We start from the raw sequence: 54,687 nt of genomic DNA, 5'->3' as shown, positions 1-54,687 counted from the left end.
CTGGCGACAGCCGCTCTATGCCTCGCCATCACCTGGTGGCGACGAATCGCGTGGTTGGATGCTTCGGTACTGGCGCTGCTCGCCGTGCTGCTCGTCTACAAGGTCGGCCATCCGCAGTTCTTCCTGCCATGGCTCTTTCTCGTGGTGGCCCTGCCGCTTGTCGGTACGATCTCGGCCGACAGGCTTGCGCGACTCTGCTGGCCCTTCGTGCTGTTCCTGGGCCTGTTCCAATGGGGCTACGCCTTCGGCACCGATCAGTACCATGCAATCGGCGGCGAGGTCCGGCTCTATGCGGGCTTCGTCGCCTTTCCGCTCGGCGTCGCAACGATCGCCAGCTACTTCCTCTTCGCCCGGGCGCCTGGCGATGCGGCAGAGGTGTCCCGGGCGCCGATCCAGTGGAGAGGCTGATTATCTCAGCCCGTCTTCGCCCTTTACATCTTCCTTCTTCAATCCGCCGACGCGTGCATGCGGACGTCCGGAATCGGTGAGGGCTACGGCAACGGCGATCTCGTTTTCGCGCGGTGCGTCGGAGACGCGTACTTCCATGCCGTCGAAATGCGAGCGCACATAGGCTGCATCCTTGTGGCCAAGCGGGATGTCGAAGGTTGCGCCGGGACCTGCTCGCTTCTTCGAAGAGGGGATGAGCGAGGCGCCCTTGCCCAGCAGGCGGCGCAGCGGCGCGCCGAGCTTGGGGTGCAGGATGGCGGCGGCATGTTCGAGTTCGCCCTCGGCGCCAACCGCGGCGGCCTTGCCGAAACTCTCCACCTCGGGTCCGGGGATGCCGAGCGCGGCAATGGCTCGGGCGCCCAGCAGTTCGCCAAGCTCCTCGCCGATCGCGTAGATCGGCTCCAGATCCTCGACATAGCGACCGGCGAAGGGGTTCTCGATGACGGCGATTGCCGCGGCGCGGCGCGTCGGCGGCGTGACCGCCTTGCCGCCCTCGATGAGGGTCTCCTCGAGAACCGTGATGATCTTGCGGATTTTCGCGCTCACCGGAGACCGTCTCCCGCCTTGATATCGGCGACCGCGAGGCCGCCGACGCGCGCATGGACGCGGGGACCGGTCGTCATCACCAGGACCAGCACGATCTCGCCCCGGCGCGGCGCATCGCCGATGCCGATCTCGAAGGCGTCGAAATGCGAGCGGACATAGGACGCATTGATATGGCTGATCGGGATGTCGATCTTGGCGCCGAGGCCGCCGACTTTCTTCGAAGACGGGACGATCGCCTTGGCGCCGCCCAGCAATTCGCGCATCGCATAGCCGCCGGGAACATGCCAGAGCGCCCCGTGCTCCAGTTCGCCAGCCTCGCCCACGATGGCGCCCTTGCCATATCCCTCGACGATAGCGGGATCGCCGCCCAGCGCATCGACCAGCCGCTTGGCCATCTCAAGGCCGAGAGGCTTCAGATCCTCCATGAGGCCGACAATGTCCTCATGATAGGCGCCGGCAAAGGGATTGGCGATCACCGCCGCCACCGCGGCCCGCTTCGGCGGGTTGGCGGAGGGCGGCCCGCCTTCATGCAGGATTTCCTCGACGATGGTGACGAACTTCCTGACCTCGATCTCGGCCATGACACTTCCTGATGGGCTGAAGACAGCGCTGAAAAATACGCAAACTTGTTAGACCATCAACAATCTGGCGAGTAGGCCGTACTGTCAAGACGCGTCCTTCGCGGCAGGGCTCATTCGTCTTGGTTGGGCGCTAGGGATCGTTTATGGTTCTCGAATAGCACGCTGAAACAGGCTACGGCGCTCCTTGTCTTCCCTCGCCTCTCTTTTTGCCATTCTCGGAGCCCTGCTCGTCGGGGCGATCAGTCCGGGGCCGAGCTTTGTGTTCGTCGTTCGCACATCGGTTGCCCGCTCTCGGCTTGATGGGCTCGCGGCGGCCGTCGGCATGGGTGTTGGCGCCATGGCCTTCGGGGCGCTTGCGCTGTTCGGCCTGCGCACCTTGATGAACGAGGCGGCGGGGCTCTATTGGGCCCTGAAGATCGCGGGCGGACTTTATCTCGTCTATCTCGGCGTCCGCATCTGGCTCGGCGCAACCGCGCCGATGGCGGCGGTCGATAGCGGCGTGGCGGTTCGGTCGGCGCCGCTGCGCTCCTTCTCGCTCGGTCTCCTGACGCAGTTCAGCAATCCAAAGATCGTCGCGGTCTTCGGCGCCGTCTTCGCGGCGCTGCTTCCGGCGGACTATCCGCTCTGGCTCGGGATCGTGCTGCCGGCGCTCATCTTCGTGCAGGAGACGGCCTGGTACGCGCTTGTCGCCCTCGCGTTTTCCTCGGCCCGGCCCCGCGCGCTGTATCTGCGCGCCCGCACGATCATCGACCGGACGGCCGGCGTTGTGATCGGTCTCCTGGGTATCAGGCTTCTCCTCGACGCGCGTTGAGCCGTTGCGGCTTCCCGACTGACAGCGAATTGACAGCTCTCCTGTGCAGATTGCGCTCGTCGCCAACCGGCGGCAGTGATGACAATCGGAGCTATGGATGCGCGCTGCTCTTCTTCTCGCCCTCGCGGGTACTTCGCTGGTCTTCGCGGCCGGAACTGCCATGGCGGACCCGGCCTGCACAAAAGAGCCCCAGTCTGCCTGGATGAGCCAGGAAGCAATGAAGGCGAAGATCGCCGAGCTTGGCTATCAGAAGATCAAGACCTTCAAGGTCACGGGATCTTGCTACGAGATTTACGGCTACGACAAGAACAACAAGAAAGCCGAAGTCTATTTCAATCCGGTCGACGGTTCGATCGTCAAGGAATGAGATCGGCAATGAGGATAAACGAGCCCCACTCGTCCTCTGCCGATATCGTGCCCGTCCCGAAAGGGGCGGGCACGATTCCCGTCTGGGACCCGGTCGTGCGCCTGTTCCACTGGACTATCGTCACGGCCTGCATTCTGAACCTGTTCATCCTGGAAGCAGGCGAGACGGCACACCGCTTCGTCGGCTATGTCGTCGCGATTGCACTGACCTTGCGCTTCCTGTGGGGCTTCGCCGGCCCCCGGCACGCCCGCTTCGCCGATTTCTTTCCAACCCCGCGGCGTCTGATCCCCTATCTCCGGGATTTGAGGCGAGGACGCGAGCCACGCCATGTCGGTCACAATCCGGCGGGCGCTGTTATGATGCTGCTTCTCATGAGCCTGCTGGCGAGCTTATGCCTGACCGGCTGGATGATGGGCCTCGACGCCTTCTGGGGCGAGGAATGGCTCGAGGAACTGCATGGCGCGCTCGCCAACGGTATCCTGGTTCTTGCCCTTGTGCATGCCGGTGCGGCGATCGTCGAGAGCTGGCGCCATCGCGAAAATCTGGTGCTTTCCATGGTAACGGGCCGCAAGCGCGCCGAATGAGTCATCTCCCCGTCGCGCCGGTTCAAGCTGGGGCGATGGGGTCGAGCGCGGGTAGCTGATCCATGTCATCGATCTCGCACCTGATCCGGCTAAGGTTGACGATGACCTGATCGTCACGTTCAAGGAGTCTCCCGTGCCACGCGCTCTCTCTCATCGCGAGAACCACCTTGTGCAGCGTATCGGCTGGCTGCGGGCGGCCGTGCTCGGGGCCAATGATGGCATCGTGTCGACATCGAGCCTCATTGTCGGCGTCGCTGCTGCCGCGACCAGTTCCGGCGAAATCGCGCTCACCGGCATTGCCGGGCTTGTGGCAGGAGCCATGTCGATGGCCGCCGGCGAATATGTGTCCGTGAGCAGTCAGTCCGACACGGAGAACGCCGATCTAGCCCGCGAGAAGAAGGAACTCGCCACGGATATCGAGGCTGAACGGCAGGAACTAGCTGGAATCTACGAAGCGAGAGGTCTCGATCCCGCGCTGGCGCGGGAGGTTGCGATCCAGCTGATGGCGAAGGATGCGCTCGGCGCTCATGCCCGCGACGAACTGGGCATTTCGGAAATCACGACGGCCCGCCCCATCCAGGCAGCGCTGACGTCGGCCGCGACCTTTTCGATCGGTGCGGCCATGCCCCTTGCCATGGCGCTTCTGGCGCCCCAGGCCTATGTCGTACCGGCGGTATCGATCGCCTCGCTCGCCTTCCTGGCATTGCTGGGTGCCATCGGCGCGAAGGCCGGGGGAGCGAATGTCGTGAAGGCCACCGTGCGGGTGACCTTCTGGGGCGCGCTGGCCATGGCGATTACCGCCGGCATCGGCGCCGTGTTCGGGACGGTCGTCTAAGTCGCCGTCCCGATCGCATCACGCCTTGGCAGCGGTGATGATGATCTCGACCTTGTATTTCGGCGCGGCAAGCTTGGCCTCGCCCGTGGCGCGAGCCGGCGGGTTGGTCTTGTCGACCCACTGGTCCCAGACCGAATTCATCTCGGCGAAATCATTGACGTCGGCCAGCCAGATCGTAGCCGAGAGCAGGCGCGACTTGTCCGAGCCGGTGAGGGCGAGAAGGCGGTCGACTTCGGCCAGAGCGGAAGCGGTCTGCTCGGCGACGGTCTCGCCCGTCGGGCCGACCTGGCCGGCGAGATAGATCGTGTCGCCATGAACCACGGCCTGGCTCATGCGCGGGCCGCTTTCGTATCGCGTGATCGTCGTCATGCTGGAATACCTTGAATTTCGTGGACGGCAACGGAGCCGGACGGTCGTCCTATCGACGACCGCCGCGCCCCGGTCAAGGGTGGGACGGCTCAGGCGGTGCCGAGGAAGTCCGCGTCGAAGGGAAACTCGATCCGTCCGCCGCCTTCGCCCTCGATCGTCAACAGGCCGCCATTGGCGGAAACGCGGGCGACCTTGCCCCAACCTTCGGGAAGTGGCACCGCACCGATGACGTTGCCGACGGATACCTCGCCGTCAGGGTCGAGCACCAGCGCGGTCGGAACGCCGGCCTCCGTCAGCGGGTTTGGATGGGTCGAGGCCCTGTGGCCATAGCCGGCATAGGTGCGGCCCTCCTCGATCCCGAGCACGCCGACATGGCGCCCGTTCCATGGCACGTAGTCGCGGCCGCCATTCGAGAGCCACAGCATGGTCAGCGGCAGTTCGGCGACGTTCCGGAGGCTGACGAAGAGGTCGCCCTGGTCAGTGCGAGCGGCCGCTGCCCAGCCGAGCCCTTCCGCGGCCGCCTCGACCAGCGCGACGAAATCCTCGTGCCGCTGGGCGAAGGGATAGGCCGTCAGGTTTGCCGTGCCGCCATCCTTCAAGGGCGCGGCGGAAAGGTCATCGAAGCGCGAAGGATAGGCCAGGGCGTAGCGGCCCATCGCCGGATCGGGTTCCAGCGGCGTCTCGGGCGTGAAGGCGAAGCGCTTTTCCGAGAAGGACAGCGTGCCGCCGGTAGGGAGGCGGACCATGGCGTGGTTGGCGACCGGCACGGCGCCCGACCCGCCGATGAAGACATGGCGTTCATACAGGAAGGGGTGGCCGTCGCGGAGCGTGAATTCTTTGATCAGCCGGGCGCCGAGAACATCACGCTCCAGCTCGTAGCGGGCGATCGTGCCGCCTTCCGGGTGCGCCTCGACCGTGAGAACGCGCCAGCGCGAATTGGCGGGCCAGCCATGGGGCGGTGCTTCGACGACATCCGAAGTCGAGAACGGCGCGCAGAAGAAATCGCCGGAGAGGAAGCGCAGATTGGGCAGCAGCGTCTCGTCTTCGATGATGGCGGCATCGTCGACCCAAGGCGCCGAATTCAGCGGCTCCAGGCTCTTGCCGTCCCGCTCGACGACGAGGCGGCGGATATGGCCGACACGCAGGTCGAGCGTGGCGCGGATGCCCTTCGCCTCGATCGTATGGAAAATCTCTGTAGCCATGTCATCTCCCCCAATTTTGTTGTTTCAGAGCCGCGCGAAGACGATCCGCATCGGCGTGCCATGATGGATTTCGTCCGTCTGGAACAGCGCGCCCGTCAGCGCCTGCTGGCGGAAGATCACGATGTTGTCGCCATGCTGGTTGGCAACCAGCAGGAATTTGCCCGACGGATCGAAGGTCAGATTGCGCGGCCAATGCCCGCCGGTCGGCGTCCAGTCGGGGAGCCCCAGCGTGCCGTCCGCCTGGACCGCGAAGCGCACGATGCTGTCATGGCCGCGATTGGTGCCGTAGAGGAAGCGGCCATCAGGCGAGAGCACCAGTTCGGCGCAATAATTGGTGCCGGAAAATTCCTCCGGCAGGGTTGAGAGGATCTGCAGGAGCGAAAGCCCACCCGTCTCGGCATCATAGGCGAACGTCGCCATGGTGCTGCCGAGTTCGTTGATGAGATAGACGATATCGCCCTTGCCGTTGAAGAGCAGGTGGCGTGGGCCGCTGCCGGCGGGAAGCTCGGCAAAGGGCGAGGCGGCGAGCTTCAGCTGGCCTTCCACCGGCGGCAGGCAGTAGACCATGACCCGGTCGAGGCCGAGATCGGCGACGAGCAGATGGCGGTTGTCCGGGCTTGGCACGGCGAGATGCGCATGCGAGCGCACCGAGACCGGCAGGATCGCCTCCGCGCCTTCATGCGCGACGCCGGCGATGGGCGGCGAGATGCCGCCATCCTCGCGGACCCGATAGGCGGCCACCGCCTTGCCCGGCCGCGAGCCTTCCGGGGCGATGGTGAAATTGGAAACGAACAGGAATGCACCGGTGTGGTCGAGCGATACATGGCAGGCGACGCTGCCAAGCGTCGGACGCAGATTGATGTAGTCGAGAGCGCCGGTCTCGGGATCGATGTCGAAGGCGGTGACGACGCCCTCATTGCGGCCGGCCCATTCGGTCGAGGCATAGAGATGCCGGCCCGAGGCGTCGACGGCGAGGAAGCTGGGATTGTCGATGCCCGCATAGGTGCTGGCGAGCGTCATGCGCCCGCTGTCCTCGTCGAAGCGGAAGGTGGCGATGCCGTCGCCATGCGCCGGCGGAAAATCCGGCATGGCGCGATTCAGCGTTCCGACGAAGGCATAGGTCTTGGCAGGCATTGAGTCCTCAAGCAGGCTTCGGAAGGGTGTCGGGTGATCGGACGTCGGTCCATCCATTGGTAGAGCCTTGGCGCGCGAATGGGAACCGGGCAGGCGTCTATCGTCGGGGGGCAGTAGGGGTCTGGGGGGAGCAATTGCCCCTTCTGGGCCGGCAAGATAGACATCCATAATGGTTGAGCTTGACGACGAGCATGGACCCCGTGGCGCGGCGCTGACGGTTGGGGAGGTCGCGCGGCGCAGCGGCGTCGCCGTGTCCACCGTGCATTTCTACGAGACCAAGGGGCTCATCGAGAGCTGGCGCACGGGCGGCAATCAGCGCCGCTATCACCGCTCGGTCCTCCGCCGCATCGCCATCATCCGCATCGCCCAGAGCGCCGGCATCTCGCTTGCGACTGTGCGCGAGGCGCTGGACGGTCTGCCGCATGATCGCGTACCCGGCTCGGCCGACTGGAATCGCTTCGCGAGGTCCTGGCGCGACCTGCTCGACGGGCGCATCGTGGCCCTGCTGCAGCTCAGGGACCAGATCACGAGCTGCATCGGCTGCGGCTGCCTGTCGCTGGAGGATTGCCCGCTGCGCAATGCCGAGGATCAACTTGGCAAGAGCGGTCCGGGGCCGCGCCGTCTGGTTCCGGGGCCGCGCTGAGGGTGAATTCCGTTCGAGCCCCCCGAATGCACTTGACCTGAACCATGCTTGAGGTTGTACGGAGCTGTCGGTCTGGCCATAGCTGCGGCCCAAGCGAGGACTGACATGCAGAGCGATTCCCCCAGCACGACCCATGCCCCGGCGAAGGGCGACACGGATCATCCCGGCCATGAAGACGGTCGCTGGGGGCAGCTCTTCTCCGGCCGCAACGGCGTCTATTCGGCGGCGCTCGCCGGCGGCGTCGTGCTGCATGCCTGCAACATGTATGTCGCGACCACGGTCATGCCCTCGGTGGTCGCCGATATTGGTGGGCTCGACTTCTATGCCTGGGCAACGACGCTTTTCGTCGTGACGTCGATCCTGGCGGCGACGTTGACGGCGAAGCTCCTGAAGGCGCTCGGTCCGCGCGGCGCCTATTGTGTCTCGCTGCTGATCTTCGCTGCCGGTACCATCGTCGCGTCGCTCGCCAATGACATGGCCGTGATGCTCCTCGGCCGCAGCATCCAGGGCTTTGGCGGCGGCTTTCTCTATGCGCTCGCCTATGCCGTGACGCGGCTCGTGTTTCCACCGGCGCTCTGGGCGCGGGCGGTCGGCCTGATCGGGGCGATGTTCGGCATAGCCACGCTGATCGGTCCGGCCATCGGCGGCATCTTCGCCGAGTTCGGCGCCTGGCGGGCGGCGTTCTGGTCGCTGCTTCCCGTTATCGCCATCTTCGCAGCGATCGCCTTCGTCAGCCTGCCGCGCAGCAGCCCCGGCAAGGAGGAGGGCGCGCCGATCGCCTATGCGCAGATCCTGCTGCTGACGGCGGCCGTCCTGATCATTTCGGCCGGCTCGCTCTCGCCCGCGCTTCTCTGGAACCTCGCCGGCCTCGGCGCGGCGGTGGCGTTGATCGCGCTGATCGTGGTGATCGAGCGAAGGGGCGGAGCCCGGCTGCTGCCGCGCGGCTCGTTCAGCCGCGGCGCGCCGCTCGGCCTCGTCTATCTGATGATCGCGCTGCTGATGACCGGCGTGCAGCCCGAGATCTTCGTGCCCTATCTCGTCCAGACGCTGCATGGCCAGTCGCCGCTCTGGGCGGGCTATGTCTCGGCTCTCGTCGCGGTGGGCTGGTCGACCGCATCGCTTCTGAGCCCGCGCTTCAGCGGACGCGGCGGCGATCGGCTGCTGATCGTCGGGCCGCCGATCGTGCTGGCCGGCCTGGTTCTGCTCGCTTTCGTGATGCCGATCCATGGCGACGGCACATGGATGCTACTCGCGCCGATCTGTCTCGGGCTGATCCTGGTGGGCTTCGGCATCGGCCTGACCTGGCCGGGCCTCGTCACCATGGTCTATCGCCATGCGCCGGCGGACGAGCAGGATCTCGCCTCCGGCGGCATGACGACGGTCCAGCTGTTCGCGGCAGCGCTCGGCGCGGCGCTTGCCGGCATGATCGCCAATGTCGCCGGCGTCGCCGATCCCGGCGGGGTCGCGGGCGCATCGAAGGCGGCGTTCTGGATCTTTGCCCTGTTCGCGCTCGCGCCGCTGGCGAGCCTCGCGCTGGCCCGCCCGCTGCTGCGCCTCGCCGGCTCCCGGTCCTAGGTCCCTGCCAGCGCCGCGCGGATCGCCGCGCGCGCGCGGCGGTCTTCGTTCTGGAGCGATAGGAAGATCTCGTATTTCGCGTCGTGCAGCCGGCGCGACAGGCTGCCGGCCGGGCGATATTCGAGGCCGAGCCGCGACATAGCCTCGATCGCGTCGACGGTGGTGGCGAAGCGCCCGGCCGCCATCGCGCCGAGGATGGCGGCTCCAAGCAGCACTGGCTCCGGCGTCTCCGGCACGGCGATCGTAAGGCCCGTCGCATCGGCGAGCGTCTGGCGGACCAAGGGGCTTTGTCCGGCGCCGCCGGAAAGCACGATGGTCTCAATGTCTATTCCCTGGATCGACAGGGCCTCGACGATCTGGCGCGCGCCATAGGAGAGGCCGCAAAGACCGGCGAGATAGAGCCGCGCCAGGCTGTCGATATCCTCCGACAGGTCGAGGCCGGCGATCGTCGCGCGCGCATCCGGCTCGGCCTTGGGCGACCGGTTGCCGAGGAACTCGGGCACGACCTGGATATGCGCGGCGAGCCGCACGGTTTCTTCCATCCGGTCGGCCAGTCTGGCGATCCGCTCCTCGAGATAGGCGAAGAGCGACAGCCCTTCCTCCGCGGCCTCTTTTCGTGCCGCCGGGGTCGCTGGATGCAACGTGACGAGATGATCGATCGCCGCCCCCGCCGCCGATTGGCCGCCCTCGTTCAGCCAAAGGCCGGGCAGCATCGCGGAGAAATAGGGACCCCAGACCCCGGGGACGAATTCGGGCTCCGCCGTCGTCGCCATGGCGCAGGCCGAGGTACCAAAGATATAGGCCATCTGGCGCGAGGCGTCGGTGGCGGCGCCGCCGACATCGCGCCCGCCAACCGAGCCGAGCCCGCCGGCATGGGCATCGATCAGCGCCGCGGCAACGGCGATGCCCGGTCGCAGGCCGAGTTCGGCCGCAGCTTCCACGGTCAGTCCGGCGCCAAGCGGCGTGCCAGGCTCCACCACCTCGGTGCCGATCCGGACGAATCCCTCGTCGGCGAGAACGCCAAGGCCGATCTCGCGGAAGAATCCTTCGTCGAAGCGCCGTTCATGCGCGAGATAGGTCCATTTGCAGGTGAGCGTGCAGGTCGAACGCGTAAGGCTGCCGGTCGTGCGGAAGGTCAGCCAGTCGGCGAGGTCGAAGAAATGCGCCGCGGCGCGAAAGCTCTCGGGCATCGCCTCGGCGAGCCAGAGCAGCTTCGGTGTTTCCATTTCCGGCGATATGACGCCGCCGACATAGGAAAGCACGCGGTGGCCGGTCGCATTGATCCGCCGCGTCTGATCGATCGCGCGGTGGTCCATCCAGACGATGATGTTGCGGTCGGGGTCGCCGGAGGGCCCGACGGCAACAGGCGAGCCATCGGCACCGATGGCGACCAGCGAACAGGTCGCGTCGATGCCGATGCCGTCGACCGCATCGGGCGCGATCGCGGATGTCGCTACGGCCTCACGCACCGATTCGCACACCGCCTGCCAGATGTCGCGCGAGGATTGCTCCACGATCTCGCCGGGCGCATGCCAGATCTCGATCGCCCGCTTGGCCGAGGCGATCAGGCGGCCCTCGTCATCGAACACGCCGGCTCGCGCGCTTCCCGTGCCGACATCGATGCCGATGAAAAAGGCCATGACGGCGTACCTCCCTTTGTTGCTTTGTGCCCAACGGAGCGTTCCCAGCCTCGGCTGTCAAGCCGCGAATATTTGCTCTTGTCTTGAATGAATGATCTTATGGTATTTGGACGCTGCTTGAAGGGCAGCCACTATTCCGGCCGCGACGGGCGCGCCATTCTGGGCGCCGCCGGGACGCATCGAATCATCGACAGCCTGGCCGAGTTCGATGCGGAGCCGGTGGGAGCCTTGACGGAATGAGTGCCAGCGACGCGGAACGATCGCGCCTCGACGATGCGGCGAGAGCCGGCTGGCTCTATTTCATCGCTGGCAACACGCAGGATGAGATCGCGCGCAAGCTGAACGTCTCGCGGCCGACCGCTCAGCGCCTTGTCTCGTTAGCGATCTCGGAACGGCTCATCACCTTTCGCCTCGATCACCCGATCGCCGCCTGCATGGAACTCGCCGCACGCCTTACCGAGCGCCACGGCCTTGCCCATTGCCAGATCGTCCCGACCGATCCGGGGTCGGACAGCTCCGTCGTCGGCATCGCCGAGGCGGCGGCTGCCTTTCTGGAACAGCAACTTCGCCGCGCCGAGCCGATCGTCGTGGGGATCGGCACCGGCCGGACGCTCCGCGCCGCCGTCGAGCAGATCCCGCGCATGAACTGCCAGCATCACCGCCTCGTCTCGCTGGTGGGGCACATCTCGATGGAGGGTTCGGCGAGCTTCTTCGACGTTCTGGCGCGCCTCTCCGATCTCGTGCGAGCGCCGCATTATCCGATGCCGCTTCCGGTCGTCGTGCCGTCGCGCAGCGAACGCGACCAGTTGATCGGCCTCGAGCCGGTGCGGCGGCTCCGCGAACTGGCTTCCGCGGCGGATGTCACGCTGGTCGGCATCGGGCGGATGGATATTGATGCGCCGCTCCACATAGACGGGTTCATCTCGGTCTCGGAACTGGCGGAGATGCGGCGGCTCGGCGCGGTCGGCGAGATGACCGGCTGGGCCTTCGATGCCGGCGGTTCCATTCTCGAAGGCGGCACCAATGAGAGGCTGACCTCCGTCCCGCGAATCGTCCCCGCCGCCGGGCTTGTCGTCGGCGTCGCCATGGGATTGAGCAAGGCGCTGCCGATCCACGGGGCGCTGCGCGGACGCCTGATAAACGGCCTCGTCACAGACGAGGCGACCGCGAAAATGCTGCTCGATATCGGCTGAAGCGGCATCAACTTGCAGCCCATTGCTGCATTGCGAAAACGAGCAAATGCTCAGTCAAATAGCAATGTTGCGTCAATTCTCGGTTCATTCGCCGGGAAATCTCCGCTGCTATGCGGAAACGAATTGCCATTGACAGTTTGACTCGCCTGCGATGAGCATATGATCAGTGCTATAGCAAATGCTCAAGGCACATCAGGGAGGATCAGATGAGGATTCTATGGGGCGCCCTCCTGGGCGCAGCATCGATGCTGGCCGTCGGTCAGCTGCAGGCGGCGGAGACGCTGACCATCGCCACCGTGAACAATGGCGATATGGTCCGCATGCAGAAGCTTACGGACGACTTCAAGGCCAAGAACCCCGACATCGATCTGCAATGGGTGACGCTTGAGGAAAATGTCCTGCGTCAGAAGGTGACGACCGACATCGCCACCAAGGGCGGCCAGTACGACGTTCTGACGATCGGCACCTATGAGGTTCCGATCTGGGCGAAGAACGGCTGGCTCAATCCGCTCGACAATCTCGGCGCCGACTACAAGGTCGACGATCTGCTGCCGGCGATTCGCGGCGGCCTTTCGGCGGACGGCAAGCTCTACGCATCGCCCTTCTATGGCGAGTCGAGCTACGTCATGTACCGCAAGGACCTGATGGAAAAAGCCGGGCTGACGATGCCCGACGCGCCGACCTGGGATTTCATCCGCCAGGCCGCCGACAAGATGACCGACCGTGCAAACGGCATCAACGGCGTATGCCTGCGCGGCAAGGCAGGCTGGGGCGAGAACATGGCCTTCCTGACCGCCATGTCGAACTCCTTCGGCGCGCGATGGTTCGACGAGAAATGGCAGCCCCAGTTCGACCAGCCCGAATGGAAGAACACGCTCCAGTTCTACGTTGACCTGATGAAGGCGGATGGCCCGTCCGGCGCCTCGTCGAACGGCTTCAACGAGAACCTGACGCTGTTCCAGCAGGGCAAGTGCGGCATGTGGATCGATGCCACGGTCGCCGGTTCGTTCGTGACCGACCCGAAGGCCTCGACGGTCTCCGACAAGGTCGGCTTCGCCCTCGCCCCCGACACGGGCCTTGGCAAGCGCGGCAACTGGTTGTGGGCGTGGTCGCTTGCGGTTCCCGCGGGCTCGAAGAAGGTCGATGCGGCCGAGAAGTTCATCGCCTGGGCAACCGGCCCCGGCTATCTCGATCTCGTCGCGAGCAAAGATGGCTGGGCCAACGTTCCCCCCGGAACGCGGACGTCACTCTACAACAACCCGGCCTATACCAGCGCCGCGCCATTCGCTGCGATGACCCTCGCCTCGATCAACGCTGCCGACCCGACCCATCCGACCGTCAAGCCGGTCCCCTATACCGGCGTGCAGTTCGTCGCCATCCCCGAGTTCCAGGGGCTAGGCGACACGGTGGGCCAGCTGTTCTCGGCGGCGCTTGCCGGCCAGTCCAGCGTCGATGACGCGCTGAAGCAGGCGCAGGATGTCACCACCCGCACGATGACCAAGGCTGGTTACATCAAGTAGCTCCCCAAGACCGCGACTGCCCGGGACTCCGGTCCCGGGCAACTTTTTAACGGATACGCGAAGACGCGCCGATTTCTGCACCAGGACGAAGCGGACCGCGGAGCCGCGTGTCCGACAGGTGACGGCAGGCCGGGGAGGCAAGAATGGCTACTGTGAACACCCGCAAGCTGGCGCGTGCCATGCTCACGCCTTCGGTGGTCATCCTGTTCATCTGGATGATCGTCCCCCTGGTACTGACACTCTGGTATTCGTTCCAGACCTACAATCTCCTGAACCCGGCCACTAACGGGTTCGCGGGCCTGACGAACTACAAGTACTTCCTCACCGATCCAGCGTTCTTCCAGGCCTTCGCCAATACGCTGATCCTGACGCTTTCCGTCCTGGCGATCACCGTCGTCGGGGGTATCCTGCTGGCCCTCCTGCTCGATCAGTTCATCTACGGGCAGGGCATTGTCCGCATCCTCGTGATCTCGCCGTTCTTCATCATGCCGACCGTCGCCGCCCTGGTGTGGAAGAACATGCTGATGGATCCGAACTACGGCATCTTCGCCTGGATCGCGACCCGTTTCGGCATCGCGCCGATCGCTTGGTTGCAGGACTATCCGCTTTTCTCGATCATCCTGATCGTCGCCTGGCAATGGCTGCCCTTTGCGACGCTGATCCTGCTGACGGCGCTGCAATCGCTCGACGAGGAGCAGAAGGAGGCGGCCGGCATGGACGGCGCCGGGTTCCTCAGCCTTTTCGCCTTCATCACGCTGCCGCATCTGGCGCGGGCGATCACGGTCGTCATCCTGATCGAGACGATCTTCCTGCTCTCCGTCTTTGCCGAGATCCTGGTGACCACCAGCGGCGGACCGGGCTACGCATCCACCAACATCGCCTACCTGATCTATCACCAGGCCCTTCTCGACTACGACGTTGGCGGCGCTTCCGCAGGCGGCGTGGTGGCCGTCATCCTGGCCAACATCGTCGCCTTCTTCCTCGTCCGCATTGTCGGCAAAAATCTCGACGCGTGAGGAGAGAAAACCATGGCACGCGCCATCAGCCCGCAGAAGAAATGGACCTTCACGATCCTCGCCTGGATCGTGGCGCTGATCCTCTTCTTCCCGATCCTCTGGACCATCCTGACCGCCTTCAAGAGCGAGGGCGACGCCATCCTGTTCCCGCCGGCATTTCTACCGCCGCACTGGACGCTGGAGAACTTCTTCGAGGTCCAGGCGCGCTCGGACTATTTCAAGCACTTCTTCAACTCGGTCATCATCGCGGTCGGCTCCAGCCTTCTCGGCCTCGTCATCGCGGTTCCGGCCGCCTGGTCGATGGCGTTCGCGCCGGCGAAGCGGACCAAGGACATCTTGATGTGGATGCTCTCCACCAAGATGATGCCGGCCGTGGGCGTGCTGGTGCCGATCTACCTGATCTTCAAGAATCTGGGCCTGCTCGATACGGTATGGGGCCTGACCGGCATCCTGATGCTGATCAACCTGCCGATCATGATCTGGATGCTCTACACCTATTTCAAAGAGATTCCGGTCGACATCCTCGAAGCCTCGCGGATGGACGGCGCCGTGCTGTGGAAGGAAATCGTCTTCGTCCTCCTTCCGCTGGCGGTTCCGGGGATTGCCTCGACGATGCTGCTCAACATCATTCTCGCCTGGAACGAAGCGTTCTGGACGCTGAACCTGTCGGCTTCCAAGGCGGCACCGCTGACGGCCTTCATCGCCTCCTATTCGAGCCCCGAGGGCCTGTTCTGGGCCAAGCTCTCCGCTGCCTCGACCCTCGCTATCGCGCCGATCCTGGTGCTCGGCTGGTTCAGCCAGAAGCAACTCGTGCGCGGCCTCACTTTCGGCGCGGTCAAGTAGCCGCCTATTCGGGAACCAAGATCATGGGAAAGATCGAGCTCGTCGGCGTCGAAAAGGCCTTCGGCAACGTCCATGTCATCAAGAATGTCGACCTGGAGGTCGAGGATGGCGAGTTCGTCGTCTTCGTCGGACCCTCGGGCTGCGGAAAGTCGACGCTGCTGCGCCTCATCGCTGGGCTGGAAGATACGACGGGCGGCCGGATCCTGATCGACGGCGTCGACGTCTCCAACACGCCGCCGGCCAAGCGCGGCCTCTCCATGGTGTTCCAGTCCTATGCGCTCTATCCGCATATGAGCGTGCGCTCCAATATCGGCTTCGGCCTGCGCATGGCCGGCATGCCGAAGGACGAGCGCAACAAGAAGGTGGAGGCGGCCGCCGCCGTGCTCAACCTGACCGCCTATCTCGACCGTCGGCCGGGCCAGCTTTCCGGCGGCCAGCGCCAGCGCGTCGCTATCGGCCGTGCCATCGTGCGCGAGCCGAAGGCCTTCCTGTTCGACGAGCCGCTCTCCAATCTCGATGCGGCGCTGCGTGTCAATATGCGCCTCGAAATCGCCCGGCTGCAGGACAGCCTCGGCACCACGGCGATCTATGTGACGCATGACCAGATCGAGGCCATGACGCTGGCCGACAAGATCGTCGTGCTCTCGGCGGGAAGCATCGAGCAGGTCGGATCGCCGCTCGAACTCTATGACCACCCGAATAATCTCTTCGTCGCCGGCTTCATCGGCTCGCCGAAGATGAACTTCGTTACCGGCCCGGCGGCCGAACAGCGCGGCGCCACGACGATCGGCATCCGGCCGGAGCACATGGGCGCCTCGGTCACGGCAGGCGAATGGTCTGGAACGGTCAGCGTCGCCGAGCATGTCGGCTCGGATACGTTCCTCTATGTCACTGTTCCGGGCGTCGGCGACATCACCATGCGCGCGGTTGGAGAATTTTCGCTCAAGCCCGGTGAGACCGTCTATCTCACGCCCGATCCCGCGCGGATTCATCGCTTCGACCGCGAAGGCCAGGCCATTTCCCGTCCATCCTGACCGCGTCTTGCCGACAGGTCCAGGACGGGCCCGCATTAAAGGAGTTGCCATCATGTATCTGGAGAAGTTTCGTGTCGGCGGTCAGGTCGCGCTGGTAACCGGCGGCGGCCAAGCGATCGGCCTCGCCTCGGTCGAGGCGCTGGCCGAGGCTGGCGCCAAGGTGATCATCGCCGACCGCGACGCCGGCATCGCCGAAAAGGGCCGCGACGCCATGAAGGCCAAGGGCTACGACGTCGACATCTCGATCATGGACGTGACCAGTTCGGCGCGCGTCACCGAGGTCGCCGATGAGGTCGTGAAGAAGCACGGCAAGATCGACATTCTCGTCAACAATGCCGGCATCGCCCGCAGCGAGACGCCGGCCGAGACGGTCACGGACGAGCATTGGCTGAACGTCATCGACGTCAATCTGAATGGTACCTTCTGGTGCTGCCGCGCGTTCGGCAATCACATGCTGAAGGCCGGTTCGGGCAAGATCGTCAATATCGGCTCGATGTCGGGTTTCATCGTCAACAAGCCTCAGGAGCAGGCGTTCTACAACGCCTCCAAGGCGGCCGTGCATCACTTGACCAAATCGCTGGCCGCCGAATGGGGCGCGCGCGGCGTCCGCGTCAATGCCGTGGCGCCGACCTATATCAACACGCCGCTCAATGCCTTCGTGAAGAAGAACCCGACGATGTGGGATGCCTGGATCGGCGGCACGCCGATGGGCCGCATGGGCGAGGTCGAGGAAATCGCCTCGGTCGTCCTGTTCCTTGCCAGCGAAGCGGCCAGCCTCATGACCGGCTCCGTTGTCGTCGTGGATGGCGGCTACACCTGCTGGTAGCCAAACGAAAGAGGGGCCGGCTGGGCCGACCCCTCGAACTGCATAGCTTCGACGTGTACGCTCGTCAGGCCCGGTCGACGGTCTTCTTGACGGCGTCCTTGGCCTTGCCGACCGCCTGCTGCGTCTCGCCCTTGATCTCCTGCACGACGCCTTCGGCCTCGAGCTTCTCGGAGCCGACGGCGCGGCCGACGCCCTGCTTCACGTTGCCCACTGCCTCGTTGGTAACGCCCTTGATCTTGTCGGTGGTGCTGCCCATTGGAGCCTCCTGTTAGCGTTGTGGAACACGTCTTAACAATGGCCGCCCGAGGCAGTGGTTCCGGGCCGTCGCGCTTTTCGCCACTGTGACGAACGTCACACCCACGGCATCCCGATTGCAGCGATCGGCTCATCGGATCGTCGGCCGGGCTCAACTCACGGATCCGGCGGCGTTTTTCCCGATGGAACGATCGCAGTCCCTTATTCGGAGCCGGGCGAAAATACCTGCTTGTCAGGGATAGGGCGCCGCCACTTCACCGTCTATTCTGGAACGGGTGCCCGGCAGGTCCGTTGGCTTTCCGACGCCGCGCAACCGGCATAGCGAGTTGAAGTTCAGGTACGGGCCATGAACATAAAGATCGACAATCCTGCAACCAACTGGTCGGCCGAAGCTACGATCCTCGTGGTCGAAGACGAGCCCATCGTGCGCATGCTTGTCGTCGATCAGCTCGATGACCTCGGCTTTCGCACCGTCGAGGCACAGGACGCATCCGAGGCGCTAGCCCTGCTTCGCCGTGGCGACCGGTTCGACCTGATGCTGACGGATGTCGGCCTTCCGGGCATGGACGGCCGGGAACTGGCCGAGGTAGCGCGAGGCCTGCAGCCGGATCTCAAGGTGCTGTTCGCGACCGGTTATTCCGGAAGTGACACAAGCGCGCTCGGACTCCCGGCGCGCGGCATGGACCTCGTGGGAAAGCCTATCGAGATGGACGAACTCGCCCGGCGAATCCGTCTGCTTCTTGAGGGGTAGGGGCGGCGCGAACCGCGCCGCCGGCAGGATGACGCTCAGGAAACCTGCACTTCCTCGCCATCCTGGCTCCACCGCGTATGGAACTTGCCCGGCTTGTCGAGACGGGCATAGGTGTGCGCGCCAAAATAGTCGCGCAGGCCCTGCAGCAGATTGGCGGGGCCGCGCGCGCGGCGCAGGCCGTCATAATAGGCGAGCGACGACGAGAAGGCCGGCACCGGAATGCCGTTTTCGATGGCGAGCCCGACGACCTTGCGCCAGCTCGGCTCGGCCTTCGTGACCGCGTCGCGGAAATAATCCTGCAGGATAAGGTTCGACCCGCCGGCGCCGGAGCGATAGGCCTCGCGGATGCGGTTCAGGAAGCGGGCGCGGATGATGCAGCCGCCGCGCCAGATGGTCGCCAGTTCGTCGAGCTTCAGATCCCAGCCATATTGCTTGGCGGCAACCGCGAGCTGCTCGAACCCCTGCGCATAGGCCACGATCTTGGAGGCGAACAGCGCATCGCGGATCGCGTCGATATCGGCGGCTGTCGGCGTCCGGACCGGGACCGGGGCATGCGGCAGCAGCTTTTCCGATTCCGCGCGCTCGGCGCGGCGCGCCGACAGGGCGCGGGCAAACACCGCCTCGGTGATCGAGGTGAGCGGAATGCCGAGATCGAGCGCCGATTGCGCCGTCCAGCGGCCGGTGCCCTTCTGCTCGGCTTCATCGACAATCGAATCAACGAGCGGCTTGCCCGTCGAGTCGATCTTGCTGAGCACGTCGGAGGTGATCTCGATCAGATAGGAGTTCAGCTCACCCTTGTTCCATTCCGCGAATATCTCGGCAATGGCAGGCGCCTCAAGGCCATAGACCGTCTTGAACAGATCATAGGCCTCGGTGATGAGCTGCATGTCGGCATATTCGATGCCGTTATGGACCATCTTGACGAAATGGCCGGAGCCCTCGGTGCCGATATAGGTGCAGCACGGCTCGCCATCGACCTGCGCCGCCATCTTGGTCACGATCGGCTCGATGCGGGCATAGGCCTCGCGCGTGCCACCCGGCATCATGCTGGGGCCTTCCAGCGCACCTTCCTCGCCGCCCGAAACGCCCATGCCGATGAAGCGCAGCTTCTTTTCGGTCAGATAGTGGAAGCGGCGATTGGTGTCGGTGAACAGCGAATTGCCCCCATCGATGATGATGTCGCCTTCATCGAGATGCGGGATTAGTTCCTCGATCACCTCATCGACCGGCTGGCCGGCCTTGACCATGATGATGATCGGGCGCGGCCGCGCGATCGAAGCGACGAAATCGGCGATCTCCTTGGACGGCGAGAACCGGCCCTCCGAGCCGAATTGCGAGATGAGTTCGTCCGTCCGCTCGCCATGCCGGTTGAACACCGCGACGCCAAAGCCCTTGCGGGCGGCATTGCGCGCGAGATTCGCACCCATGACGGCCAAACCGAGTACGCCGATATCCGCCAGTTCCGTCATGTCGCTACCCTCCATCGCGGGAATGAGTCCGAAAATTCGGCCGGACCTTACAACGGCGCGGCGTGCCGGGCTATCCGGATTGAACCGAGTGAAACGATCGTGAAGGGCAGAAGCCGCATCGCCGGGAAATGTTCGCGGGGGTCGGTGAAGAAAAGGAGCCACCGACGTGTCACAGACCGCCTCGCCATTTCGTCTTAGCCGCGTCAACCCGATGGAGACGTTTCATGTCCGAACGACTGAGCTTCTATGGCGCCGCCCCGGAGGCGGTTAAGGCGATGCTGGCGGTTAGCCAGTATGTCGGCCAATCTTCGATCGAGCACAGCCTCGCCGAGTTGGTGAAAATCCGCGCTTCGCAGATCAATGGCTGTGCCAATTGCCTGCATATGCATACGGAAGACGCCCGCAAGGCCGGCGAGAGCGAAGAGCGGATCTACCTTCTGTCCGCCTGGCGTGAATCGCAGCTCTATACGCCGCGCGAGAAGGCGGCTCTCGCCTGGACCGAGGCATTGACGCTCCTGCCGCAGAACGGGGCGAGCGATGCGGACTATGCCCTGCTCGCGGAGCACTTCTCCCCGCGCGAGCAGGTCGACCTGTCGCTGGCGATCGCCGTGATCAACAGCTGGAACCGGCTTGCGGTCGGCTTCCGGACGGTGCATCCGAACGATGTCAGGGGATCGGCGCGGGCTGCGGCTTGATGCAGAAGAGATCATGAGCGAAGCGTCGGCCACCGAATTCGAGCAGTATCGTCCGTTCCTGACGGGCCTTGCCTATCGCATGCTCGGTTCGTTCGCCGACGCGCAGGATATCGTCCAGGATGCATTCCTGCGCTGGTACCATACGTCTCCGATGGATATCGCGAACCGGCGCAGTTGGCTCGCGACCGTGGTGACGCGATTGTGCCTCGATTGGCTCGGCTCGGCCCGGGTTCGGCGGGAAGCCTATGTCGGCCCGTGGCTGCCGGATCCGGTCGTCGAGACGCTTCCCGCAACGCTCACGCCCGAGGAGCGTATCGACGCCCCCGTGGCGCTGATGCTGGCCCTGGAACGCCTCTCGCCGCTGGAGCGTGCGGCGTTCGTCCTGCACGATCTCCTCGACATGGAACTGCCCGACCTGGCCGACGCGCTGCAGCGCAGTCCCCCGGCGTGCCGGCAATTGCTGGTACGTGCCCGCAGCCATGTCGGCGAGGTGAAGGCGCGCTATCCGGTTGCGCCTGAGGAGGGCCAGCGCGTCGCCGCTGCCTTCTTCGAGGCGATCCGGACAGGGAATGTCGAGCCGCTGCGCGATCTCCTCGCCCAATCTGCCATCCTCCACAACGATGGAGGGGGCAAAGTCGTGGCGACGCTCAATCCCATCGTAGGCGGCGACAGGATCTTCCGGTTCTTCCGCGGCATCACGGGCAAGCATCCCGAGGGACCACGAACCTGGTCCGGTCCGCTACTCGTCTCGGGTCTGCCAGGCTATGTCTCCATTGACCCGGCCGGCATCCTGCAGACGACGAGTTTCGCCATCGAGGACGGACGCATCGTCGCAATCTATATTGTGAGAAACCCCGACAAGCTGTCCGGTCTTGCCGGGTTTGCCACGCTGCCGGTCGGCAAGGCGGCATGAAAAAGGGCGCCCGGAGGCGCCCTTCCTGTCGATTTCGGTTGGATCACTCCGTCTTCAGCGGCACCTTCGGTACCAGGCCGCCGCGCTTCGGCGGGGTCTTCGGAGCCGCCACCGCCTTGCTCGCCGTTGTCGCCGCCTTGCGCTTCGGCCTTGCGGCCTTGGCTTTCGGCTCTTCTGGCTCGGGCTTCGGCGTTACCGGGCCGTCCTCGATCGGATCGAGGTGCAGCACGTCGCCGCCATCTTCGCCCTTCACCACCGTGATCTTGACCGTTCCGCCCTTCTTCAGCTTCCCGAACAGGACCTCATCCGCCAGCGGCTGCTTGATGTATTGCTGGATGATGCGGCCGAGCGGGCGGGCGCCCATCTGGCGGTCGTAACCCTTCTTGGCGAGCCAATCGATCGACTCGGGCGAGAGATCGAAGGTGACGCCGCGATCGGCGAGCTGGGCCTCGAGCTGCAGCACGAATTTCTGCACCACCGAATGCACGATCTCGATCGGCAGATTGCCGAACTGCACGATCGCGTCGAGGCGGTTGCGGAATTCCGGCGCGAACAGGCGGTTGATCGCCTCCTGGTCGTCCGGATCGCGCACCGAATTTCCGAAGCCGATGTTCGGCTTGGCGAGGTCGGCGGCGCCGGCATTGGTCGTCATGATCAGGACGACATTGCGGAAATCGACCTGCTTGCCGTTGTGGTCGGTCAGCTTGCCGTGGTCCATGACCTGAAGAAGGATGTTGAACAGGTCCGGATGCGCCTTCTCGATCTCGTCGAGCAGCAGCACGCAATGCGGATGCTGGTCGACGCCGTCGGTCAAAAGGCCGCCCTGGTCGAAGCCGACATAGCCGGGCGGCGCGCCGATCAGTCGCGAGACTGTGTGGCGCTCCATATATTCCGACATGTCGAAGCGGATCAGCTCGACGCCGAGGCTGGCGGCCAACTGCTTGGCCACTTCGGTCTTGCCGACGCCGGTCGGGCCGGCGAAGAGATAGGAGCCGATCGGCTTTTCGGGTTCGCGCAGACCGGCCCGGGCGAGCTTGATCGCCGAAGTGACCTGCTCGATCGCCTTGTCCTGGCCGTAGACGACCCGCTTCAGCGTCGTTTCCAGCGAACGCAGGACCTCGGCGTCGTTCTTAGACACGGTCTTGGGCGGGATCCGCGCCATGGTGGCGATCGTGTCCTCGATCTCCTTGACGCCGATCGTCTTCTTCCGCCGGCCCTCTGGCACGAGCATCTGCGAGGCGCCGGTTTCGTCGATTACGTCGATCGCCTTGTCCGGCAGCTTGCGGTCATGGATATAGCGCGCCGACAGTTCCACCGCCGACTTGATCGCGTCATTGGTATAGCGAACGCGGTGGAAGTCCTCGAAATAGGGCTTGAGGCCCTTCAGGATCTCGATCGCGTCGGGGATCGTCGGCTCGTTGACGTCGATCTTCTGGAAGCGCCGCACCAGGGCACGGTCCTTTTCGAAGAACTGGCGATATTCCTTGTAGGTGGTCGAGCCGATGCAGCGGATCGCGCCGGAGGCGAGCGCCGGCTTCAGCAGGTTCGAGGCGTCCATCGCCCCGCCCGAGGTGGCGCCGGCGCCGATCACCGTATGGATCTCGTCGATGAACAGGATCGAGCCCGGATAGTCCTCGATCTCCTTGACGACCTGCTTCAGCCGCTCCTCGAAATCGCCGCGATAGCGCGTTCCAGCGAGCAGCGTGCCCATGTCGAGCGAAAAGATGGTCGAACCGGCGAGAACGTCCGGCACGTCGCCCTCGACGATGCGCTTGGCAAGCCCTTCCGCGATCGCCGTCTTGCCGACGCCCGGGTCGCCGACGAAGAGCGGATTGTTCTTCTGGCGGCGGCAGAGGATCTGGATCGTGCGGGAAATCTCGGTGTCGCGGCCGATCAGGGGGTCGATCTTACCCTTCTTGGCCTTCTCGTTCAGATTGACGCAATAGGCCTCGAGCGCGTCGGCCTTCTTCTTGCTGCCGTCCTCGCGGCTTTCGACCGTCGCCGCGTCATCATCGACGCCGCGCACCGGCCGGCTCTCGCTCATCCCGGCCCGCTTGGCGATGCCATGCGAGATATAGTTGACCGCGTCATAGCGCGTCATGTCCTGCTCCTGCAGGAAATAGGCGGCATGGCTCTCGCGCTCGGCGAAAATGGCGACGAGCACGTTGGCGCCGGTCACTTCCTCGCGGCCGGACGACTGGACATGGATGACAGCGCGCTGGATCACGCGCTGGAAGCCGGCGGTCGGCTTCGAATCTTCTTCGGGGCCGCGGGCAAGATTGGCGAGTTCGGTGTCGATATAGTCGACGAGGCTGCGCTTCAGCACGTCGAGATCGACATTGCAGGCGCGCATGACGGCGGCCGCGTCCTGATCTTCGATCAGGGCGAGGAGGAGATGCTCGAGCGTGGCATATTCCTGATGGCGCTCGTTCGCGAGAGCGAGGGCCTGGTGGAGTGCCTTTTCGAGGCTGCGGGAGAATGACGGCACGTTAGGACCTCACTTCCTTTCCATCACGCATTGCAGCGGATGCTGGTGCTTGCGGGCGAAATCCATCACCTGCGTGACCTTGGTCTCGGCCACTTCAAAGGTGAAGACTCCACACTCCCCCATGCCATGCTGATGCACATGCAGCATGATCTGCGTCGCTTCCTCCCGGTTCTTGTTGAAGAACCGTTCCAGGACGTGCACCACGAACTCCATCGGCGTGTAATCGTCGTTGAGCAGGAGCACGCGGTAGAGGTTCGGCCGCTTGGTCTTCGGCCGGACTTTGGTGGCGATGCCGATGCCGGAATCGCCGTCGTCAGATCGACGGATGTCTTTGCTCATCGGAACCTGGTCGCACGTCGCAGAAGGGAATCCTGCCGATAATCTCGCTGCAGCGCAATCGCTTAGTTTGACGATTTGACGACCATGCACCGGGAGGGGGCGGTAGGGGTTGTGAAGAGCTATATGGGATGGGCATTCCGCGTTGGGAAGGGCTTCGCCTGAACCGCATTCCTTTGGGCGTTGCGGCCGGCCTATGCGTTGGCGATCGCGTGGAAATAGCTGCCCGAAACGAGGCCGCGCCGGCCGCCTTCGGGACCGAGGGCTTCGCCGCGCGCATCCTGCAGGAAGGCGAAAGGCGCGTCGCCGCCGCGTTCGACCAGCACCGAATAGTGGAATTCGTGGCCGCGAAGGATCGTGCCGGCCTGCCCCAGGATGCCGTCGCCGGAAAGCGTCGCCACGCGGTAGCCGAGATGGAGACGGCGCTCGGCAAAGCTCGTGACGTGGTCGAGCAGCCCGGCCATGGTGTGGCGGACGCCGTCCGCATCGACGAGCGCGCGACCGAGCACCATGTGGCCGCCGCATTCGCCATGCACCGGCCGGGCCTCGGCGAAGCGGCGCAGGCCGCCGAGAAAGGTTTCGGCCGAAGCGATACGGGCGGCGTGAAGCTCCGGATAGCCGCCGGGCAGCCAGCAGGCATCGCAATTCGATGGGGGCGCTTCGTCCGCCAGCGGTGAGAACGGAACGAGGCGTGCGCCCGCCGCGCGCCAGCCGGCGATCACATGCGGATAGAGGAAGGAGAAGGCGGCATCCGAGGCGAGCGCGATGCGCTGTCCTGGCGGTGGCAGGGCGGGCGCGGCGGGAGAGGCATCGGCGAGGGCCGGCGGCAGGGCCAGCGCGGCGATGGCGTCGAGATCGCAGTGACGCTCGATGCTGTCGGCGATCCTGGCGATCGTGGCGCCGATCGCCGCATCCTCGCCGGCCTGCACGAGGCCCAGATGCCGCTCCGGCAGTTGCAGGTCGGCCTGGCGCGGCAAGGCGCCGAGCACGGGCAATCCGATCGCACCCACGGCTTCCTCGACTAGCCGCCGGTGCCGCTCGCTGCCGACGCGGTTCAGGATGACGCCGGCAACACGGACATCGGGATCATGCAGCATCATGCCGCGGAGAATCGCCGCGACGGTCTGTGACTGGCCGGAGACGTCATGGACCAGGATGACGGGCAAGCGGAATCGGGCGGCGAGATCGGCCGTCGAGCCGCGCCGGCCCGGCGGGCCGCTGACCCCGTCGAAGAGGCCGAGCGCGCCTTCGATCAAAAGAAGGTCGGCATCTTGCGACGATAACTGAAGCAGGCCGTCCAGCAGCGGGGGGGCCATCGCCCAGCTATCGAGATTGAAGCTCGGCGCGCCGCTCGCCGCGGCATGGAAGGCGGGATCGATATAGTCGGGGCCGCTCTTGGCGCCCCGGACGCGCATGCCCCGTCGCGCCAGTGCCGCGAGAATGCCGGTCGCGACCACCGTCTTGCCGGACGAGGACCGCACGGCCGAAAGCACGACGCCGCGCGCGCTCACTTTGTTCCGCCGCCACGGAACTGCCGGACATAGTCGGGCCGGTAGAGCGCGCTTTCGGCGAAATCGCCGCCGCCCAGTGCCGGGCCGACCAGCACCAGCGCGCTGCGGGAAATCTCCAGCCCCTCGATCGAGCCCGCCAGCGCACCCAGCGTCGTGCGCACGATGCGCTCGTCGGGCCAGGAAGCGCGGAAGACGATCGCCGCCGGGCAATCCGGGCCATAGAAGGGCAGCAATTCGCGCTCGATCCGGTCCAGCGCCTGCACGGCCAGGTGGATCGCCAGCGTCGTGCCCGTCGCGGCAAAGGCGGCCAGCGTCTCGCCTTCCGGCATTTTCGAGGCGCGGCCCGAAATTCGGGTCAGCACCAAGCTCTGCGCCACTTCCGGCACGGTCAATTCGCGCCCCAGCGAGGCGGCGGCGGCGGCGAAGGCGGGAACGCCCGGCGTCAGCGTATAGGGAATGCCGTGCTTCTCCAGCCGGCGGATCTGCTCGGCGAGCGCGCTATAGATGGAAAGATCGCCCGAATGCAGCCGCGCCACGTCGAGCCCGGCTGCATGGGCGGCGACATATTCCGCCTCGATCGCGTCGAGGTCGAGCGGCGCCGTGTCGACCAGCCTTGCATGCGGTGGGCACCAGGCGAGCACCTCCTTCGCCACGGTCGATCCGGCATAGAGGCAGACCGGCGAGCGCTCCAGAATATCGCGGCCGCGAACCGTGATGAGGTCGGCGGCGCCGGGGCCCGCGCCGATGAAATGCACGCTCACTTGTCGGTTCCGGCAGGAGGATCGCTCTGGGCGAGCGCGCAGGTCGCCGCCCCGGATACGCGCCGGGCGACGATGAGCCGCGACGCCTCGCCGGCCGCCGCCAGCGCCGAGGCTTCGGCGACGGATGGAACCTTGAACAGGGCCACGACGCGCTCGGAACGGGTTACGGTTCGTTCTCCCGCTTTTTGGAGGCGATCGGATGGAACCAGCACCAAAGGGCGCTGCAGCCGTTCCGCCGCCTCGACGATGCCGGCCTCGCCACCTTTTTCCGCCGGGGCGGCGAGCCAATCGAGCGCGGCAGCGGCCAGATGCGCTTCGTCCAGCGCCGCGCCGATGGCCGCGAGCACGTCGCTGGCCGCGGCGCCCTTGCGGCAGCCGATTCCGGCGACGATCATGGCCAATTGCCGATCATGGCTTGGTCCAGCTCCATTGCAGGATCGGCCGCGCCGGCTCCCAGCCGGTCTTGCCGCCGAGCGGGCGGGCGCGGTCGATCTGGATGCGGATCAGCGAGCCGCCGAGGCTAGCGTGCTGAGCGAGCAGCAGCGCTTCGGATTCGAGCGTCACCGCATTGACGACGAGACGCCCGCGCGGTGCCAGCGCCGCCCTTGCGGATTGGATGAGGCCCGGCTCGGTCGATCCCCCGCCAATGAACACAGCGTTGGGCGTCGGCAGGCCGGCTAGGGCCTCGGGCGCGCGGCCCTGCACGATCATCAGCTCCGGAACGCCAAAGGCGGCCGCGTTGCGCAGGATGCGGTCGGCGCGCTCCTCGTTCGATTCGATAGCGGCGGCGCGCGAGCGACGATCGGAGAGCATCCATTCGATGGCAATCGATCCCGAGCCGGCGCCGATGTCCCAGAGCAGTTCGCCCGGCCGTGGCGACAGGGCGGCCAGCGCCAGGGCGCGGATCTCGTGCTTGGTGATCTGCCCGTCGGTTTCGAACAGTTCGTCCGGCAGGCCGGGGGCTCGCGCCAGGATGCGGGCTCCGGGACCGGCATGGGCCTCGATCGCCAGCACATTGAGCGGATTGATAGTGTCGAGATCGAATCCGGCCGCCGTCGCAGTGCGGATCGTCTCGTCGCGCCCGCCGAGCGCCTCCAGCACGGTGAGCCGCGAGCGGCCGAAGCCGATGCGCGACAAGAGCGCCGCGATCTCCCACGGCGCCGATTCGTTCGAGGTCAGCGCCAGGATGCGCTCGCCTTCGAAGAGATGCGGCTTGACGAGGTCGATCGACCGGCCATGCAGCGACAGCGTCGTCGTCTCGGCCAGCGACCACCCGAGCCGGCTGGCGGCAAGGCTGAAAGCCGAGGGCGCCGGCACGACCAGCATTTCGGAAAGCGGCAGGCTGCGGACGATGGTGTTGCCAACGCCGTAGTGAAACGGGTCGCCCGAGGCGAGCACGGTGACGCGCTCGCCGCGCTTCGCCAGCAGGTCGCCGAGGTCGAATGGCGAAGGCCACGCTATTGCTTCGCCCTTGATCAGCGGACCGGCGAGGGCGATGTGGCGCTCGCCGCCGAATACATAATCGGCCGTCTCGATCAGCCGTCGGCCGATCGGCGACAGGCCATAGACGCCGTCCTCGCCGATCCCGACGATGGACAGCCACCGCTCTCTTGCGGCACTTTCCCCACTCACGACCCTATCCCCGAACCCATGACCCACCCGTGACCCCGAACCCGTGACACTCGACATACTCATCCTCGGCGGGACCGCGGAGGGACGGCGCCTCGCCGAGCGCCTTGCAGCCGACCGGCGCTTTCGTGCGACGCTTTCCCTCGCGGGCCGAACCGCCGATCCGCTCCCGCTCGCCGTGCCGGCTCGTTTCGGCGGCTTTGGCGGAGAGAGAGGACTTGCCGACTATATAGCGGATAAACGGATTGGCGCGCTCGTCGTTGCGACGCATCCTTTCGCCGCTCGGATCGCGGTTAACGCGGCGGCAGCCGTTCGGTCGACAGGTGTGCCGGCGCTGCAATGGCTGCGTCCAGCCTGGGAGAGGCAGGCCGGCGACGACTGGCATTTGTTCTCGTCCCTGGAACGCCTCGTCGACGCGATCGGCGAGGCGCCGAGGCGGGTCTTCGTCACCATCGGCCGGCAGGAGGCGCATGCCTTCGAGCGCGCGCCTCAGCACCATTATCTCTTCCGCACCATCGACCCGATCGACCCGCCGCTCGCTTTCCCGCATGCCATGGTGCTCCTCGCTCGGGGCCCGTTAGCAGTCGAGGACGAGATGCGGCTGATGACGGAGCATGGCATCGAGCTGCTTGTCGCCAAGATGAGCGGCGGCGCGGCGACCTATGCGAAGATCGAGGCGGCGCGGCGGCTCCGCCTGCCGGTCTATCTCGTCGACCGGCCGGCGCCGGCCGATCTCGCCCGCGTCGAAACGCTGGCCGAGGTTACGGAATGGCTGGATCAGCTCGCCGAACGGGCCGAGCGCGGCGAATAGACCAGCGGGGCGAGGCCCGGCCGCTCGACGATCCGCGTCTCGGGCGATCCGATGATGACGAGGGTCGCCATGTCGGCAAAAGCCGGATCGGCATCGAAAAGCGGGACGATCCGCACGCTCTCGTCGGCGCGGCCGACGGCGCGGCCGAAGATGATCGGCACGGAGGGTGGCAGGACGGCGCGCAGCCGGTCGAAGGCGGCGCCGAGCTGCCAGGGCCGCGCCTTCGAGATTGGATTGTAAAGCGCGATGACGAAGCCGGTAGAGGCCGCCGCGTCCAGTCGCCGCTCGACGATCTCCCAGGGCTTCAGATTGTCGGAGAGCGAGATCGCGCAGAAATCGTGGCCGAGCGGAGCGCCGACCCGCGCCGCCAGCGCGAGCATGGCGGTGATACCCGGCACAATGGCAAGCTCGACCGCCCGCCATGCGTCCGGCCCCGCCTCGATCGCCTCGCAAACCGCCGCGGCCATGGCGAACACGCCCGGATCGCCGCCGGAGACAATCGCGACGCGCGCTCCCGCCGCCGCCCGTTCCAGCGCGGCGCCGGCGCGGGCGATCTCCTCGCGATTGTCGGAGGCGATGCGTTCCTGCCCGGCGCGGTGCGGGACGCGGTCAAGATAGGGACCGTAGCCGAAGAGGATTTCCGCACCGGCGAGCGCCGCTTCCGCCTCGCCGGTCAGAAAGCGCGTATCGCCGGGGCCAAGGCCGATCACCGCCAAATGCCCGCTCATGCCGCGTCCTTCGGCTCGCCGGTCCAGCCGGGCACCAGGATCATCGAGAAATACGGCGCCGCGTCGTCAGGCTTGTCGGCAAGCGGCAGGATCACGGCCTCGGCCGTCGTCGCGCGCTCGACATAGAGGGCGCGGCCGAGCTTGCCGGCCCGTTGCAGCGCGCAGCGGACCTTGGCGAGGTTGCGGCCGAGCTTCATGACGATCGCCGCGTCGCAACCGGCGAAGCGGCGGGCGAGCTCGTCCTCGTCGAGCGTGCCGGGCAGGATGGTGGTGACGTCGTCGCCCTGCGCGATCGGCACGCCGGCGCCAGACCAGCCGCCCGACATGCCGGTCACGCCCGGAATGACCTCGCTGGCAAAGCGCGGAGCCAGGCGGCAGTGGATGTGCATATAGGAGCCGTAGAAGAGCGGATCGCCCTCCGACAGCACGGCGACCCTGCGTCCCGCCTCGAGATGGCTCGCGATCGTCGCAGCTGCCTGCTCGTAGAAACCCCCGATCGCCGAGCGATAGGCAGGATCATGGCGATGGATCTCGGTCGTCACGGGATAGAGCAGCGGCAGCTCGGCGACGCCCACGAGACGGTCGGCGACGATGGCGCGCGCGTTGCTCTGGTTGCCCGCCTTGGCGAAATAGGCGACGAGATCGGCGCTCTCGATGGCGCGGACCGCCTTCAGCGTCAAAAGCTCGGGGTCGCCGGGGCCGACGCCGACGCCGATCAACTTGCCGGTTCCGCTCATAGACGGTCGCTCGCGATCGCGTTGACCGCGGCGGCGGCGATGGCGCTGCCGCCGAGGCGGCCATGGACCACGAGATAGGGGATGCCGGCGCCATGTTCGGCCAGCGCCGCCTTCGACTCGGCCGCGCCGACGAAGCCGACGGGAACGCCGATGATCGCTGCCGGGCGCGGTGCGCCTTGGTCGATCCGCTCCATGAGATGGAACAGCGCGGTCGGCGCATTGCCGATGACGACGAGCGCGCCTTCGAGCCGATCGCCCCAGAGATCCACGGCCGCCGCCGACCGCGTCGTGCCGAGCTTTTCGGCCAGCGCGGCGACCGTCGGATCGCGCAGCGTGCACAGTACCTCGTTGCCGGCGGGAAGGCGGGTGCGCGTCACGCCGCGCTCGACCATTTCGGTGTCGCAGAGGATGGGAGCGCCGGATTGCAGCGCCGGTCGCGCGACCTCGGCAAAGCCATGGCCGAAGGCGACGACATCGGCCAGCGGCACGAGGCCGGCGGCGTGGATCATGCGAACGACGATGGGAGCTTCGGCCTCCGAAAAGCGGGAAAGATCGGCCTCGGCGCGGATGATCGCAAAGGAGCGCTCATAGATCGCATGCCCGTCACGCAGATAGGCGTCGCTCGCGCTGGAAAGGCTCTCCGCCGTCAATTCCGTTTCCGTCCTCTGTCGGACCGTCCGGCCCGTCGCCATGCAGGACCGCCGCGATCCGCTCCGTCCCGATGCGCGCCAGAACGGCGGCGGAGCGTTCACCCGGCTGGCGCAGGCTATCGATCTCCGCGCCGAGCTTGCGGACCCGGCCGGCGATATGCTTTGCCGGCACGAATCCGCGCGCATCGTCGCGAGCCCGACCCTCAAGCACGATTGCGAGGCGCTTGTCGATAGCCGCGAGCGTGATCGGCGTCGCTTCGGCATGGGCGCAGCCCTTGGCGCAGCCGGAAACATGCAGCGCAAAAGAGTCGTCGAGCAGCGTCGGTGCCGCTTCGGCAATCTCCGCGGCGAGCGCGCGCGTCGGCAACGAGCCCGAGGCGCAGCCGGCCGAGCCGATACAGGCGAAGACGGTCCGCCGCGGGTCATGCGGCTCGCTGACAAAGCCGATTTCGGAGGCGGCGCGGCGTATAGCGATGACGGCCGCCGGCGATCCCCGGAGCAGCAGCGTGCGGTCCGGCGCCGGCGCGATCGCCGTGATCCCGGCCTCGTCGGCTGCCTCGGCGAGGCGCGCAAGGTCATCGGTGGAAGCCTGGCCGAAAGGAAAGGCGATGGCCGCGACCGTCTCGCTGTTGCCCGGCGGTTCGGATGTCGCCATCGCCCTAAGGTCGGGTCGGAAGGACGAGATGGCAGCCGCGACCACGCTCTGGAATCTCTCCGACTCCTGAATGCCATGCGTGCCGGCGAGCCGCGTCTCGCGGCCGAAGCTGGCGAGACAGGCCAGAATCGCGAGCGCGGTCGCCACGACATCGCCTGTTGCGACAGACCCGATCCAGGCGGCGGATCGGTCGTCGCCGCCAAGCCCGATATCGGCTCGATCGGCTTCAAACCGCAGGCGAAGATCAGCCGAGAGATGAGCCGGGCGGAAGGCGGTGCAGAAATCGAGTACGATCGCGAGCTTCGGCGCCAGCCGTGGCGCAAGTCCGCGGTTGTCGACGCGCTCCTGCAGCGCGGCGATGAAGGCGCGCGGATCGATAGCCAGCGTGCCAAGCTCGGCCAATGGATCGATAGAAACCGGAATTCCAACCTGCAGGTTGAGGCCGAGCCGCCCCATCGCTTCCGCCAGCGCCGGCCCGCCATCTTCTTGGACGCCGCGGATCTGGAAATTACCGCGCGACGAGATTTCGACGAGCCCGTTGCCATGCGCCGCCGCCAGCGCCGCGATCCCACCGAGTTGCCCGGCATCGAGTGGCTGGGTCAAGGGCGGCAGCCGCGCAAGATATCCATCGCCGGTCTTCATCGGCCGGGTGAGGGTGGGGCAGGCAAGGCGGGGCGCAATTGCGATAGCCATGGCCACGGTTTGGTCCCGAACCGGCAGCGCGTCAACGGGGCGGGAGCGGAAGGGCACTTCGCAGTGAGACGCACGGCAATCGTCCCTTGATCCCTCCCTCAAGGGGAAGGGTCAGGGAAGAGGCGCTGCCCCAAAAGAAAAAGGCCGGACAATGCCGGCCTTTCTCACTCATGAAATTGCGAATCGCGCCTTACGCGTTGGCGGCGAGCTTCTGAGCGGCCGGCTGGACGGCGGCGGTATAGTCGTTCATCAGCATTTCGCTGATCTTGCCCGGCGTGAAGCGGTATTCGCCGATCTCGGAAACCGGCGTCACCTCGGCGGCGGTGCCGCAGAGCCAGCATTCGGTAAAGCTCGGCAGTTCTTCCGGCGAGATGCGGCGCTCGATCACCTCGATGCCGCGCGCCTTGGCCAGCTCGATGACTGTCTTGCGCGTGATGCCGTTCAGGAAGCGGTCCGCCAGCGGCGTATGGATCACGCCATCCTTGACGAAGAAAACGTTGGCGCCGGTAGCTTCGGCAACATTGCCTTCCCAGTCGAGCATCAGCGCGTCGGCATAGCCGTGGCGCTCGGCTTCATGCTTGGAGATCGTGCAGATCATGTAGAGGCCCGACGCCTTGGCGAGCGAGGGCGCCGTCTGCGGATCGGGGCGGCGATATTTCGCCCAGGCGAGACGGATGCCCTTCAGTCGCTCGGCGGGGCTGAAATAGGACGGCCATTCCCAGGCCGCGATCGCCACGTTGATCTTGTTGTGCTGGGCCGAGACGCCCATCATCTCGCTGCCGCGCCAGGCGATCGGCCGGAGATAGCCGTCGACGAGGCCGTTCTTGGCGAGCGTCGCCTGGCAGGCATCGTCGATCTCCTGCAGCGTGTAGGGGATCTTGAAATCGAGGATCTCGGCCGATTTGAACAGGCGCTCGGTATGTTCGCGCAGCTTGAAGATCGTGCCGCCATAGGCGCGCTCGCCCTCGAAGACGCCGCTGCCATAGTGGAGGCCGTGCGTCAGTACGTGAACCTTGGCGTCCTTCCAGGGCACGAAGGATCCATTGTACCAGATCCATCCCTCTTTCTGATCGAAGGCAACCGCGCTCATCGTCATCGCTCCCATATGGGCCGGCTTGCGACCCTTCATCTTGCCATTTTGACCCGATCCCGCGTTTCCCCGTCCGTGTAAAGCTGCATTTCGATGCAGGAAACGGGGACGCGCCCGGCCGGGCTATTTTGCACCGCCGCGAAACTATCGGTAATGTGCCGGTCGAAGCGCGCTTTTGCGGGTCAATCGCCAAAGGGCACGGCAGGCGCGTTCGAAGATTTCGTCGCGACGGCATCCTACGTAACAATCGAACCGAAATATGTCAATATGGCTGACGTAAATTTCGCGGGAGGTTCCGGGTCGGGCGCTACGTCCTTGCCCGAGCCGCCGCGCGAGCCGAGTTCCGGCCCGATCTCCGATCCACCTGCCGAGCCGCCCGAGATCGTGCTGATCGAGCTGCTTTTCTATGCTTATCGCGATTTCGTCTCGGACCCCGATGCGGTGCTCGCCCGGTTCGATTTCGGGAGAGCCCATCACCGCGTCGTCCATTTCGTCAACCGCCAGCCCGGAATGCGGGTGGCGGATCTGCTCGATATCCTGAAGATCACCAAGCAGAGTCTCGGCCGCGTGCTGAAGCAATTGATCGATACGGGCTATATCGAGCAGGTGCCGGGTCCGGTCGATCGCCGCCAGCGCCTGCTCTATCCGACCGAAAAGGGCCGGGCGCTGTCCGACCGCCTGACCGAGCCGCAGGCCCGCCGTGTCCGCGCCGCGCTGGCTGGTCTCGACGCCGACGGGCGCCGCGCGGCGGAACAGTTCCTGCGCATGATGATCGATCCCGAGGAACGCGATAAGGTAGCAAGGCTGATCGGCCGCTGAGCCGCGGAACCCGCGCCGCGCAGCCTGGCCTCGCAGGAGTGTTCGATGAGTGATGCAGCCTTTTCTTCCCAGCCGATCGTCGCCGACGACGCCCCCCATGTCCTGGTCATCGACGACGACCAGCGCATCCGCTCGCTGATCCAGCGTTACCTCACCGACAACGGCTTCCGCGTCGATGTCGCTGCCAATGCGGCGGAGGCGCGCGGCCGGCTCGGCGGGCTTTCCTTCGATCTGCTGATCCTCGACGTGATGATGCCGGGGGAAAGTGGCCTCGAACTCCTGGCGAGCCTGCGCGAGACCATGCAGGTGCCGATCCTGATGCTGACGGCGCGCACCGAAATCGATCATCGCATCGCCGGCTTCGAGGGTGGGGCGGATGATTATCTCGGCAAGCCCTTCGAGCCGCGTGAACTGGTGCTCCGCATCAATGCCATCCTGAAACGCGGCACGCCCGTGGCGGCGCCGCTGATCGAGCAGCTCCGGTTCGGTCCGTTCACCTTCCATATCGGCCGCCGCGAGCTGCGACGCGGCACCGAGGTGGTGCGCCTGACCGACCGCGAGCGGCAGATCATGGCGGTCTTCGCCGCCAGCCCGAACGAGACCGTACCGCGCCTCGCGCTCCTCTCCGAAGACGAGCCGGCCGGCGAGCGGACCATCGACGTGCAGATCAACCGCCTGCGCCGCAAGATCGAGGTCGACCCGACCAACCCGCTCTATCTCCAGACCGTGCGCGGCATCGGCTACCGCCTCGTCACGGAGGCTTGAGGGTGGCGCAAGCCCGGCGGCCCGGCGGCGACATCCTGAAGGCCGAGCCGGCCTGATGGACCAGCCGCCGCATCCCTTCCACCGCATCGGCCGGATCGGCAGCTGGTCGGACTGGCCGGTGGTCGCGCTGGTGCGCCGGCTGGCCCGCGCACCGGCCGTCAACGCGGTCCGCCGATCGTTCCGGAAGGCTCAGCCGGCGATCGACCTGGCTCTGGCGCCCTATCGCTATCTCGGCCGCCGTCTCGGCCAGGCGATGCCGAAGGGGCTCTATGCCCGCGCCCTCATCATCATCATCGCGCCGATCGTCATCCTGCAATCGGTCGTCGCCTTCGTCTTCATGGAGCGGCACTGGCAGACCGTGACGCGCCGCCTGTCGGCTGCGACGGTGCGCGATATCGCCGCGATCACCGACCTGATCGAGACCTATCCGGGCGAAGGCAACGCTGCCAACATCGTGCGCATCGCCGCCGTCCGGCTCGGCCTCGTGATCTCGATCGTGCCGAACGAAACGCTGCCGCCCGCCGCGCCGAAGCCGTTTTTCTCGCTGCTCGACAGCGCGCTCTCCAACGAAATCAGCCAGCAGATCGGCAAGCCGTTCTGGATCGACACGGTCGGCAAGTCGAACCTCGTCGAGGTGCGCATCCAGCTTGGCGACAAGGTGCTGCGGGTTCTGGCGCGGCGTAGCCAGACCTATGCCTCCAATTCGGAGATCTTCATCTTCTGGATGGTCGGCACCAGCCTCGTGCTGCTGGTCATCGCCATCGCCTTCCTGCGTAACCAGATCCGCCCGATCCAGCAGCTCGCCGACGCGGCGGAGAGCTTCGGCAAGGGCCGGGGCATGGAGAATTTCAAGCCGCGCGGGGCGCGCGAGGTACGCCGGGCCGGGGCCACCTTCATCGAGATGCGCGACCGCATCGAGCGCCAGATCGAGACGCGCACAACCATGCTGGCCGGCGTCAGCCATGACCTCAGAACCGTGCTGACGCGCTTCCGCCTGCAACTGGCGCTGATGCGCGAGAACGACGATGTCCGCGCCATGAAGAAGGATGTCGACGACATGCAGCGCATGCTGGAGGGCTATCTCGCCTTCGCGCGCGGCGATGTCGACGAGCCGACGATGAGCACGGAAGTGGCGGCGCTGCTGGATGAGGTCGCCGGCAATAGCCGCCGGCTCGGCCACCGGGTCACCAGCAGCTTTTCCGGCGATCCGGTCGTCAATTTGAGGCCGAACGAATTCAAGCGCTGCATCATGAACCTCGTCACCAATGCCTGCCGGCATGGCGACAGCGTCGAGATTGCCGGCCGACATGAGAATGGCTGGCTGGTCGTCACCATCGACGATGACGGGCCCGGCATCGCGCCGGGGCAGCGCGAGGACGTGTTCCGCCCGTTCTACCGGCTCGACGAGGCGCGCAATCTCGACGAAAGCGGCACCGGCCTCGGCCTGCCGATCGCGCGCGACATCGCACGGGCCCATGGCGGCGACGTCGAACTCGCCGAGTCGCCGCTCGGCGGGCTGCGGGCGATCGTGTCGATCCCGGCTTGATCTTTCTTGAGCCCGCCCTCCAGGGGCGGGTTCAAGAAAGTGAATCTCCTAACTGCCCGGCGTCAGCCGCACGACCGTACCCCAGGGATCGACCAGTTCCTTCCCGGCCGCGATGCCGCTGCCCGTCAGTTCGACCCATGCGAGGCCGCTGCGCTTCGGATCGCGCGGGCCGGCGCCGCGGCTCTGCCAGGCATTGCCGGCGATGTGATGGTGATAGCCGCCGGAGGCGAGGAAGGTGGCGCCGGGGTAATGCGCCATCGGCTGCAGACCGACTTCCGAGATCCACCAGCGCTCGGCCTCGGCGTGGTTGCCGACGCGCAGATGGACATGGCCGATGCGCAGGCCGTCCGGCGCAACGTCATAGGGTTTCGGCGCCGCGCCGGCCGACGCCACGATCGGGCGAAGATCCAGCGCCAGCGTCGACATCTCGACCCGGCCGTGATCCCATTTCCAGCCCTCATGCGGCCGGTCGGCATAGATCTCGACGCCATTGCCTTCGGGATCGGTCAGGTAGATCGCCTCGCTGACGAGATGGTCCGACATGCCGTCGACGGCGAGGCGCTTTTCAGAGGCGCGCAGGATCCAGCGGCCGAGATCGGCGCGGGAGGGCATCAGGAAGGCGGTATGGAAGAGGCCGGCGCTGCGCGTATCGTCGGGAAGCCCGTCCGATGCGAGCGGTGCGATCTCGAGAAAGGCGACGCCGCCGGCGCCGAGGCGCTCCGTCCCGCCTGTCGAGGCGATCGTCTCCAGTCCGAGCAGTGTCCGGTAATAGTCGGCGACCCGGCCGACATCCTTCGCCTTCAGCCCGACGGCGCCGATATGGATGGGACGCGTCAGTCCGTAGGGAAGTGCGGTCTCGGCGGTTGCAGTGAGGGTCATGACGACCTCCTATGTTCTATTCCTTGAACATAAGCGCTTCACTTGCGAAGTAGCAGATACGCCAAAGTGAACACTGCGTGTCAGAAAAGCCGCGCGCCATTCGCAACCGGCCGCTCGATCGCGGTCAGAACCACCGCGCCCTCGTCATCCGGCATGCCGAGCGTCAGCACTTCGGACATGAATGGGCCGATCTGGCGCGGCGGGAAATTCACCACCGCCATCACCTGCCGCCCGACGAGTTCTTCCGGCGTATAGTATTTCGTGATCTGCGCCGAGGATTTCTTGGTCCCGATTTCCGGCCCGAAATCGATGACGAGCTTGTAGGCGGGCTTCCTCGCCTCGGGGAAGGGCAGCGCCTCGACGATCGTGCCGGCGCGGATGTCGACCTTCAGGAAGTCGTCGAACGAGATGGCAGGCGTCGGCATCGGCTATTCCTCGCGAGGTGAGAGCATTCCACTCCGCGTAGCACGGGACCGCGCGTCTCCGTCAAGCCGCGGCTGCGTCGCTTTCCGGCTTGGGGGCCCCACGCCGCGAGGCGCGTCGCTTTTCGATCCGCGAGGCGAGCGAGCAGGCGAGGCTGGCCAGCCTGTCCGAGCGCCGCGACCAGCTTTCCGCGCTCTCGAGGGCGCGGTCGAGCGCCGCCATGGTCCGCGACTGGTCCGGGTCGGCGTCATCGCGCCAAACCGGTAGGACCTTCGCCAGCATCAGCACATAACCCTGTGCCCGCGTCGCACCGAGAAGCCCGCCGGTGCCGACGCCCGCCGCGGCGAGCATGAACCGGGCGCTGTCGAGAGCGATTTTGTTGAGGCAAAGCGCCAGCGCCGGATCGCGCCGGAGGCTGGCGTCGAGCGAGCCCAGCGCCGCCTTGTAGGGCGCGAGATGATCAAAGCGGCGCATGACGATGTCGAACAGCCGGTCGCGGGCGCTTTCCTCCGCTGCGGGCGGATCAATGCCGTCCAGCACGGCGCGATCGGTCCGGCGCACGAAATCGGCGAGGATCGAGATCTTGCCGTCAAAGGCATCGCGCAGATCCGCAAGCGACAGGCCCGCCCGCTCGGCAATCTCGCCAAGCCCGACCGCCTCGAACCGCTTCTCGCCGAGCAGCGCCATGAACGCCTCGACGATCGCCTTCTTCGTCTTCTCGCTCGCCATGATCCGGTCTCCTCGGTTTCCCTATCTACAAGATGGGCGCGGGATGTGGCGAAGGCTAGGCGCAAGATGCGGCTTGCGGGGGTCCAGCAAACGCCGCGTAGGCACTGCGATGGCTCAACGAGCTAGTTTTGGGGGACCATGTAGACCTCGATGCCCAGCTCCAGCTTGAGGTCGGCCAGGTTTGCAAGAGTCTCCAAGGGAATATTGTCGCCGAAATGTCCATCGTCACCCAGAAATTGGACGATTATCATGGCTTCGCCGCCCGTCGATCGGAGGCGATGGAGAAAGTCCCGGTGAGGCACGAGCCGGTCCACTAGCTCGGTCACTTTTTCGGCAAACCACTGATCCTTGACTTCGTAGCGGACACTGTAGCGCCAGTCCGTGCACGGGTAAGTGCCCGGCAGATGCGTGCCCTTGGGTGTTCGTCTCGGTTCACCCACCACATGCTGAAACAGCGGATCCATGCCCAAAGCTGCTGTGATTTCCGCCGGGTGCATCGTCGGGTGCCGGATGAACAACTGCACACTGAAACGCTGCGGCGTGCCTTCGGGGAATTCATCCAAATCCTGGTCCATCAATGCTGCCTCTCCTCGCGCCTCACCATCACCCCGCCAGTTCCTCCGCCCGCCGCTTCGCGGCCGCCACGGCGCGGGTCATCAGCTTGGCGAGGCCGTCCTCGGCCATCAGCACGTCCAGCGCGGCGGCGGTGGTGCCGTTCGGCGAGGTGACGTTGCGGCGTAGTTCGCCGGGCGGAAGTTCCGAACGATATAGCAATTCGCCGGAACCGGTGACCGTCTGGCGCGCGAGGCGGGCGGCGAGGGCCGGGTCGAGTCCGGCGGCGATGCCGGCTTCGGTGAGCGCCTCGGCGAGCAGGAAGACATAGGCAGGACCGGAGCCCGAGACGGCGGTCACCGCGTCGATCAGGCTTTCGTTCTCGACCCACCCGGTCTCGCCGACGGCAGCGAGCAGGCTTGTCGCCAGGTCGCGGTCCTCGACAGTGGCCGCCGGATTGGCGAAGAGGCCCGTCATGCCGCGCCCGACCTGGGCCGGTGTGTTCGGCATGGCGCGAATGATGGCGCCGCCGAGCGCCGCTTCGATGGTCGCAACCGTCGTTCCGGCCGCGATCGAGAGCGATAGCGTGCGCGGCCCGACCAGTGCCTTCAGCGCCGGCAGCGCGTCGCCCATCATCTGCGGCTTGATCGCGAGCAGCAGCAGCCGCGCCTGGACGCCAGCGGGCGGGGCGGCGAGTGGCGCGATGCCGGCCTTGCCGAGCAGCGCCATCGTATCGGCCGGAGGCTTCGGATCGACGACCACCACCGAGGCGGGATCGAGCCCGCCCACCAGCCAGCCGGCGAGCAGCGCGCCGCCCATCTTGCCGGCGCCGATGAGGACGAGGGGGCTGGAAGGTGAGAAGGCGGAAAGCGTCATCATGGCGACCGGAATGAGAGGGGAGGGAGCTTTGGCTATGGCCTTACGCCGGACCCGTCGCGCTGCCAAGGCGGACCGCACGTCCGGAGGACCATAAGGCTCGGATGTCGCCCTGCGGCCATGACAACGGAATCGTTCCAAGCTAGAACTCGGCCAAGGGAGAGGAACGACATTCAATGCTCGATATGGCGCAAAGGGTTGGGGAGATCGTCGATCGCCATGCGGGGCGGGAGGGCTCGGCCTTGCCGATCCTGCACGATATCCAGGCGGCGTTCGGCTATGTGCCGTCCGAGGCAGTGCCGATCGTCGCGCATGCGCTCAACCGCAGCCGGGCCGAGATCCACGGCGTCGTCACCTTCTACCATGATTTCCGCTCGACCCCGGCCGGCCGCCATGTGGTGCGGGTCTGCAAGGCCGAGGCGTGTAAATCCATGGGGTCTCACGCCATCGTCGCGGCTTTCGAGGCCGCGCTCGGGCAGAAGATCGGCACGACATCGGAGGATGGCGAGGTGACGCTGGAACCGGTCTATTGCCTCGGCCTCTGCGCTACGGCGCCGAATGCGATGATCGACGGCAAGCCCGCCGGAAGGCTCGATCCCGTCGCGGTCGAACGGCTGGTGGCGGAGATCGAGCGATGAGCGCCGTACGGATCTTCGTGCCCGGCGATTCCGGCGCGCTCGCCGTTGGCGCCGATGCGGTCGCGGATGCGATCCGCGCCGCGGCGGCGGAGCGCGGCCTCGCGATCGAGATCATCCGCAACGGTTCACGCGGCGCCTATTTCCTGGAGCCGCTGGTCGAGGTCGAGACGCCCGCCGGCCGCGTTGCCTTCGGCCCGGTCGCGCCCGGCGATGTCGGCGAACTGGTCGCCGCGGGCTTGTTCGAGGGACGTGGGGCGCGGCTGTTCCATGGCCCGGCCGACGAGATCCCGTTCCTCAAGAGCCAGACCCGCTTCACCTTCGCCCGCTGCGGCATCGTCGATCCAGCCTCGATCGCGGACTACGCGTCCAAGGGCGGCTGGGTCGGGATGTCAAAGGCCGCTGCGCTGGAGCCCGCGGCGATCGTCGATCTCGTCACGAAATCGGGCCTCCGCGGCCGCGGCGGCGCCGGCTTCCCGACCGGCATCAAGTGGAAGACGGTGCTGGAGGCGGCGGGTCCACGCAAATTCATCGTCGCCAATGCCGATGAGGGCGACAGCGGCACCTTCGCCGACCGCATGCTGATGGAAGGTGATCCGTTCCTGCTGATCGAAGGCATGGCGATCGCCGGCTTCGCCTGCGGCGCGGAGAAGGGCTACATCTATATCCGCTCCGAATATCCCCATTCCATCGCCCGGATGGAGGCGGCGATCGCCTCGGCGCGGGCTGCGGGCTATCTCGGCGCCGATGTCGCCGGATCGGGCCGCGCCTTCGAGCTGGAAGTCCGGGTCGGAGCCGGAGCCTATGTCTGCGGCGAGGAGACGGCGCTGCTCGAAAGTCTCGAAGGTGAGCGCGGCCAGGTCCGCGCCAAGCCGCCGCTGCCGGCGCATAAGGGCCTCTTCGGCGCGCCGACGGCGATCAACAATCTGGTGACGCTCGCCTCCGTGCCGTTCATCCTCGCCGAAGGGCCGGAAGCCTACGCGGTGGTCGGCTATGGCCGCTCGCGCGGCACCATGCCGGTGCAGATTGCCGGCAATGTGAAGCATGGCGGCCTCTACGAGGTCGGTTTCGGCGTCACGCTCGGCGACCTCGTCAACGCAATCGGCGGCGGTACGCTCACCGGCCGGCCGGTCAAGGCGGTTCAGGTCGGCGGGCCGCTCGGCGCCTATTTCCCGCCCTCGCTGTTCGATACGCCCTTCGACTATGAGGCCTTCGCGGCCCGCGACGGGCTGATCGGCCATGGCGGCGTCGTCGTCTTCGACGACACCGTGGAAATGGGCGAGATGGCCCGCTTCGCGCTGGAATTCTGCGGGATCGAAAGCTGCGGCAAGTGCACGCCCTGCCGCATCGGCGCGGTGCGCGGCGTCGAGGTCATGGACGAAATCCTCGTCGGCCGCGATGTCGAGGTGAACACCGCGTTGATCGAGGATCTGTGCGAAACCATGAAATTCGGCTCGCTCTGCGCCCTTGGCGGCTTCACGCCCTATCCTGTCCTGAGTGCGCTTCATCATTATCCGGACGATTTCGGCCTCAAGCCGAAACTCGCCGCGGCGGCCGAGTAGGAGGAAGCCATGTCGCTCATCCACGAGATCGACTACGGCACGCCGGCCTCGAAGTCGGAGAAGACCGTCCGCCTGACCATTGATGGCCAATCCGTCGCGGTGCCGGCCGGTACCTCGCTGATGCGCGCCGCCGCCGAGATGGGCACGGCGATCCCGAAGCTCTGTGCGACCGACACGGTCGACGCCTTCGGCTCCTGCCGCATGTGCCTGGTCGAGGTCGACGGCATGCGCGGCACGCCGGCCTCCTGCACGACGCTCGCCACTGAGGGCATGGTCGTCCACACGCAGACCGAGCGGTTGAAGAAGCTGCGCAAAGGCGTGATGGAGCTCTATATCTCCGATCACCCGCTCGACTGCCTGACCTGCGCGGCCAATGGCGATTGCGAATTGCAGGATATGGCCGGCGCGGTGGGCCTTCGCGAAGTGCGCTATCCCGAGGCCGGCGCCAACCATTTCCACGCGCGCCATGGCGGCGAGGACAACGAGCGCTTCCTGAAAGAGGACATTTCCAACCCCTATTTCACCTATGATCCGTCGAAATGCATCGTCTGCTCGCGCTGCGTTCGCGCCTGCGAGGAGGTGCAGGGCACCTTCGCGCTGACGATCGAGGGCCGCGGCTTCGACAGCCGCGTCTCGCCGGGCATGCATGAAAGCTTCCTCGGTTCCGAATGCGTCTCCTGCGGCGCCTGCGTGCAGGCCTGCCCAACGGCGACCTTGACCGAGAAGAGCGTCATCGAGATCGGCCAGCCGGAACATTCAGTGGTGACGACCTGCGCCTATTGCGGCGTCGGCTGTTCGTTCAAGGCCGAGATGCGCGGCGAGGAAGTCGTGCGCATGGTGCCGTGGAAGGACGGCAAGGCCAATCGCGGCCATTCCTGCGTCAAGGGCCGCTTCGCCTGGGGCTACACCAACCATCGCGACCGCATCCTCAATCCGATGGTCCGCGAGAAGATCACCGATCCGTGGCGCGAAGTCTCCTGGGAGGAGGCGTTCTCTCATGTGGCGAGCGAATTCCGCCGTATCCAGGCGAAGGCCGGCAAGGATTCGATCGGCGGCATCACCTCCTCGCGCTGCACCAACGAGGAAACCTTCCTCGTGCAGAAGCTGGTCCGCGCCGGCTTCGGCAACAACAATGTCGATACCTGCGCCCGCGTCTGCCATTCGCCGACCGGCTATGGCCTCAAGACCGCCTTCGGCACTTCGGCCGGCACGCAGGATTTCGACAGTGTCGAGCATTCCGACGTCGTGCTGGTCATCGGCGCCAACCCGACGGATGGCCATCCGGTCTTCGCCTCGCGGCTGAAGAAGCGCCTGCGCCAAGGTGCCAAGCTGATCGTCATCGACCCGCGCCGCATCGATCTGGTGCGCAGCCCCCATGTCGAGGCCGCACATCATCTGCCGCTGAAGCCGGGCACCAATGTCGCGGTGCTCTCCGCGCTCGCCCATGTCATCGTCACCGAAGGCCTCGTCGACGAAAAATTCGTGCGCGAGCGCTGCGATCTCGACGAATTCGCGCATTGGGCCGCCTTCGTCGCCGAGGAACGCAATTCGCCCGAGGCGGTCGAGCGCGTCTCCGGCGTTCCCGCTGCTGACATCCGCGCCGCGGCCCGCCTCTACGCGACCGGCGGCAATGCTGCGATCTATTACGGCCTCGGCGTCACCGAACACAGCCAGGGCTCGACGACCGTCATGGCGATCGCCAATCTCGCCATGGCGACCGGCAATCTCGGCCGGCCGGGCGTCGGCGTGAACCCGCTGCGCGGCCAGAACAATGTCCAGGGCTCCTGCGACATGGGCTCTTTCCCCCATGAGATGCCGGGCTATCGCCATATCTCCGACGACGCGACGCGCGATATCTTCGAGAAGCTCTGGGGCGTGACGCTCGATAACGAGCCGGGGCTGCGCATTCCGAACATGTTCGACGCTGCGCTCGATGGCTCGTTCCTCGGCCTCTATGTCCAGGGCGAGGACATCGTCCAGTCCGATCCGGACACGCATCACGTCACCTCGGGTCTTTCGGCGATGGAATGCGTCGTCGTCCACGACCTGTTCCTGAACGAGACGTCCAACTATGCCCATGTCTTCCTGCCGGGCTCGACCTTCCTCGAAAAGGACGGGACCTTCACCAATGCCGAGCGGCGCATCAACCGCGTCCGCAAGGTGATGGCGCCCAAGAATGGCGCGGACGAAAAGAATGGTCTGGCCGATTGGGAGGTGACGCAGCGCCTCGCCCAGGCGATGGGCCTCGACTGGCACTACACCCATCCGTCCGAGATCATGGCCGAGATCGCGGCGACGACGCCGAGCTTCACCGGCGTGACCTATGACAGGCTGGACGCGCTCGGCTCGGTGCAATGGCCCTGCAACGAGATGGCGCCGGAAGGCACGCCGGTCATGCATATCGGCGGCTTCGCGCGCGGCCTCGGCAAGTTCATGATCACCGAATATGTGCCGACCGACGAGAAGACCGGCCCTCGCTTCCCACTGCTGCTCACCACCGGCCGCATCCTCTCCCAGTATAATGTCGGCGCGCAGACGCGGCGGACGCCCAATGTCGTCTGGCACGAGGAGGACGTGCTGGAGATCCATCCACACGATGCCGAGAACCGGGGTCTGCGCGATGGCGACTTCGTCCGCGTGGCGAGCCGGGCCGGCGAGACGACCTTGCGCGCCCGCATCACCGACCGCGTGGCGCCGGGCGTCGTCTACACGACGTTCCACCACCCGCTGACGCAGGTGAACGTCATCACCACGGATTATTCCGACTGGGCCACCAATTGCCCGGAATACAAGGTGACCGCCGTGCAGGTGGCGCCCTCCAACGGACCGAGCGCCTGGCAGGAAGAGTATCGCGAGCACTCCGACGAGAGCCGGCGCATTCTCGGCCGGCTCGACGCGGCGGAATAGGCCGGTGTCGGCGCCCTTCCGCGAGGCGGCAACGACAAGCTGGCGGGACGGCACCGCATCGGCTTCGTCGCGAATCGTGCCGGAAGAAACGGCGGTGGCGCTGACTTTTGGCGGCTCGACGCAAGCCGTCATGATGGCGACGCCAGCCGATCTGGAGGATTTCGCCTACGGCTTCAGCCTGACCGAGGGTATCGTGGCAAGCGCCGCCGACATCCTTTCGGTCGAGACGATCGAGAGCGAGCTTGGCATCGAGCTCCGGATCGAACTGGCCGAGGCGCGAGCCAGTCGCCTTACCGCGCGCCGCCGAGCCACGGCCGGTCCGGTCGGCTGCGGCCTGTGCGGCATCGAAAGCCTCGAGGAAGCTGCCCGCGCCGCGCCGCTGGTCGGCACGGGCGGGATTTTCGCGGCAGCCGAGATCGAGGCGGCGATGGCCTCGATCGGCGCGCTTCAGGCGATGAACGAGCGCACTCATGCTGTCCATGCGGCGGCATTCTGGCGTCCGGGCGAGCCGGTTGGGCGGCTCCGCGAGGATGTCGGCCGCCACAATGCGCTCGACAAGCTCGCTGGCGCACTCGCCCGTTCCGCGCTCGATCCTCGCGGCGGCGCGGTGCTTTTGACCAGCCGCGTCTCCGTCGAGATGGTGCAGAAGGCGGCGCGCATCGGCGCCGAATTGATCGTCGCCGTCTCGGCCCCGACGGCGCTGGCGATCCGCACCGCCGAGACCGCCGGCATCACCCTCGCCGCGATCGCGCGCGCCGACGGCTTCGAGGTCTTTACCCATCCCGAGCGGATCGTCTTTCCCGCCGCCAGCGCCGACAAGGGCCGTCATGTCGCCTGAAAAACTCGTCTACATGGCCAACCAGATCGCGATCTTCTTCGCCGCCCAGGGCGAGGAAGCCGCCCCGGCCGCCGTCGCCGAGCATCTCCATCAATTCTGGGATCCCCGCATGCGCCGCGCGATCGTCGCCTTTGTCGCGGCAGGCGGCGAAGGGCTCGATCCTGTGGCGGCGAAGGCGGTGGGGCTGCTGGCTGCGGAAGCGAGGCCGGAGCGAGCCACAGCCGTCTGAGGCTCGCTTCACCGCGGCGAAGGCCCTCACCCCAACCCTCTCCCAGAGGGAGAGGGGTCCGCTGGTGCTTGTCGACAAGGCACAGCAGTTTGTGGTTGGCGCTCCCTCTCCCTTTGGGAGAGGGCTGGGGTGAGGGCCTTCCGGCCGGGGTCCGACTTCACCCGCATTCCTTTCCCGCATTGCGGCATGACCCGGTTGCTGAAAGGATGCTGCCGCCGTGGCAATGAGGACGGAGCACGAGGCGACATGACCACCATCACCCTTTCCAACGGCACCCTCTCCGCCGAAATCGCCACGCTCGGCGCCGAGTTGCAGTCGCTGAAGGATTCCGCCGGTCGCGAATGGCTCTGGCAGGCCGATCCTGCCTTCTGGCCGCGTCATGCGCCGGTCCTGTTTCCGATCGTCGGCAAGGCGGCCGGCGGTAAGGTTCGCGTCGGCGACAAGGAATATCCGATCGGTCAGCACGGCTTCGCGCGCGACAGCGAATTCGAGATCGTCGAGCAAACCCCGTCCAGCGTCGCGCTGCGTCTCATCGAGAGCACGGCGACGCGCCAGCACTACCCGTTCGATTTCGAACTGGTGATGCACTACGCGCTGGAGGGCACGACGCTGCATCAGACGGCGACGATCCGCAATCCGGGCGGCGACAGCCTGCCGGCTTCCTTCGGCTATCATCCCGGCTTCGCCTGGCCGCTGCCGGACACGGAGGCCGCGCAGACCGATCACATCGTCCTGTTCGAGAAGGATGAGCCGGCCGAAATCCGTCGCCTTGGACCGGGCGGCGTCGAGGCCAAGGGGCGTCCATCCCCGGTCGCAGGGCGTTGTCTGGCGCTCGATCCGTCGCTGTTCGACGACGATGCGATGATCTTCGATCGGCTGGAGAGCCGCTCGCTCTGGTTCGGCGTTCCTGGTAAGCCGGGCCTCCGCGCCGATTTCCCCGACATGCCCTATCTCGGCCTCTGGATGAAGCCGGGCGCGCCCTATCTATGCATCGAGCCCTGGCAGGGCCACGCCGCGCCCGAAGGTTTTGCCGGCGATATTGGCGACATGCCCGGCATGATGCACATCGCCCCGGGTGCCAGCGAGGCGCGCCATATGTCCGTGACTCTTGAGGCTCCGGAATAAGCCACATGCGAAAGGCGCGGGAGGCTGCCCAGCTTTCAGGCAGGCACTGCCGATTTTCTACGGCTTGATCCATTGACGATCATCCGACCTACTGTCGAACTTCCACAAGGAGGAAATCGGCATGGCTGGGTCGGCGGTGGATGCGATCGAAGTAGGCGCTGTGCTCGCGACGCCGGGACGCGGCCCGGCCATGGGGTCGGCTGTCATCCGGATCGCCGATGGCCGCGTCGCCTCGATCGAACCGCTGGATGGCCCGGGCAATGGCACGATCGCGATCGCGGCGCCGGTCAACGCGCATGATCATGGCCGCGGCCTCCGGACACTCGCCTTCGGCGCGGTCGACGACGCACTGGAAGCATGGATCCCGACGCTGCCGCGCGAGCCGAAGCTCGACGCCTATCATCGCGCCGTCGTTGCCTTTGCGCGCATGGCCGAGGGCGGCGTCTGCGCGACCAACCATTCGCATGGGCCGCAGGATCCGACCCGGATCCTGGAGGAAGCGGAAGCGGTGTCACGGGCGGCGCGCGATGTCGGCATTCACGTCGCCTTTGCCGCGCCTTTCACCGATCGCAATTTGCTCGCCTATGGCGATCAGAAGACCTTTATCGCCGCCGCCGAGCCTTCGCTGCGCCCGCGCCTTGAATCAAGATTTGGCTCGGCGAAGGACGTTGCCGCATTTCTGCGGCAGGTCGACGAGATGGCCGCCTTCGAGCATGAAAAATTTTCGCTGCAATACTGTCCCGTCGGCGCGCAGTGGGTTTCCGACGCCTCGCTTGCCGCGATCGCCGAAGCCTCGGCGCTGAACGGTCGCCGCATCCATATGCATTTCCTGGAAACCCGCTACCAGCGAGAATGGGCCGATCACACCTATCCGGACGGCATCGTCCGCCGCCTCGACGAGATCGGCCTGCTGTCGCCGCGCCTGTCGCTGGCGCATGGCGTCTATCTGACGGAGGCAGAGAGTGTGCTGCTGGCCGAGCGCGGCGTCATCGTATCGGTCAACACCTCGTCGAATCTGCGCCTGCGTTCGGGCATCGCGCCCGTTGAAGCCTTCGTGAAGACGGGCCTGCGTTTCGGCGCCGGGCTGGACGCGCAGTCCATGGATGATGACGATGACATGCTGCGCGAGATGCGGCTGCTTTATGTGAACCATCGCGGCTGGGGCCTCGACGACGTGGTGACGGCCGAGCGCCTGTTCCAGGCGGCGACGATCGACGGCCGACGGGCGGTGATCGGCGAGGATGGCGGAGGCAGGCTGGAGGTCGGCGCGCCCGCTGATATCCTGATCCTAGACTATGCCGGCATGGCGCCCGACCTGCTTTCGGCAAAGGCCGACCCGACCAACGTGCTTTTGACCCGCGCGACGCGCAAGCACATCAGCCGGCTTATCGTGGCGGGCCGCCTCGTCGTCGAAAATGGACGCTGCGTCAGCGTCGACAAGGTGTCGCTGGAAGCGGAACTGATCGCAGAGGCGAAGGCGAACTGGAACGCCGCCCCGCCCGACGACGAAGTCACCGCCGCGACGAAACGAGCCGTGCGCCGGTTCTATGGCTGCGGCTGCCATTTCGGCGCCGGGCTGCGGTAGGGCGTCCTAGAGCGCCGCCCAGCCGCCATCGACGGGGAGGTCGACGCCAGTAATCTGGCGCGAGGCATCGCTGGCGAGGAAGAGGCAGGCATTCGCCACGTCGGCGTCGGTGGAGATGCGCTTCAGCGCATAGTCCTCGGCGTGGCGGCGAGCGGCCTCGGCCTCGCTGATGCCGAGCTTCTCTGCCATGTCGCGGCAGACCTTGTCGCGAAAGCGCGGCCCGTCGACCATGCCCGGCGCGACGCAGTTGACGTTGATGTTGGAGGCGCCCAGTTCGAGCGCGAAGCTCTTGGTGAGGCCGCGCAGACCCCATTTCGAGGCGGAATAGGCGACGCGGCCCGCTCGTCCGCGCATGCCGAAGGTGCCGCCGACATTGACGATCTTGCCGGAATTCTGCGCCATCATGACCGGCGCCACGGCGCGGATCATGTTGAAGCAGCCCGTCATGTTGACGTCGACAATGTCGCGGAACTCGTCGCCCGATGTCTGCGCGCCGGTCTTGCCGATCGGACCGGTGCCGCCGGCGACGTTGACCAGAATATCGATCGCGCCGCCGAAGCGCTGGCGCGCGGCTTCGACCGCGGCTTCGCAGGCGCTCTCGCTGGTAACGTCGCAGGCCGTAACCAGCACCTCGCCCCCAGCCGCGCGGATATTCGCCGCGACGGGCTCGATCGCAACGAGATCGCGGCCGAGCAGCACCAGGCGGCAGCCTTCGGACGCGAAGGCCTTGCTGACAGCGGCGCCCATGCCCTTGGCGGGGCCGGTGACCAGGGCGACCTTGCCGCCGAGTTTCAGATCCATTCTGGCTCCTTGGATGGGGAGGTTAGTGGCGGTGCCGTCTTCACCTCCCTTTCGGAAGAGATGAAAATCCGGCACCCCTCAATACCCGGATTTGGCTCCCGGCTTCCTCAAATACGCCATGCCCATCTCGTAGAAGTCGCGCATATAGGGGCCGTTCTCGAACGCCTCATATTGCGGCGTTTCGCCTTCCTTCAGGATCTCGGCGATCGGCGCGATCGTCACGTCATAATCCGGATTGGCGAAAAACGGGATCGAATAGCGCGGCTTCAGGGCGCGGTTCACGACCCGGTGCGGCGTCGAGACGAAGCGGCCATTGGTCCATTTCATCATGACATTGCCGATATTGATGACATAGGTGCCCTTGACCGGCGGCGCGCCGATCCATTCGCCGTCCTTGCGCTCGACTTCGAGGCCGCCCGTCTCGTCCTGCATCAGCAGCGTGAAGGCGCCGGTATCGCGATGCTCGCCGGCGCCGATCTCGATATCCTTCTCGTCGAGCGACACCGGCGGACGGTAGTGCAGCAGCGATAGCTGCACGACCGGCTTCCGGTAATAGGGCTCGAAATAATCCTCCGGCAGATCGAGCGCGAGGGCGAAGGCGCCACGGAGCTGCTTCGAGAGGTTCATCACCGCGTCGAAATAGGCCTCCACCGTCGGCTTGAAGTCCGTCACGCCCTCCGGCCAGCGGTTTGGCAAATGCAGCGGCTTGCCGGCGAGGACATCGGGATCGTCCTTGGCCAGGTCGAGCATGAAGCGATAGGTCTCGATCGCGCCGCCGACCGTGCCGCCCTCGGCCTCAAGCTTGGACGGCACATAGCCGCGCCAATGCTCCAGCGTCGCGGCCGATTTCATGCGCCCGTCGAAGGGCTGGGCGTAGAAGTCCTTGGAGACGCCGAAAGTGGCGTCGATCAGCTCCTGCGGCACACCGTGACCCGCGAGATAGAAGAAGCCAACCTCCTCGCAGGCCTTGCCGATCTTCGCGGCCACGGCGGCCTTCTCGGCCTCCGTGCCGTGGAGATAGGGGGCGAAATCAATGACCGGAATGTCGGCAACGTCGACGGTCTTGGCCTTTTCATAGGCCTTGGGCAGTTCGGCGAGGGTCATGGAAGGGCTTCCTCCGTCTTGAGAGGTGGTGAAGGATTGGCGGTGCCGGCGGCATGAGCCTGCCGCGTCAGGGCATGCAGCGTCGCCTTGACGGCGCGGATCTGCGTCTCAAGGCCCATGGAGGGAAGTTCGAGCGTGCCGCTATGGGCGCTGCCCGGCTCCTTGCCGCGATGGCGCATCATCCACACCACCTGCTCGGGCAAATAGGGCAGGTGAAGGAAGCCGCAGGGGCCCTTGAGACCGATCGCGTCCAGCGCGCCGAGATAGGTGTAGAGCGTCAGATTGCAGAGATGCGTGCCGGCATGAAATGAAGTCTTCGCCGGAATGTCCTCGGCAAGGATCGCCTCGACGATCGCCTCCGCATCCCAGGTGGCGATGCGCGCCGCCGGCCCGTCGGCGTGGATCGGCTCGCCGCCGAGCGGCCGCACGCCCTCATTGTCAGGGACGGCGAAATGGCAGGCATTGACCGCGATCGTCTCGGCCCGGACCGTCGGCGCGCCAAGCGCCAGGCCCAGCGCCAGCACGAAGGCCGGCCGATATTGCTCGACCAGCGCCGGCAGATGCGAGGGCAAGCCGTTGCGGCTCACCGGCGTCGCCTTCGCCACGATAGTGATGCCGTCCACGACCATGCCGTCGATGAAGGGCAGCACGATCTCGGCCGGATTGGTCGGCAGGCCGGCAAAGGGCTTTGAACCGGTGACGAGGCCGATGGGGCCGCTCATGGCAGCGGTCTCCGTTCGTCCCCGGTCCCGATCGCCCGCCTTGCCATCTCTCTCGCTCCCTTTTGCACGGACAATTGGCAAGAGCCATGCCAGCGCGCAGTACGAGGAGAGTACAGCGGTTCGGCCTAGAACGATGCGCAAAAAACCGTCAATTTGCGCAAATCGTCAACATGATTCCAAATATTCGACAATCATCAAAATTGACGACAATTCAGAGGGGCTATTCAATCCGCTTCAACCGCTCGACGACGGCCCGCCGCGTCCCGTCGATATGATCGGCTAGAACCCGGCCAGCGCGGGCTGCATCGCGGACGATCGCCGCGTCGAGCAGCTCCTCATGCTGCTGGGCGAGATGAACCTGCGCGACCGGATCGCGGCCGGCGAGGCGGCGGTATCGGTCGAACTGGTCATGCAGCACGGCGCAGAAATGCAGCGTCCAGGGCGAGCCGCAGGCGGCGATCAGCGCATTGTGGAAGGCGCGGTGGCGAAGCTCCCATTCCTCCGGCACGGCGTCCTCTTCTGGCGCGGCTTCCTGGCGCCCGAGCCGGCGCAGGCGATGATGGGCGAGGACGATTCCCTCCTCCCAGGCCTCGTCTCCGGCGCGCACCGCCGCCTCGATGGCCTGGCTTTCCAGTTCGATCCGCAGCCTGGCAATGTCCTCGAAATCCGCCAGCGAGATCGGCGGGACGCGAAAGCCCCGATTGATCTCCTGCAACACCAGCCGGTCGGCGGCGAGCCGCGAGAGCGCCTCGCGCAGCGGGCTGGTCCCGATGCCGTAGCGCGCCTGAAGCTCGATGAAGCGCAGCCGCGAGCCGGCCTGCAGCGCGCCCGAGATGATATCCGCCCGGAGCAGGCGGAATGCGTCGGCCGATACGGCTTCCTCGGCCTCGCGTGCCGGAATCGCTTCCCCCATGGCCCTTCCTTTCGCGCGGCATTTCAGCCGCTTCACCTGAATCTGTGGAGAATCGACAATACGGGGATTTCCCGATGGGTTGTCGATAATGTCGAGTTGCTGCTAGGATTTCATCCAACCCGACCACCGAGAATCCTGATGCAAGTTCCCGTGCGCTCCGCCGAGTTGCAACTCCAGCCTGTCGACATGGTGCTGTCTGGCGGCCGAATCGTCAACGAAGACGGTGTGATCGAAGCCTCCATCGCGGTGGATCGTGGCCATATCGTCGCGATCGGCGAAGACCGGCTGATGCCACCGGCTCGAGAGCGGATCTCGCTGGCCGGGCTGCATGTCCTGCCGGGTGCGATCGACGTCCATGTCCATTTCCGCGAGCCCGGCATGCCGCGGAAGGAAGACTGGGCGACGGGAAGCGCCGCGGCGGCCGTGGGCGGCGTCACGACCGTCTTCGACATGCCCAACACCGTGCCGCCGACCGATAGCCTTGAGAGTTTCCAGCTGAAGCTCGGCGCGGCGAAATCGAAATCGGTTGTCGATTTCGGCCTCTACGGCCTTTTGGGCGAGCACAATCTGGGCAATTTGGAAGAGCTCGCGAAAGCCGGCGCCATCGGCTTCAAGCTCTTTCTCGGCAATACGACCGGCGATCTGCCATGTCCTTCCGACGGCGCGGTGCTGGAAGGCTTCGAGATCCTCGCCGAACTTGGGCTGCGCTGCTCGATCCATGCCGAGAACTCGCCGATCCTGTTCTGGCGGCAGAACAAGCTGAAGGCGGCCGGGCGCAATGACGTGCTGGCGCATCTGGCGGCCCGCACTGACGTGGTTGCGGTCGAGGCCCTCAACCGCGCCTGCACCTTCGCCGAATGGACCGGCGCGCGCATCCATATCGTGCATGAGAGCTCGGCCCGCTCGCTGCCCTTCATCCATTTCTGGAAGGAGCGGGGCGTCGACCTTACCGTCGAGACGCTGCCGCAATATCTCTATCTCTCGGCCGAAATGATGCTGGAGCTCGGCGGCGAGGTTCTGCGTATGAACCCGCCGATCCGCGAGGCGGCGCAGCAGGCGCCACTCTGGGCAGCGCTTGCCGACGGCACGATCGACATGATCGCGACCGACCACGCGCCGCATGCGATCGACGAGAAATACGGTTCCAACATCTGGGATCTCGCCTGCGGCTTCCCCGGCGTCGAGACGCTGGTGCCCTTGATGCTGACCGCAGTTGCGGATCGCCGGCTGTCGCTGGAGCGCGTCGCGACGATCACATCCGCCGCGCCGGCCCGCGCCTTCGGGCTCTATGGCCGCAAGGGCGTGATCCGCGTCGGCGCCGATGCCGATCTTGCCGTGGTCGATCTGAACAAGCAGGCGACGCTTTCCGCCAAAGCGCTGCATTCGCGCGGCAAGGTTTCAGCCTATGAGGGCAGGGAAGTGAAGGGCGTTCCCATCATGACCTTCGTGCGCGGCCGCATGGTGGCGAAGGACGGCGAGATCGTCGCAGAGAAGGGCTGGGGCCAGCTTGTGCGGCCGAACATGGCATCGCCGGCGCCGCGCAACCTCAACACGACGATGAAGGCGATCCTCGATCCCGACCAGCGGCCATGGGGCTGATGCGATCGGGCCGAAGCCGATGAGCGCGCGCCTGCGGATCGGGCTGATCGGGGCGGGCGCGATCGGCGCCTTCCACGCGCGCATTCTCGCGGAAAGTGCCGACGCGGAACTCGCCGCCATTTGCGATGTCGATGTCACGCGGGGCCGGGATCTGGCGGCCCGCTTCGGCGGCGCCGCGTTTTCCGATGCCGCCGCCATGTTCGCCGATCTGCCGCTCGACGGCGTGATCATCGCCAGTCCCGAGACCGTCCATGCGGAGCATGCGCGACTCGCCGCCGCTGCCGGCGTGCCGATGCTCATCGAGAAGCCGCTCGCGCCCGATCTCGCCGGTATCGCCGAAATCCGCGCGACGGCGAAGGCCGCCGGTGTCCCGGTCATGGCCGGCCATGTCGAACGCTTCGAGATCGGCGCGGCACAGTTGAAGGCGGCGGTGGCGGAGGGCATCTGCGGGCGCGTCGTGACGATCGCGGCGCGGCGGCAGTTCGTCGCCGCCGATACGCCGCGCTTCAAGGGGCTTTCCACCACGCTGCGCATCCTCGGCGTGCATGATTTCGACCTCGTCGCCTGGATCCATCCCGTGCCGGTCGTTGAGATCTATGCGGCGGCGGGACGAGGCCGAATCTTCGAGGAGACCGGCCTCGACGATCATGTGATGACGACGATCCGTTTCGCCGACGGCGCGATCGGCCTCGTCGAGAGCGGCTGGACGCTGCCGGCTTCCTATGGCGTCTTCGCGACGC

General features: G+C 66.0%; 58 protein-coding genes (2 of these 58 cut by a window edge). 30 read left to right on the top strand and 28 right to left on the bottom strand.

Going from position 1 to position 54,687, the window contains the following annotated elements; all coding sequences use genetic code 11:
• Positions 1-408 carry the final stretch of a glycosyltransferase family 87 protein gene (locus OSH05_RS06260; RefSeq protein WP_133163034.1) on the top strand. 759 nt of this gene lie to the left of the window's left edge, so the window shows 408 of its 1,167 coding nt (coding positions 760-1,167); the start codon falls outside the window, past its left edge; it ends in the stop codon at positions 406-408.
• Here OSH05_RS06260 and OSH05_RS06255 read toward each other — a convergent pair whose 3' ends face one another.
• On the bottom strand, positions 409-993 hold the full coding sequence (locus OSH05_RS06255) for an amino acid synthesis family protein (RefSeq protein ID WP_104217063.1): 585 nt from the start codon (positions 991-993) through the stop codon (positions 409-411).
• A complete protein-coding gene (locus tag OSH05_RS06250) occupies positions 990-1,574 on the bottom strand; it encodes an amino acid synthesis family protein (protein ID WP_104217064.1) in 585 nt (194 codons plus the stop codon). Before OSH05_RS06250 ends, OSH05_RS06255 begins: the two co-directional genes overlap by 4 nt.
• 184 nt (positions 1,575-1,758) lie before the next feature.
• On the opposite strand from OSH05_RS06250, the gene OSH05_RS06245 reads away from it, so the two are divergent.
• The 4 genes from OSH05_RS06245 to OSH05_RS06230 all read left to right on the top strand — a co-directional run bounded on the left by OSH05_RS06245 (position 1,759) and on the right by OSH05_RS06230 (position 4,171).
• Complete coding sequence (locus OSH05_RS06245; protein WP_104217065.1) at positions 1,759-2,385, top strand: LysE family translocator; 627 nt, start codon at positions 1,759-1,761, stop codon at positions 2,383-2,385.
• A gap of 97 nt (positions 2,386-2,482) precedes the next feature.
• Entirely contained in the window at positions 2,483-2,752 is a 270-nt protein-coding gene (locus tag OSH05_RS06240) for a PepSY domain-containing protein (protein ID WP_104217066.1), read from the top strand.
• Positions 2,753-2,760: 8 nt separating this feature from the next.
• On the top strand, positions 2,761-3,336 hold the full coding sequence (locus tag OSH05_RS06235; RefSeq protein ID WP_104217067.1) for a cytochrome b/b6 domain-containing protein: 576 nt from the start codon (positions 2,761-2,763) through the stop codon (positions 3,334-3,336).
• 133 nt (positions 3,337-3,469) lie between these two features.
• Entirely contained in the window at positions 3,470-4,171 is a 702-nt protein-coding gene (locus tag OSH05_RS06230; protein WP_104217068.1) for a VIT1/CCC1 transporter family protein, read from the top strand.
• Positions 4,172-4,189: 18 nt separating this feature from the next.
• Here the strand turns inward: OSH05_RS06230 and OSH05_RS06225 are convergent, their stop codons facing one another.
• From OSH05_RS06225 to OSH05_RS06215, 3 genes are all read right to left on the bottom strand, one after another.
• Positions 4,190-4,540, bottom strand: coding sequence for a RidA family protein (locus tag OSH05_RS06225; RefSeq protein WP_104217069.1), 351 nt, complete (start codon positions 4,538-4,540; stop codon positions 4,190-4,192).
• A gap of 89 nt (positions 4,541-4,629) precedes the next feature.
• On the bottom strand, positions 4,630-5,742 hold the full coding sequence (locus tag OSH05_RS06220) for a hypothetical protein (protein WP_104217070.1): 1,113 nt from the start codon (positions 5,740-5,742) through the stop codon (positions 4,630-4,632).
• 24 nt (positions 5,743-5,766) lie between these two features.
• A complete protein-coding gene (locus tag OSH05_RS06215) occupies positions 5,767-6,876 on the bottom strand; it encodes a lactonase family protein (protein ID WP_165801426.1) in 1,110 nt (369 codons plus the stop codon).
• 169 nt (positions 6,877-7,045) lie between these two features.
• Between OSH05_RS06215 and soxR the strand changes: the two genes are divergently transcribed.
• Together soxR and OSH05_RS06205 are read left to right on the top strand one after the other, a co-directional pair.
• Entirely contained in the window at positions 7,046-7,519 is a 474-nt protein-coding gene (gene soxR, locus OSH05_RS06210) for a redox-sensitive transcriptional activator SoxR (protein ID WP_104217072.1), read from the top strand.
• Positions 7,520-7,624: 105 nt separating this feature from the next.
• Positions 7,625-9,094: an MFS transporter gene (locus OSH05_RS06205; RefSeq protein ID WP_104217073.1), complete on the top strand. Its 1,470-nt coding sequence runs from the start codon at positions 7,625-7,627 to the stop codon at positions 9,092-9,094.
• On the opposite strand, the gene OSH05_RS06200 is transcribed toward OSH05_RS06205, so the two are convergent.
• A complete protein-coding gene (locus OSH05_RS06200) occupies positions 9,091-10,734 on the bottom strand; it encodes an FGGY-family carbohydrate kinase (protein ID WP_104217074.1) in 1,644 nt (547 codons plus the stop codon). The two genes, OSH05_RS06205 and OSH05_RS06200, sit on opposite strands and share 4 nt — an antisense overlap.
• Before the next feature lie 117 nt (positions 10,735-10,851).
• Here OSH05_RS06200 and OSH05_RS06195 point away from each other — a divergent pair, with 117 nt between their 5' ends.
• The 7 genes from OSH05_RS06195 (at position 10,852) to OSH05_RS06165 (ending at position 17,166) form a co-directional block, all read left to right on the top strand.
• Positions 10,852-10,974, top strand: coding sequence for a hypothetical protein (locus OSH05_RS06195; protein ID WP_266352098.1), 123 nt, complete (start codon positions 10,852-10,854; stop codon positions 10,972-10,974).
• Positions 10,971-11,927, top strand: coding sequence for a sugar-binding transcriptional regulator (locus OSH05_RS06190; RefSeq protein WP_104217075.1), 957 nt, complete (start codon positions 10,971-10,973; stop codon positions 11,925-11,927). Before OSH05_RS06195 ends, OSH05_RS06190 begins: the two co-directional genes overlap by 4 nt.
• A gap of 245 nt (positions 11,928-12,172) precedes the next feature.
• Positions 12,173-13,447, top strand: a complete 1,275-nt coding sequence (locus tag OSH05_RS06185; RefSeq protein WP_104217076.1) for an ABC transporter substrate-binding protein — start codon at positions 12,173-12,175, stop codon at positions 13,445-13,447.
• Positions 13,448-13,590: 143 nt separating this feature from the next.
• The gene (locus OSH05_RS06180; RefSeq protein WP_104217077.1) at positions 13,591-14,463 is read left to right on the top strand and encodes a carbohydrate ABC transporter permease; all 873 of its coding nucleotides are present in this window, start codon (positions 13,591-13,593) and stop codon (positions 14,461-14,463) included.
• Positions 14,464-14,475: 12 nt separating this feature from the next.
• Positions 14,476-15,306 carry a carbohydrate ABC transporter permease gene (locus OSH05_RS06175; protein WP_104217078.1) on the top strand — a complete coding sequence of 277 codons (831 nt, stop codon included), beginning with the start codon at positions 14,476-14,478 and terminating at the stop codon, positions 15,304-15,306.
• Positions 15,307-15,329: 23 nt separating this feature from the next.
• A complete protein-coding gene (locus OSH05_RS06170; RefSeq protein WP_104217079.1) occupies positions 15,330-16,340 on the top strand; it encodes an ABC transporter ATP-binding protein in 1,011 nt (336 codons plus the stop codon).
• A 52-nt stretch (positions 16,341-16,392) separates the two neighbouring features.
• A complete protein-coding gene (locus tag OSH05_RS06165) occupies positions 16,393-17,166 on the top strand; it encodes an SDR family NAD(P)-dependent oxidoreductase (protein WP_104217080.1) in 774 nt (257 codons plus the stop codon).
• 64 nt (positions 17,167-17,230) lie between these two features.
• On the opposite strand, the gene OSH05_RS06160 is transcribed toward OSH05_RS06165, so the two are convergent.
• A complete protein-coding gene (locus OSH05_RS06160) occupies positions 17,231-17,422 on the bottom strand; it encodes a CsbD family protein (protein WP_104217081.1) in 192 nt (63 codons plus the stop codon).
• 345 nt (positions 17,423-17,767) lie between these two features.
• On the opposite strand from OSH05_RS06160, the gene OSH05_RS06155 reads away from it, so the two are divergent.
• Positions 17,768-18,172 carry a response regulator gene (locus OSH05_RS06155; RefSeq protein WP_104217082.1) on the top strand — a complete coding sequence of 135 codons (405 nt, stop codon included), beginning with the start codon at positions 17,768-17,770 and terminating at the stop codon, positions 18,170-18,172.
• Positions 18,173-18,207: 35 nt separating this feature from the next.
• Here the strand turns inward: OSH05_RS06155 and gndA are convergent, their stop codons facing one another.
• Positions 18,208-19,641: an NADP-dependent phosphogluconate dehydrogenase gene (gndA, locus tag OSH05_RS06150; protein WP_104217083.1), complete on the bottom strand. Its 1,434-nt coding sequence runs from the start codon at positions 19,639-19,641 to the stop codon at positions 18,208-18,210.
• Positions 19,642-19,865: 224 nt separating this feature from the next.
• On the opposite strand from gndA, the gene OSH05_RS06145 reads away from it, so the two are divergent.
• Complete coding sequence (locus OSH05_RS06145; protein ID WP_104217084.1) at positions 19,866-20,336, top strand: carboxymuconolactone decarboxylase family protein; 471 nt, start codon at positions 19,866-19,868, stop codon at positions 20,334-20,336.
• 13 nt (positions 20,337-20,349) lie between these two features.
• Positions 20,350-21,249, top strand: a complete 900-nt coding sequence (locus OSH05_RS06140; protein WP_104217085.1) for a sigma-70 family RNA polymerase sigma factor — start codon at positions 20,350-20,352, stop codon at positions 21,247-21,249.
• 43 nt (positions 21,250-21,292) lie between these two features.
• Here the strand turns inward: OSH05_RS06140 and clpA are convergent, their stop codons facing one another.
• The 6 genes from clpA to cbiE form a co-directional block, all read right to left on the bottom strand.
• Positions 21,293-23,737 (bottom strand): ATP-dependent Clp protease ATP-binding subunit ClpA, encoded by a 2,445-nt coding sequence (gene clpA / locus OSH05_RS06135; protein WP_104217086.1) that lies wholly within the window; start codon positions 23,735-23,737, stop codon positions 21,293-21,295.
• 9 nt (positions 23,738-23,746) lie between these two features.
• Entirely contained in the window at positions 23,747-24,076 is a 330-nt protein-coding gene (clpS, locus tag OSH05_RS06130) for an ATP-dependent Clp protease adapter ClpS (protein ID WP_104217087.1), read from the bottom strand.
• 191 nt (positions 24,077-24,267) lie between these two features.
• The gene (locus OSH05_RS06125) at positions 24,268-25,584 is read right to left on the bottom strand and encodes a cobyrinate a,c-diamide synthase (RefSeq protein WP_104217088.1); all 1,317 of its coding nucleotides are present in this window, start codon (positions 25,582-25,584) and stop codon (positions 24,268-24,270) included.
• Positions 25,581-26,345 carry a precorrin-4 C(11)-methyltransferase gene (gene cobM / locus OSH05_RS06120; RefSeq protein WP_104217089.1) on the bottom strand — a complete coding sequence of 255 codons (765 nt, stop codon included), beginning with the start codon at positions 26,343-26,345 and terminating at the stop codon, positions 25,581-25,583. The genes OSH05_RS06125 and cobM overlap by 4 nt, the downstream gene beginning before the upstream one ends.
• A complete protein-coding gene (locus tag OSH05_RS06115; RefSeq protein WP_104217090.1) occupies positions 26,342-26,740 on the bottom strand; it encodes a cobalamin biosynthesis protein in 399 nt (132 codons plus the stop codon). The genes cobM and OSH05_RS06115 overlap by 4 nt, the downstream gene beginning before the upstream one ends.
• Positions 26,741-26,753: 13 nt before the next feature.
• Positions 26,754-27,977, bottom strand: coding sequence for a precorrin-6y C5,15-methyltransferase (decarboxylating) subunit CbiE (cbiE, locus tag OSH05_RS06110; protein ID WP_266352097.1), 1,224 nt, complete (start codon positions 27,975-27,977; stop codon positions 26,754-26,756).
• 43 nt (positions 27,978-28,020) lie between these two features.
• Between cbiE and OSH05_RS06105 the strand changes: the two genes are divergently transcribed.
• Positions 28,021-28,785, top strand: coding sequence for a cobalt-precorrin-6A reductase (locus OSH05_RS06105; protein WP_104217092.1), 765 nt, complete (start codon positions 28,021-28,023; stop codon positions 28,783-28,785).
• On the opposite strand, the gene OSH05_RS06100 is transcribed toward OSH05_RS06105, so the two are convergent.
• The 5 genes from OSH05_RS06100 to OSH05_RS06080 form a co-directional block, all read right to left on the bottom strand.
• Complete coding sequence (locus OSH05_RS06100; protein ID WP_104217093.1) at positions 28,752-29,513, bottom strand: precorrin-3B C(17)-methyltransferase; 762 nt, start codon at positions 29,511-29,513, stop codon at positions 28,752-28,754. The genes OSH05_RS06105 and OSH05_RS06100 overlap by 34 nt on opposite strands.
• Complete coding sequence (locus OSH05_RS06095; RefSeq protein WP_104217094.1) at positions 29,510-30,250, bottom strand: precorrin-2 C(20)-methyltransferase; 741 nt, start codon at positions 30,248-30,250, stop codon at positions 29,510-29,512. Before OSH05_RS06095 ends, OSH05_RS06100 begins: the two co-directional genes overlap by 4 nt.
• Positions 30,247-30,942, bottom strand: a complete 696-nt coding sequence (locus OSH05_RS06090; RefSeq protein WP_104217095.1) for a precorrin-8X methylmutase — start codon at positions 30,940-30,942, stop codon at positions 30,247-30,249. Before OSH05_RS06090 ends, OSH05_RS06095 begins: the two co-directional genes overlap by 4 nt.
• Positions 30,854-32,248, bottom strand: coding sequence for a hypothetical protein (locus OSH05_RS06085; protein ID WP_133163035.1), 1,395 nt, complete (start codon positions 32,246-32,248; stop codon positions 30,854-30,856). The genes OSH05_RS06090 and OSH05_RS06085 overlap by 89 nt, the downstream gene beginning before the upstream one ends.
• 190 nt (positions 32,249-32,438) lie before the next feature.
• Positions 32,439-33,338 carry a branched-chain amino acid aminotransferase gene (locus tag OSH05_RS06080; RefSeq protein WP_104217655.1) on the bottom strand — a complete coding sequence of 300 codons (900 nt, stop codon included), beginning with the start codon at positions 33,336-33,338 and terminating at the stop codon, positions 32,439-32,441.
• 267 nt (positions 33,339-33,605) lie between these two features.
• Between OSH05_RS06080 and OSH05_RS06075 the strand changes: the two genes are divergently transcribed.
• The 3 genes from OSH05_RS06075 (at position 33,606) to OSH05_RS06065 (ending at position 36,468) form a co-directional block, all read left to right on the top strand.
• A complete protein-coding gene (locus tag OSH05_RS06075) occupies positions 33,606-34,157 on the top strand; it encodes a MarR family winged helix-turn-helix transcriptional regulator (protein WP_104217656.1) in 552 nt (183 codons plus the stop codon).
• A gap of 45 nt (positions 34,158-34,202) precedes the next feature.
• Positions 34,203-34,922, top strand: coding sequence for a response regulator (locus OSH05_RS06070; RefSeq protein WP_104217097.1), 720 nt, complete (start codon positions 34,203-34,205; stop codon positions 34,920-34,922).
• 253 nt (positions 34,923-35,175) lie between these two features.
• Positions 35,176-36,468 carry an ATP-binding protein gene (locus OSH05_RS06065; RefSeq protein WP_266352354.1) on the top strand — a complete coding sequence of 431 codons (1,293 nt, stop codon included), beginning with the start codon at positions 35,176-35,178 and terminating at the stop codon, positions 36,466-36,468.
• Between the two features lie 48 nt (positions 36,469-36,516).
• Here OSH05_RS06065 and OSH05_RS06060 read toward each other — a convergent pair whose 3' ends face one another.
• From OSH05_RS06060 to proC, 5 genes are all read right to left on the bottom strand, one after another.
• A complete protein-coding gene (locus tag OSH05_RS06060; RefSeq protein WP_104217099.1) occupies positions 36,517-37,347 on the bottom strand; it encodes a VOC family protein in 831 nt (276 codons plus the stop codon).
• Between the two features lie 80 nt (positions 37,348-37,427).
• Positions 37,428-37,772, bottom strand: a complete 345-nt coding sequence (locus OSH05_RS06055; RefSeq protein ID WP_104217100.1) for a tRNA-binding protein — start codon at positions 37,770-37,772, stop codon at positions 37,428-37,430.
• A gap of 61 nt (positions 37,773-37,833) precedes the next feature.
• Entirely contained in the window at positions 37,834-38,499 is a 666-nt protein-coding gene (locus OSH05_RS06050; protein WP_104217101.1) for a TetR family transcriptional regulator, read from the bottom strand.
• 122 nt (positions 38,500-38,621) lie between these two features.
• The gene (locus OSH05_RS06045) at positions 38,622-39,074 is read right to left on the bottom strand and encodes a DUF4279 domain-containing protein (protein ID WP_104217102.1); all 453 of its coding nucleotides are present in this window, start codon (positions 39,072-39,074) and stop codon (positions 38,622-38,624) included.
• A gap of 28 nt (positions 39,075-39,102) precedes the next feature.
• Positions 39,103-39,927 carry a pyrroline-5-carboxylate reductase gene (gene proC / locus OSH05_RS06040; protein WP_104217657.1) on the bottom strand — a complete coding sequence of 275 codons (825 nt, stop codon included), beginning with the start codon at positions 39,925-39,927 and terminating at the stop codon, positions 39,103-39,105.
• A 176-nt stretch (positions 39,928-40,103) separates the two neighbouring features.
• Between proC and OSH05_RS06035 the strand changes: the two genes are divergently transcribed.
• From OSH05_RS06035 to OSH05_RS06005, 7 genes are all read left to right on the top strand, one after another.
• Positions 40,104-40,565, top strand: coding sequence for a formate dehydrogenase subunit gamma (locus OSH05_RS06035; RefSeq protein ID WP_104217103.1), 462 nt, complete (start codon positions 40,104-40,106; stop codon positions 40,563-40,565).
• Positions 40,562-42,124: an NADH-ubiquinone oxidoreductase-F iron-sulfur binding region domain-containing protein gene (locus tag OSH05_RS06030; RefSeq protein WP_104217104.1), complete on the top strand. Its 1,563-nt coding sequence runs from the start codon at positions 40,562-40,564 to the stop codon at positions 42,122-42,124. The genes OSH05_RS06035 and OSH05_RS06030 overlap by 4 nt, the downstream gene beginning before the upstream one ends.
• Positions 42,125-42,133: 9 nt before the next feature.
• The gene (fdhF, locus tag OSH05_RS06025) at positions 42,134-45,031 is read left to right on the top strand and encodes a formate dehydrogenase subunit alpha (protein WP_104217105.1); all 2,898 of its coding nucleotides are present in this window, start codon (positions 42,134-42,136) and stop codon (positions 45,029-45,031) included.
• Between the two features lie 4 nt (positions 45,032-45,035).
• Complete coding sequence (gene fdhD, locus OSH05_RS06020) at positions 45,036-45,869, top strand: formate dehydrogenase accessory sulfurtransferase FdhD (RefSeq protein WP_104217106.1); 834 nt, start codon at positions 45,036-45,038, stop codon at positions 45,867-45,869.
• Entirely contained in the window at positions 45,859-46,098 is a 240-nt protein-coding gene (locus tag OSH05_RS06015; protein ID WP_104217107.1) for a formate dehydrogenase subunit delta, read from the top strand. Before fdhD ends, OSH05_RS06015 begins: the two co-directional genes overlap by 11 nt.
• Before the next feature lie 246 nt (positions 46,099-46,344).
• A complete protein-coding gene (locus OSH05_RS06010) occupies positions 46,345-47,223 on the top strand; it encodes an aldose 1-epimerase family protein (RefSeq protein ID WP_104217108.1) in 879 nt (292 codons plus the stop codon).
• A gap of 121 nt (positions 47,224-47,344) precedes the next feature.
• Positions 47,345-48,808 carry an amidohydrolase family protein gene (locus tag OSH05_RS06005; protein ID WP_104217109.1) on the top strand — a complete coding sequence of 488 codons (1,464 nt, stop codon included), beginning with the start codon at positions 47,345-47,347 and terminating at the stop codon, positions 48,806-48,808.
• 6 nt (positions 48,809-48,814) lie between these two features.
• On the opposite strand, the gene OSH05_RS06000 is transcribed toward OSH05_RS06005, so the two are convergent.
• The 4 genes from OSH05_RS06000 to OSH05_RS05985 all read right to left on the bottom strand — a co-directional run bounded on the left by OSH05_RS06000 (position 48,815) and on the right by OSH05_RS05985 (position 52,348).
• A complete protein-coding gene (locus OSH05_RS06000; RefSeq protein WP_104217110.1) occupies positions 48,815-49,609 on the bottom strand; it encodes an SDR family NAD(P)-dependent oxidoreductase in 795 nt (264 codons plus the stop codon).
• Between the two features lie 78 nt (positions 49,610-49,687).
• Positions 49,688-50,713, bottom strand: coding sequence for an isopenicillin N synthase family dioxygenase (locus OSH05_RS05995; RefSeq protein ID WP_104217111.1), 1,026 nt, complete (start codon positions 50,711-50,713; stop codon positions 49,688-49,690).
• Positions 50,710-51,435: a pyroglutamyl-peptidase I family protein gene (locus OSH05_RS05990; RefSeq protein ID WP_104217112.1), complete on the bottom strand. Its 726-nt coding sequence runs from the start codon at positions 51,433-51,435 to the stop codon at positions 50,710-50,712. The genes OSH05_RS05995 and OSH05_RS05990 overlap by 4 nt, the downstream gene beginning before the upstream one ends.
• A gap of 220 nt (positions 51,436-51,655) precedes the next feature.
• The gene (locus tag OSH05_RS05985) at positions 51,656-52,348 is read right to left on the bottom strand and encodes an FCD domain-containing protein (protein ID WP_104217113.1); all 693 of its coding nucleotides are present in this window, start codon (positions 52,346-52,348) and stop codon (positions 51,656-51,658) included.
• A 138-nt stretch (positions 52,349-52,486) separates the two neighbouring features.
• Here OSH05_RS05985 and allB point away from each other — a divergent pair, with 138 nt between their 5' ends.
• Positions 52,487-53,947 carry an allantoinase AllB gene (gene allB, locus OSH05_RS05980; RefSeq protein ID WP_104217114.1) on the top strand — a complete coding sequence of 487 codons (1,461 nt, stop codon included), beginning with the start codon at positions 52,487-52,489 and terminating at the stop codon, positions 53,945-53,947.
• Positions 53,948-53,966: 19 nt separating this feature from the next.
• Positions 53,967-54,687, top strand: partial view of a Gfo/Idh/MocA family protein gene (locus tag OSH05_RS05975; protein ID WP_104217115.1) — the 5' portion only. 326 nt of this gene lie beyond the right edge of the window; only the first 721 of its 1,047 coding nucleotides appear in the window; the start codon lies at positions 53,967-53,969; its stop codon lies beyond the right edge, outside the window.

Origin of the sequence: Kaistia algarum (assembly GCF_026343945.1) — a bacterium.
GTDB classification, from domain to species: domain Bacteria; phylum Pseudomonadota; class Alphaproteobacteria; order Rhizobiales; family Kaistiaceae; genus Kaistia; species Kaistia algarum.
The sequence above is the reverse complement of the archived record's forward strand: the minus strand, read 5'-3'. Positions and strand labels throughout refer to the sequence as shown.

What these genes read in the sequence shown, in the direction of transcription:
- OSH05_RS06250 (WP_104217064.1), bottom strand. Translation starts at nt 1,574, where the DNA reads ATGGCCGAGATCGAGGTCAGGAAGTTCGTCACCATCGTCGAGGAAATC.
- OSH05_RS06240 (WP_104217066.1), top strand. Translation starts at nt 2,483, where the DNA reads ATGCGCGCTGCTCTTCTTCTCGCCCTCGCGGGTACTTCGCTGGTCTTC.
- OSH05_RS06235 (WP_104217067.1), top strand. Translation starts at nt 2,761, where the DNA reads ATGAGGATAAACGAGCCCCACTCGTCCTCTGCCGATATCGTGCCCGTC.
- OSH05_RS06225 (WP_104217069.1), bottom strand. Translation starts at nt 4,540, where the DNA reads ATGACGACGATCACGCGATACGAAAGCGGCCCGCGCATGAGCCAGGCC.
- OSH05_RS06220 (WP_104217070.1), bottom strand. Translation starts at nt 5,742, where the DNA reads ATGGCTACAGAGATTTTCCATACGATCGAGGCGAAGGGCATCCGCGCC.
- OSH05_RS06215 (WP_165801426.1), bottom strand. Translation starts at nt 6,876, where the DNA reads ATGCCTGCCAAGACCTATGCCTTCGTCGGAACGCTGAATCGCGCCATG.
- soxR (WP_104217072.1), top strand. Translation starts at nt 7,046, where the DNA reads ATGGTTGAGCTTGACGACGAGCATGGACCCCGTGGCGCGGCGCTGACG.
- OSH05_RS06205 (WP_104217073.1), top strand. Translation starts at nt 7,625, where the DNA reads ATGCAGAGCGATTCCCCCAGCACGACCCATGCCCCGGCGAAGGGCGAC.
- OSH05_RS06200 (WP_104217074.1), bottom strand. Translation starts at nt 10,734, where the DNA reads ATGGCCTTTTTCATCGGCATCGATGTCGGCACGGGAAGCGCGCGAGCC.
- OSH05_RS06190 (WP_104217075.1), top strand. Translation starts at nt 10,971, where the DNA reads ATGAGTGCCAGCGACGCGGAACGATCGCGCCTCGACGATGCGGCGAGA.
- OSH05_RS06185 (WP_104217076.1), top strand. Translation starts at nt 12,173, where the DNA reads ATGCTGGCCGTCGGTCAGCTGCAGGCGGCGGAGACGCTGACCATCGCC.
- OSH05_RS06180 (WP_104217077.1), top strand. Translation starts at nt 13,591, where the DNA reads ATGGCTACTGTGAACACCCGCAAGCTGGCGCGTGCCATGCTCACGCCT.
- OSH05_RS06175 (WP_104217078.1), top strand. Translation starts at nt 14,476, where the DNA reads ATGGCACGCGCCATCAGCCCGCAGAAGAAATGGACCTTCACGATCCTC.
- OSH05_RS06170 (WP_104217079.1), top strand. Translation starts at nt 15,330, where the DNA reads ATGGGAAAGATCGAGCTCGTCGGCGTCGAAAAGGCCTTCGGCAACGTC.
- OSH05_RS06165 (WP_104217080.1), top strand. Translation starts at nt 16,393, where the DNA reads ATGTATCTGGAGAAGTTTCGTGTCGGCGGTCAGGTCGCGCTGGTAACC.
- OSH05_RS06160 (WP_104217081.1), bottom strand. Translation starts at nt 17,422, where the DNA reads ATGGGCAGCACCACCGACAAGATCAAGGGCGTTACCAACGAGGCAGTG.
- OSH05_RS06155 (WP_104217082.1), top strand. Translation starts at nt 17,768, where the DNA reads ATGAACATAAAGATCGACAATCCTGCAACCAACTGGTCGGCCGAAGCT.
- gndA (WP_104217083.1), bottom strand. Translation starts at nt 19,641, where the DNA reads ATGACGGAACTGGCGGATATCGGCGTACTCGGTTTGGCCGTCATGGGT.
- OSH05_RS06145 (WP_104217084.1), top strand. Translation starts at nt 19,866, where the DNA reads ATGTCCGAACGACTGAGCTTCTATGGCGCCGCCCCGGAGGCGGTTAAG.
- OSH05_RS06140 (WP_104217085.1), top strand. Translation starts at nt 20,350, where the DNA reads ATGAGCGAAGCGTCGGCCACCGAATTCGAGCAGTATCGTCCGTTCCTG.
- clpS (WP_104217087.1), bottom strand. Translation starts at nt 24,076, where the DNA reads ATGAGCAAAGACATCCGTCGATCTGACGACGGCGATTCCGGCATCGGC.
- OSH05_RS06115 (WP_104217090.1), bottom strand. Translation starts at nt 26,740, where the DNA reads ATGATCGTCGCCGGAATCGGCTGCCGCAAGGGCGCCGCGGCCAGCGAC.
- OSH05_RS06100 (WP_104217093.1), bottom strand. Translation starts at nt 29,513, where the DNA reads ATGAGCGGGCATTTGGCGGTGATCGGCCTTGGCCCCGGCGATACGCGC.
- OSH05_RS06095 (WP_104217094.1), bottom strand. Translation starts at nt 30,250, where the DNA reads ATGAGCGGAACCGGCAAGTTGATCGGCGTCGGCGTCGGCCCCGGCGAC.
- OSH05_RS06090 (WP_104217095.1), bottom strand. Translation starts at nt 30,942, where the DNA reads ATGGCGACGGGCCGGACGGTCCGACAGAGGACGGAAACGGAATTGACG.
- OSH05_RS06085 (WP_133163035.1), bottom strand. Translation starts at nt 32,248, where the DNA reads ATGGCTATCGCAATTGCGCCCCGCCTTGCCTGCCCCACCCTCACCCGG.
- OSH05_RS06080 (WP_104217655.1), bottom strand. Translation starts at nt 33,338, where the DNA reads ATGAGCGCGGTTGCCTTCGATCAGAAAGAGGGATGGATCTGGTACAAT.
- OSH05_RS06075 (WP_104217656.1), top strand. Translation starts at nt 33,606, where the DNA reads ATGGCTGACGTAAATTTCGCGGGAGGTTCCGGGTCGGGCGCTACGTCC.
- OSH05_RS06070 (WP_104217097.1), top strand. Translation starts at nt 34,203, where the DNA reads ATGAGTGATGCAGCCTTTTCTTCCCAGCCGATCGTCGCCGACGACGCC.
- OSH05_RS06065 (WP_266352354.1), top strand. Translation starts at nt 35,176, where the DNA reads ATGCCGAAGGGGCTCTATGCCCGCGCCCTCATCATCATCATCGCGCCG.
- OSH05_RS06060 (WP_104217099.1), bottom strand. Translation starts at nt 37,347, where the DNA reads ATGACCCTCACTGCAACCGCCGAGACCGCACTTCCCTACGGACTGACG.
- OSH05_RS06055 (WP_104217100.1), bottom strand. Translation starts at nt 37,772, where the DNA reads ATGCCGACGCCTGCCATCTCGTTCGACGACTTCCTGAAGGTCGACATC.
- OSH05_RS06050 (WP_104217101.1), bottom strand. Translation starts at nt 38,499, where the DNA reads ATGGCGAGCGAGAAGACGAAGAAGGCGATCGTCGAGGCGTTCATGGCG.
- OSH05_RS06045 (WP_104217102.1), bottom strand. Translation starts at nt 39,074, where the DNA reads ATGGACCAGGATTTGGATGAATTCCCCGAAGGCACGCCGCAGCGTTTC.
- proC (WP_104217657.1), bottom strand. Translation starts at nt 39,927, where the DNA reads ATGACGCTTTCCGCCTTCTCACCTTCCAGCCCCCTCGTCCTCATCGGC.
- OSH05_RS06035 (WP_104217103.1), top strand. Translation starts at nt 40,104, where the DNA reads ATGCTCGATATGGCGCAAAGGGTTGGGGAGATCGTCGATCGCCATGCG.
- OSH05_RS06030 (WP_104217104.1), top strand. Translation starts at nt 40,562, where the DNA reads ATGAGCGCCGTACGGATCTTCGTGCCCGGCGATTCCGGCGCGCTCGCC.
- fdhF (WP_104217105.1), top strand. Translation starts at nt 42,134, where the DNA reads ATGTCGCTCATCCACGAGATCGACTACGGCACGCCGGCCTCGAAGTCG.
- OSH05_RS06015 (WP_104217107.1), top strand. Translation starts at nt 45,859, where the DNA reads ATGTCGCCTGAAAAACTCGTCTACATGGCCAACCAGATCGCGATCTTC.
- OSH05_RS06010 (WP_104217108.1), top strand. Translation starts at nt 46,345, where the DNA reads ATGACCACCATCACCCTTTCCAACGGCACCCTCTCCGCCGAAATCGCC.
- OSH05_RS06005 (WP_104217109.1), top strand. Translation starts at nt 47,345, where the DNA reads ATGGCTGGGTCGGCGGTGGATGCGATCGAAGTAGGCGCTGTGCTCGCG.
- OSH05_RS06000 (WP_104217110.1), bottom strand. Translation starts at nt 49,609, where the DNA reads ATGGATCTGAAACTCGGCGGCAAGGTCGCCCTGGTCACCGGCCCCGCC.
- OSH05_RS05995 (WP_104217111.1), bottom strand. Translation starts at nt 50,713, where the DNA reads ATGACCCTCGCCGAACTGCCCAAGGCCTATGAAAAGGCCAAGACCGTC.
- OSH05_RS05990 (WP_104217112.1), bottom strand. Translation starts at nt 51,435, where the DNA reads ATGAGCGGCCCCATCGGCCTCGTCACCGGTTCAAAGCCCTTTGCCGGC.
- OSH05_RS05985 (WP_104217113.1), bottom strand. Translation starts at nt 52,348, where the DNA reads ATGGGGGAAGCGATTCCGGCACGCGAGGCCGAGGAAGCCGTATCGGCC.
- allB (WP_104217114.1), top strand. Translation starts at nt 52,487, where the DNA reads ATGCAAGTTCCCGTGCGCTCCGCCGAGTTGCAACTCCAGCCTGTCGAC.